The following is a 55,343-nucleotide window of genomic DNA, read 5'->3' as shown; positions in this document are numbered from 1 at the left end:
GGCGTTCCGGTCGATCTCGGCTCGCCCAAACAACGGCTCGTGCTGGCGGTCCTGCTGCTGGAAGCGGGCAAGCCGGTGCCGCGCGACCGGATCATCGACCTGCTCTGGCCCGAAGAACCGCCCGCCAGTGCGCGGAACACCGTGCAAGCGCTGGTGTCGAGGCTGCGTGCGGTGTTCCGCGGCGCGGGCGGGCCGGAGATCGTCTCCGAGGGGACCCGGTACCTGCTCAAGGTCGACGCGCGCCAGGTCGACCTGCACCGCTTCACCGAGCTGACGGCGCAAGCCCGCGACGCCGACGACGAGACGGCCGTGGAACTCCTGGACGAGGCCCTCGGCCTGTGGCGCGGCGACGCGTTGTCCGACGTGGTGAGCGGCGAGGTCGCCCAACGGCTCCGCGGCGGCGTGCACGAGGCACGCTGGACGGCGCTGGAGGATCGGGCCGAAGCGCAGCTGCGGCTCGGGCGCGGCAGGCAGGTCCTCGCCGAGCTGACCGAACTGGTGGCCGCGCATCCCCTGCGGCAGCGGTTCGTCGGGCAGCTCATGCTCGCGCTGCACCGCGAAGGCCGCACCGACGACGCCCTCGAAGCCTTCCGCGCCTTGCGGGACCGGCTCGGCTCCGAGCTGGGGCTCGACCCGTCCCCGGAGCTGCGGCGACTGGAAACCGCCATCCTCGGCGCCGATCCCGCGCTGGAACCGGCGACCAGGCCCGAGCCGGTCCGCCCCGCCCAGCTGCCGCACGACGTCCGCGGGTTCGCCGGGCGCGCGACCGAACTGGAGCGGCTCGACGAGGCGACCCGGCACGCGGGCGAGGGCACCGACATCTGGGTCATCAGCGGGACCGCCGGGGTCGGCAAGACCGCGCTCGCGATCCGGTGGGCCCACCACGTCCGCGACGCTTTCCCCGACGGCCAGCTCTATCTCGACCTGCGCGGTTTCGATCCCGACCACGAACCGCTCACTCCGGCCGTCGCGCTCACCCAGCTCCTGCAGGCGCTCGGCACCGCGCCCAAGGCGATCCCGCCGGACATCGACACGCGGGCCGCGTTGCTCCGTTCCCTCCTCGCCGACCGGCGGGTGCTCCTGGTGCTGGACAACGTGCGCGACAGCGGACAGGTGCTACCGCTGCTGCCGCCGTCGGGCACCGTCCTGGTCACCAGCCGCCAACGGCTCGGCGACCTCATCGCCCGCACCGGCGCCCGCGCGCTCCCGCTGTCCGTGCTGCCCGCCGAGGACGCGCGGCATCTGCTGGAAGCCGTGCTCGGCAGCGAAACCGTCGCCGCCGAGGAAGGCGCGGCCGCGGAACTGGCCCGGCTGTGCGGCCATCTCCCGCTCGCCCTCCGGATCGCGGCTGCCAACCTCGGCGCGAGCGGCGAACCCGAGATCGCCGAACTCGCCCGCGAGCTGGCCGGTGGCGACCCGCTGGCGGAACTGACCGTCGACGGCGCCGAGGAAAGTGCCGTGACCACGGCGTTCGGCGTCTCCTACCGGGCGCTTCCCGAGGAGCACCGCGAGCTGTTCCGCCGTCTCGCGCTCGTCCCCGGACAGACGTTCACCGCCCCCGCCGCCCAGGCGCTGACCGGCGTTCCGCATTCGAAGGCGAACCAGCAGCTCAAGGCGCTGGCGGCCGCGCACCTGGTCGAGCGCTACACGCCGGGTCGCTACCGGTTCCACGATCTTCTCCGCAGTTTCGCGGCGGGCCGCACGCTGTCGGAGGACACGAAGGCCGAACGGGAGGCCGCGGAGAGGCGGCTCTTCGAGAGCTACCTGACCACGGCCGACGCCGCGGGCCGCGCCCTCATCCCGCATTTCCTGCGCCTGCCGCGTGAAGAACCGGCGGACGCACCCTTCGCCGACACCGACGAGGCGCTGGCGTGGCTCGACGCCGAGTGGCCGAACCTCGCCGCCGCCGTCGAGCACAGTGCCGAACACGGCCCGGCCGAGTTCTCGTGGCATCTCGCCGACGCGCTCCGCGCCTTCTTCCACCAGCGCGGTCATCACGCGGAATGGATCGACACGGCCTCGACGGCGCTCAAGGCCGCCCGCCGCAGCGAAGCCGGGCAGGCACAAGCCGCGATGCACCTGAGCATCGCGCTCGCCTGCGTCAACAGCGGCCGCTACGACGAAGCGCGCGAGCACCTCACCAGCGCTCTGCGCGGCGACCTCCTCGACGGCTGGGACGCCGGCCGCGCGGCCGTGCTCAACAACCTGAGCGCGGTGCACCAGCGGCTCGGCGACCCGCAGGAGGCCATCCGCTGCGGACTGGAATCCCTGCGGCTGTGCGAAGAACTGAACATGCCCGCCGTCTCGATGGCGCTGGCGAACCTCGGTTTCCCGTACTGGCAGACGGGTCAGCTCGACGAGGCGCTCGCCAACTTCACGCGCGCGCTGGCGGTCTCCGAACGGGACGGCGCACGGTTCAGCGTCGCGGTGCTGCTGGTCGACCTCGGCAACGTGCACCGTGACCTCGGCCTTCCCGACGACGCCTACGACTTCTACACTCGCGCGCTCGCGGCCAACCGCGAACTGGGCTACACCTACGGCGAGGCGACCGCGCTGTCCGGCAGGGCCGTCCTCGAAAGCAGGCGCGACCCGAGCGAGCAGAACCGCGCGGACGCGCTCGAAGCCGTCGAACTCACCCGCAAGATCGGCGACCGGGGCACTGAAGCCTGGACACTCGTCGGGCTCGGCGAGGTCTGCCTGCGGCTGGGCCTGCCCGAGGAGGCGGCCGAGCACTACCGGCTCGCTTTGTCCATCGCGCGGACGACCAGTTTCTTCTGGTGTGAGGCCGCCGCGCGGACCGGGCTCGCGGAAACCCTGCTGAAACTGGGGAAGCTCGCGGAAGCCCGGACACACGGTGAGCTGGCCCTCGAACTCGCCGCGCGCTCCGGCTACCGGCTCGTCGAAGAACGCGCGAAGCTGATCCTGGACGAGCTTTAGCTCTTCGTCCCGGACGACTTCAGGCTGCCGGCGATCGCCGCCGCGACCGCCGCGAGGACACTGAAGACGATCATCAGCGCCATCGCGGTGCTGTCGCTGTCGTCGAAGCTGAAGAGCCACTTGACCTGGCTGCTCAAGGGCGTGCCCCAGACGAGCGGCATCCCCACGAACACGGCCACCACGTAGAACACGCAAAACCCGAACAGCGTCCACACGCCGGGAATCCGACGAGCGAACGTGAATCCCGCCGCGACCACCAGCACGACAGCGGACAGGGCGCCGCTGACCATGTTCTGCACCGTGATACCCGACAAGCCGCCGTTCGCCTCCGTGGCGACGAAGACGTTGTAGAGCGCGAACCAGACGAGCATGGTGGCGGCGAGCAACGCCAGGACACCGGCGATCACCGCCGCCGGGGCGTTGGCCCGCGGCTTGGGCCGCGCCGCCGGAATCGGTCCGGCGGCCATCGGCGGCTGACCGTACTGAGGAAAGCCGGGCCCCGGTGGATTCGGCTGCATCCGCTCTCGCTCTCCTCGCGCGTTCGGTCCCTGTCGTTCGCGATCACCCTAGCGATCGGGATGGTTCGGTGGTGGCCGATGGCAGGAAGCTGTCGCGGGTTCGGAACGGATCTTCATACATTCCCAAGTACATGAAGGGGGCCTTCACTGCGCCGGGCTCCAGGGTCCCGGGAAAGTCGCATAAGTGCTGGCCAGTACCACTCTCGGCGAACGGCGGAGGACAGGAGGTTCACCCTTTTCCGTCCACAAAGGACGCCAACAGGCGGTTGAATGTCCGTTTGATTCTTATTTGCACGGTTTCCGAGTGGGGTCGTGAGTGGCGATTGTCGTTAGAACGACCAAAAACACTCACGACCACCCCGGAAAACGCCCAAACCGGGCATGACCGCCTTGGCAGTGTCCCCTGTGGACGGTCGAGCGATGTGGGGATCTGCGTGACGAGCCCCCTGGCCGCCGCTTGGCCGGAGCTTATGCGACCTCGCCGGGACCCTGGCGCTAGGCGCAACGAAGGGGGCCTTCCGGGCCGTTGGAGGGACTGCGCAATCGGCGGTTTCGCGTGACTGGATGGACGACACACGTGACAGGAGGGACGACACGCGTGTCTGGGCGGACGACTCGCAGCGGCGACCGTGCCTCAGACGCGGACCTCGTCAACCCGCACCGGTCGGCGTTCGCGGCGCGAGACCTCGCACGCTTCGGCGATGTAGAACGCCTCCAACGCATCAGCCGCACCGCACGGGCTCGGCGCGCGACCGGCGGCGACATCGAGGAACGTCTTCAACTCGCTGACGTACGCGGGGCGGAAGCGTTCCATGAACCCGGGATACGCCGGGCCGGGCAACGGCTGGACACCCGGTTCCACCGAGGTCAGCGGCGCTCGGTCGTCCAGGCCCACGACGACGTTGCCCGCCGAGCCGAGTACTTCCAGCCGGACGTCGTAGCCCGCGCCGTTGTAGCGCGTCAGCGAAACGACCGCGAGCGTTCCGTCGTCCAGCGTCAGGGTCGCGGCCGCGGTGTCGACGTCACCTGCGTCGACGAAGAAGCGCTCGCCCTTGTTCGTCCCCACGGCGTAGACCTCGACGACCTCGCGGCCGCTCACGAACCGGACGACGTCGAAGTCGTGCACGCCGCAGTCGCGGAACAGGCCGCCGGAGTGCGCGACGTACTCGGCGGGAGGTGGTGCCGGGTCGAGCGTGGTCGCGCGCAAGGTGTGCAGCCAGCCGAGGTCGCCCGTAGCCACTGCCGCGCGTGCGGCCGCGTAGCCCGCATCGAACCGGCGCTGGAAACCGATCTGCACCGGGACGTCCGCGCCGGAGATCTTGTCGATCACCGCGAGTGTTCCCGGGATGTCGGCGGCGACCGGTTTCTCGCAGAACACGGGGATCCCCGCGTCAACGGCCTTGAGGATCAGCTCCGGATGCGCGTCCGTCGCCGCGGCGATCACCAGACCGTCCAAAGAGGACGCGAACAGCGAAGGGATGTCCGCCGCCGCTTCGACGCCGAGTTTCGCCGCGGCGGCCTGGGCGCGGGCGGCGTCGACGTCGGCCACGACCACGGACGAAACCTCGTCGAAGCTCTTCAAGGTCTCGGCGTGCGAAGTGCCGATCCGGCCGGTGCCGGCGAGTCCCAACCTCATGTGGTTACCTTTCTGGAGCGGCGGTGGTCGATCGGACCACCAGCGACGGGTGCAGCAGATGGCGGACCGGTTCGGCGCGTTCACCCCGGATCCGTTCGAGCAGTGCTTCGACGGCCAGCCTGCCCATCTCCGTACGCGGCTGGTCCACGGTGGTCAGTGAAAGATGGCGCAACGCGGCGAGCGAGGTGTTGTCGTAGCCGACCACGGAAACGTCTTCCGGCACACGCAGGCCCACTTCTTCCAACGCGGAGATCGCGCCGACGGCGTTGAAGTCGTTGCCCGCCACCAGCGCGGTCGGCATTCCGCCTTCCGGAGGATCGCTGAGCAGCTCGTGCACGGCCTTCTCCCCCGCGGTGTCGGTGTGCTCGCTGTGCACGATGACCGGATGCAGCCGATGCCGGCGCATGGCCTGCAGGTATCCCCGGCGCCGGGCCGCCGCACCGGCGGCGAGCCCACCGTCCAGATGGGCGATCCTCTTATGCCCCAAGGAAACCAGGTGATCGACGGCGAGGGCGGAGCCGGCCTCTCCGTCGTCGTTCACCGTGTCCACGCCCGCCGCGCGCGATGTCCGCGACACCAGGACGACCGGACTTTGCGCGGCCGCCTCCTCGATCGCCGACGCGGGGACCACCGGCGACAGCAGGATCACCCCGGCGGGCCGGAATGACAGCAGGCTCTTCAGCGCGGCACGCTCCCGCGCGGGACTCCGGCCACCGGTGTTGAGGATCAAATGGAACCCGGCCGCTTCGGCCGCCGCGTCGAGCCCTTCGACGACGTCGGCGAAGAACGCGTTGCGGAGATCGGAGACCATCACGCCGAGGACGGTCGACGTCCGGCTCGCCAGCGACCTGGCCATCGCGTGCGGCTCGTAACCCAGTTCGTGCGCCGCACAGAGCACGCGCGTGCGCCGCTCGTCCGAGACGTTCGGCGCGTTCCGCATCACCAGCGACACGAGCGCACGGGAAACCCCCGCTTTCGCGGCGACGTCCTCCATCGTCGGTCGCGCCATTTCCCTCGTCCCCCTGCCCTTGACTTTACTGTGACGGACGCTACATGATTAGAGCGCTCTAATCAATAGAGCGCTCTAACCCCGATCCCCCGGAGGCCGCCGATGACCGTCACGACACCCCGGATCCGCGTCGCCGCCGCCCCGATCTCTTGGGGCGTCTGCGAAGTCCCCGGATGGGGCCGTGTGCTCGACGCGGGGACCGTACTGGGCGAAATGGCGGAGCTGGGAGTGCGCGCCACCGAACTCGGCCCGCCCGGATACCTGCCGCGAGACCCGGCCGAGCTGCGCGAACGGCTGAACGGCCACCGGCTCGAACTGGTCGGCGGCTTCCTCGCCGTCGTCCTGCACGAGAATCCCGAAGCCGCGCTGGCGGAGGCCGAAGAATCCGCCGTGTTGTTCGCCGCCTGCGGTGGCGACATGCTCGTGCTCGCCGCCGCGACCGGGCTCGACGGTTACGACGATCGGCCGGAGCTGAGCGACGCCGAATGGGCGACCCTCGTGAAAACCTCCGGCGAGATCAAGGAAATCGCCGCACGGCACGGCCTCCGCACCGTGCTGCACCCGCATGTGGGGACGCATGTGGAGACCGAGCGGGAGGTCGAGCGTTTCCTCGCCGACTCCGATCTCCCGCTGTGCCTGGACACCGGGCACCTCCTGATCGGCGGGACCGATCCGGTCGCACTGGCGAAACGCCATCCCGGCAGGGTCGGGCACCTGCACCTCAAGGACGTGCGCGGCGAACTCGCCGAAGACGTCCGCGCCGGAAGGCTTCCCTACGCCGAAGCGGTGGGCAAAGGTCTGTATGTCCCCTTGGGCGACGGGGACGTCGACATCGAAACGATGGTCAGGTCCGTCCACGAGGCGGGCTACGACGGGTGGTACGTGCTCGAACAGGACACCGCGCTGAGCGAGGGGAGCCCGGAGGATCTGCCGAAGCGGGACGTCGCCAGGAGCCTGGCGCATCTCGACGGAATCGTCAGCCGGCTCCCGGCTGCCAGGTAACGGAAGAAGCGAGGAGAGACGACGATGTCCCATCGCTTGAAAGGGATTCTGGTGGTCGTGGCGGGGCTGCTGCTCCTGTCCGCGTGCACCGGACCGAAGGCCGAGGAGAAACCCGCCGCCGGCGCGGGCCCGGCGGCGACCCAGCCCAGCGGGCCGCTGCGGGTGGCGGTCATCTCGCACGGCACGGCCGGTGACGCGTTCTGGAACGTGGTCAAGAACGGCGCCGAAGAGGCTGGCAGGCAGCTCGACGTCCAGGTCGAGTACAACTCGGACGGAGACCCCGGCAACCAGGCCAAGCTGATCGACAACGCGGTCGCCCAGCGGGTCGGCGGGCTGGTGGTGTCGATGGCGAACCCGGAGGCGCTCAAGACCTCGATCGAGAACGCGGTCCGCGCCGGGATCCCGGTCATCACCATCAACTCCGGCGAGGACAAGAGCGCGGCGTACGGCGCGCTCACCCATGTCGGGCAGAACGAGACCATCGCGGGCGAGGAGGCCGGGAAGAAGTTCCGGGCGCTCGGCAAGAAGAAGCTGCTCTGCGTGGTCCACGAAGCGGGCAACGTCGGGCAGGCGCAACGCTGTGACGGCGCCAAGACCGGTTTCGCGGGCGACGTGCAGACCCTGCAGGTCGACATCAGCAACCCCACCGACGCCGAATCCCGGATCAGGGGCGCGGTGCAGACCGACTCCTCCCTCGACGCCGTCCTGACGCTGAACTCGCAGGTCGCCGCCCGCGCGGTGAGCGCGATCAAGGCGGTCGGTTCGAAGGCCCAGGTCGGCACGTTCGACCTCAACACCGACGTGGTCGGCGCGATCAAGGCGGGCGACGTGGTCTTCGCGGTCGATCAGCAGCAGTACGAACAGGGCTATCTGCCGGTGCAGTTCCTCAAGCTCTACCGGGACAACGCGAACGTCGTCGGCGGCGGGAAGCCGGTGCTCACCGGGCCCGACCTGGTCGACAAATCCACTGTGGACACCGTCGGCCAGTACGTGCAAAGGGGCACGCGATGACAACCACCACCCTCGACGAACGGATCGCGAAACCGCGGCTGATGGACAGGCTGGTCGTCCGGCCCGAGATCGGCGCGCTGCTCGGCGCCGTCGTCGTCTTCCTGTTCTTCACCGTCGTCACCGACCAGTTCTTCAGCGGCAGCGGCGTGGCGACCTGGCTGGACGACGCCTCGACGCTCGGCATCATGGCGGTCGCGGTGTCCCTGCTGATGATCGGCGGCGAGTTCGACCTCTCCGCCGGGGTCATGACGGCGTCCACCGCGCTCGTCACCGCGACGTTGGCGACGCAGGCGGGCTGGAACGTCTGGCTCGCGCTGTTCGCTTCGCTGGTCTTCGCCCTCGCGGTCGGCGCGTTCAACGGCTGGCTGGTGATGCGCACCGGGTTGCCCAGTTTCATCGTCACCCTGGGCACCTTTCTTGCCTTGCAAGGCCTCAACCTCGGCGTCACCAGGCTGGTCACCGGCACCGTCCAGGTGTCCGGGATGCGTTCGACCGACGGCTACGAGTCCGCCGGCTTCGTCTTCGCGTCCACTGTGGACATCGGAGGCACGGCGTTCCAGATCTCGATCCTCTGGTGGATCGGCTTCGCCGTACTGGCCGCCTGGCTGCTGGTGAGGACCCGCTTCGGCAACTGGATCTTCGCCGTCGGCGGCTCCGCGCAGAGTTCGCGCGCGGTCGGCGTACCGGTGGTGCGCACCAAGATCATGCTGTTCATGACCACCGCGCTCGCCGCGTGGCTGGTCGGCTCGATCAACATCCTGCGGTTCGCGAGTGTCCAGGCGAACCAGGGCATCGGGCTGGAGTTCCAGTACATCATCGCGGCCGTGATCGGCGGCTGCCTGCTGACCGGCGGGTTCGGTTCGGCGATCGGCGCCGCGATCGGCGCGCTGATCTTCGGTATGGCGCGGCAGGGAATCGTGTTCGCCCGCTGGGACAGCGACTGGTTCATGCTGTTCCTCGGGGTGATGCTGCTGTCCGCGGTCCTGGTCAACAACGCCTTCCGGCGGCGAGCGGAAAGGGTCCGGCGATGAGTCGTCTCCTCGAGGTGAAGGACGTCGGCAAGACCTACGGCAGCGTGATCGCGCTGCGCGACGTCTCCACCGTGGTCAACGCGGGCGAGGTCACCTGCGTGCTCGGCGACAACGGCGCCGGGAAGTCCACGCTGATCAAGATCCTGGCCGGAGTCCATCAACACGACCGGGGCGAGTTCCTGGTCGAGGGCGAGCCGGTCAAGTTCGCCTCGCCGCGTGAAGCGCTCGATCGCGGGATCGCGACGGTGTACCAGGATCTTGCGGTCGTCCCGCTGATGAGCGTGTGGCGGAACTTCTTCCTCGGCTCCGAGCCGACGGTGGGTTTCGGCCCGTTCCGCGCGCTGGACCGGAAGAAGGGCCGCGAGACGACCAAGAAGGCGTTGTCCGACATGGGCATCGACCTGCGCGACGTCGAGCAGCCGGTCGGCACGCTCTCCGGCGGCGAGCGGCAGTGCGTCGCCATCGCGCGGGCCGTGTACTTCGGCGCGAAGGTGCTGATCCTCGACGAGCCGACGGCCGCGCTGGGCGTCAAGCAGGCGGGGGTCGTGCTCAAGTACGTCGCGCAGGCCCGTGACCGCGGGCTCGGCGTCGTGCTGATCACGCACAACCCGCATCACGCCTATCCGGTGGCCGATCGCTTCCTGCTGCTCAAACGGGGCGTTTCGCTCGGCGCCTACGAGAAGTCCGAGATCGACCTGGCGGAGCTGACCAGGCAGATGGCGGGCGGCGCGGAACTGGAAGCCCTGGAACACGAATTGCGAGCCGCGGAGTCCCCTTCATGACCGTTCTCGAAGCACTGACCGTCGGCCGGGTCGGGGTGGACCTCTACCCCGAGCAGAGCGGCGTGCCGCTGGCCGGGGTCAGCACCTTCGCCAAATCGCTCGGCGGCACCGCGACCAACGTCGCGGTCGCCGCCGCGCGGCTCGGCCGCTCGACGTCGGTGCTGACGAAGGTCGGCCCGGACGGCTTCGGCGAGTACGTGCGGCAGGCGCTGCGGGAGTTCGGTGTCTCCCCCGCGCACGTCGGGACGTCGGAAGGGTTGCAGACGCCGGTGGTGTTCTGCTCGCTGGACCCGCCCGCGGATCCGCCGCTGCTGTTCTACCGGTCGCCGATCGCCCCGGATCTGACCATCGGCGAACACGATGTGCCCTGGGACGTCGTGGAATCCGTTCCCCTGCTGTGGGTCACCGGGACCGGTGTCTCGGTCGAACCGGCGCGCTCCACCCAGCGCCGGATGCTCGAACGGCGCGGCCGCCGGTCGCATACCGTGCTGGACCTCGACTTCCGGCCGATGTTCTGGCCGGACACCGCGACGGCACGCGCGGAGATCGGTTGGATGCTCGACCACGTCACGGTCGCGGTCGGCAACCGCGCCGAGGCGGAGGTCGCCGTCGGCACGGCGGATCCCGACGAGGCCGCGTCCCGGATGCTGGCCAGGGGTGTCGAACTGGCGGTGATCAAGAAGGGCGCGGAGGGCGTGCTGGTGGCGACCGTCGAGGGCCGTTGGACGGTGCCGCCCCAGCGGGTCGAAGTCGTCTGCGGGCTCGGCGCCGGGGACGGTTTCGGCGGCGCGCTGATCCACGGCCTGCTCTCCGGCTGGGATCCGGTGCGCATCGCCACCTACGCCAACGCGGCGGGCGCGCTCGTCGCCTCCCGGCTCGCCTGCGCCGACGCCATGCCCACCGCCGACGAGATCGAGGAGTTGCTGTGAGCAAGCTGCACCGTCCACTCGGGACGCTTTCGGACGAGCGGGATCCGGTCCGGCTCACCCCGGACTCGGCGGGCTGGACCTACAGCGGTCTGCGGGTTCTCTCGCTGGCCGCCGGGGAAACCCGGCTGGTGCGCACCGGCGAATACGAAGCGTTCGTCCTGCCGCTGGCGGGATCGTGCACGGTCCGGGTCGACGGGCAGGTCTTCGAGCTGGCGGGGCGGGATTCGGTGTTCACCCGCGTCACGGATTTCGCCTATGTTCCGCGCGACGCCGAAGTCGAGTTGTCGACAGCGGCGGGGATCGAGGTCGCGCTGCCGATGGCCCGCTGCGGCCGCCGTCTCGAAGCGCGCTACGGACCGGCCGAAAACGTGCCGGTGGAGGTGCGCGGGGCGGGCCAGGCGACCAGGCAGGTCACCAACTTCGGTGTGCCTGGCGTCTGGGACCACGCGGACAAGCTGAACGCGTGCGAGCTGATCACCCCGGGCGGCAACTGGTCGTCGTACCCGCCGCACAAACACGACGAGGTGTCCGAATGCGAAGTGGTCAACGAGGAGATCTACTACTTCCGCATCGCCGGCCGCGACGGGGTGACCCCTTCCCGCGAAGGGTTCGGCCTGCACCGGACGTACACCTCCGACAGTGAGCTGGACGAGGACGTCGCGGTCCGGGACGGGGACGTCTTCCTGATCCCGCGCGGCTTTCACGGTCCTTGCGTCGCAGCGCCGGGCTATCCGATGTACTACCTGAACGTCCTGGCCGGGCCCGCCGACGAGCGGTCGATGGCGTTCTGCGACGACCCCGCGCACGGCTGGGTCCGCGACACCTGGGACGACCAGGAGCTCGACCCGCGCTGCCCGGTCACGAGCCATGAAGGGCGGGTCTCATGAAGCTGACCACGGCACAGGCCCTGGTGCGCTGGCTGCTCGCGCAGCGGTCGGAAACCCTGGACGGGCGGGAAGTCCCGTTGTTCCCCGGCGTGTTCGCGATCTTCGGGCACGGCAACGTCCTCGGCCTCGGCACCGCGCTGGAGGAGTATCGCGACGAGCTCCCCGTATGGCGCGGGCAGACCGAGCAGGGCATGGCGCTCGCGGCGGTCGGCTACGCCAAGGCGACGCATCGGCGCCAGGTGGGCGTGGTGACGTCGTCGATCGGGCCCGGCGCGCTGAACATGGTCACCGCGGCCGGGGTCGCGCACGCGAACCGGCTGCCGGTCCTGCTGCTCCCCGGCGACACCTTCACCAGCCGCGCCCCCGATCCCGTGCTCCAGCAGGTGGAGCATTTCGGTGATCCGACGGCCACGGTCAACGACGCCTTCCGCGCGGTGAGCCGGTACTTCGACCGGATCACCCGGCCGGAGCAGCTGCTCTCGACGTTGCCGCAGGTCGTCAGGGTGCTGACCGATCCGGCGGACGCGGGGCCGGTGACGCTGGCGCTCCCCCAGGACGTCCAGGCGGAGACCTACGACTTCCCGGAAGCGTTGTTCGCGCCGGTGACCCATCGCCCGCAGCGGCCGCGGCCCGATCGCCGGGCGCTCACCGAAGCGGCGGGCGTGCTGCGGGCCGCGCGGAAACCGTTGCTGGTACTCGGCGGTGGCGTCCGGTATTCCGGCGCGGGTGAGCGTGCGCTGGCCTTCGCCGGGCGGCACGGTATCCCGGTCACCGAAACCACGGCGGGACGCACGCTCGTCCCGCACGGCCATCCCCTGCACGCCGGTCCGCTCGGCGTCACGGGCTCGGCCTCGGCGAACGTGCTCGCCGCCGAGGCCGACGTCGTGCTGGCCGTCGGCACGCGGTTGCAGGACTTCACCACGGCGTCCTGGACGGTGTTCTCCCCCGATGTCCGGCTGATCACCTTGAACGCCGCCCGGTTCGACGCCGTCAAGCACGGCGCGCTGGCCGTCGTGAGCGATGCTGACGCGGGTCTCGTGGATCTGTCGGCCCAGCTCGAAAACTGGCGAGTCGATCCACTGTGGACAGAGCGAGCCGCGGCGGAGAGAAGCCGTTGGGACACGCATATCGACACCCTGCGCGCAGTTTCCGGCGAAGTGCCGACGTATGCCCAGGTCGTCGGCGCGGTCAACGATCTCTCCGAGCCGCACGACTACGTGATGACCGCTTCCGGCGGGATGCCGGGCGAACTCATCGGCGGCTGGCGCGGATCGGGCTCGATCAGCATGGACGTCGAGTACGGGTTCTCCTGCATGGGTTACGAGCTCGCTGGCGCGTGGGGTGCGGCGATGGCGCATACCGAGGGCCTGGTCACCACGATGCTCGGCGACGGTTCGTACCTGATGCTGAACTCGGAACTGTTCTCGGCCGCCTTCGCCGGGCATCCTTTCGTGGCGGTGGTCTGCGACAACGACGGTTACGCGGTCATCGCGCGGCTGCAGGAGGGGCAGGGCGGCAAACCGTTCAACAACCTCCTCGGAGACTGCCGGAGCGCGCACGCCACTCCCCCTCGGGTCGACTTCGCGCGGCACGCGGAGTCGCTGGGGTGCGCGGTGTTCCCGGCGTCCACTGTGGACGACGTGCGCGCGTCCTACGCGAAGGCACGGGAAGCCGCGGTGGCCGAAAAGCGACCGGCGGTGGTCGTGGTGCGGACCCGGCCGGACTCGTGGACCGAGGCCGGTGCCTGGTGGGAAGTCGGCGTTCCGGAACACCTCTCGGGAAGGGAGGGAATCGAGCGCGGCAAGGCAGCGCAGGTGCGGTACCTGTCCGACCGCATTTAGAGGACTAAATGCGGTCGGTGAAGCTGGCGAAGTAGCCGGCCGCCATGTCTTCGTCGCCGTGTCCGGCCTCGGACGCGCGGGCGAAACGGGCTCGCCCGGCTTCGACGGCGTCCATCCGGACGCCGGCGCGGGCCGCGGCGGCCAGCACCAGCCGGGCGTCCTTCTCGGCGTTGTCGACCGAGAAGGCGGTGGTGTAGTCGTCGTTGAGGATCGCGGCGGATTTGGCCTGGAAGTAGCCGTTGTCCATCGGGCCGCCGGTGACGACGTCGACGAAGTGCCGCGGGTCGACACCGAGCCCTTCGGCCAGCGCGAGCGCCTCGCCGACGCCGTGGGTCAGCGCGATCACCCAGGTGTTCAGCACCAGCTTGAGCCTGCTCGCCGCGCCGGTGCGGCCGTCTTCGCCGACCCACAGCGTGCGCTTGCCGATCGCGTCGAACAGCGGCTGGACGGTCTCGCGAACGTCGGCCGCGCCCGCCGCCAGCACGATCAACTGGCCCTGTTCGGCGGGCTGGCGGGTGCCCTGCACCGGCGCGTCGACGAAGACGAGACCCTGCTCGTCGGCGTACTCGACCAGCTCCTCGACGGCGTCGCCGACGGTGCTGAGCTGCACCCAGATCGTGCCCGCGGCGGGGGCGGCGGCGCGGATCGACTCCAGCACCGTCTGGCCGTCCGTGAGGACCGTGATCACGACACGCGCGCCTTCGACGGCTTCCGCGGCGTTCCCGGCGACCTCGACACCATGCTCGGAGAGGGCTTCGGCCTTGGCCGCGGTGCGGTTCCAGGCCCGGACCGCGAACCCGGCCTTGCTCAGGTTGCGCGCGACCGGGGCGCCGATGATTCCGGTGCCGAGCACCGCGACGGTCTCCGTCATGAGTTGCCTGCTCCTTGCCGATAGTGGAATGCTCGTTAAAGAACTCGAGTAAAAGAAATCCGTGTGAGCGCGGGGGTTCTGTCACGAAACCTGGAACATCACAACGCCTGGATGGTGGTTTCGACTACTTGGATGAGCGCCTGCCTGTCGGCGGTCTTGCCCAGCACCCGCAGGCCGTACATCGCGGTGAGGGTGAACCGTGCCAACGCCCGCGGATCGCCGCCGATCTCACCCTGCTCCCGCGCGGCGGCGAACTCGGCGTGGAACGCGTTCTCCACCCGCTCGAAGTTGTGGCGGACCCGGGCGGTGACCTCGTCGTCGATGCCGCCGAGTTCGAGGGCGGCGTTGACCGCCAGGCAGCCACGATGCGCGTCGGACGGGTCCAGCTCGTCGTCGACGACGTCCATCAGGACACGTCTGATCCGTGCCCGGATGGTCCCCGGCGCGGCCAGCATCTCCTCGACCCTGGTCGCGGACGTCTCCTCGTAGCGCCGAAGCGCCTGGCTGAACAGCTGCTGCTTGCCCGAAAAAGTGTTGTACAGGCTGCCCCGCCCGAGCCCGGTGCCGTCGACCAGGTCCTGGGCCGACGTGGCGGCGTATCCCTTGCGCCAGAACGCGCCGACCGCGGCGTCGAGCACCTCGGTGGGATCGAAACCCTTGGGGCGGGGCATACCGTCCAGCATCCCACGTTCTGTAACGATCAGTCAAATACCGGTCAGTGCTCCGCAAGCAGGGAGCCGAAGCCGCGCACGCGATCGGCGACACCGTTCTGCCGCAGGGCGTGCCAGTACAGGACGACGTTGTTCGAGAGGACCGGTTTGCCGAGCCAGAACTCGGCGGCCGCCGCGAGCCGCGCCATGGCGACGTTGGTACCGACCTGGACGATGGCCTCGACGTCGGCGTCGTCGACCTCCTTGACCGCGTCGCGGAGCGCGGTCTCGGAGATGTGCGCGATCTTGGCCGGGCTGGGCATGCCGAGACCGTGGACGCGCAGCAGGTCGTAGCCGTTGTCGCCGAAGAAGCGGCGCACCGGATCGTCGCCGACCGGCAGGTACGGCGTGATGACCGCGATCCGGCGGACGCCGTGCGCCGCGAGCGCGGCGTCGATCGCGTCCGGGCTCATCGTCACCGGCCGCCCGCCCGCGGCCTCCCGCATCGCGTCGAGCACGCGGCCGTGCGCCTTCGTTCCCTCCCAATGACTTTCCGGGGAGACCCCGATGATCACGCAGTCGGGGTCGCAGCCGACGACACCGCGGATCGCCGGCCGCGTCGACCGCCGGATCCCGTGCATGACGTGCTCGAACCCGGGTTCGTCGACCATCGGGTCGTCGTCGATCACCATCCGGCCGGTGTGGTTGGTGACGCCGTCGGGGCGCAGCGCGTCCAGTTCCGGTTGCGCCGAGGTGTTGGTGGACGGGACGACGACGCCGACCTTGAGGCGGGGACCGAGGGAGTCGGGCACTGGCGCTTCTCCTTAGCTCAGCCGGGCACGGATCGCCGAAACCAGTTCGGCGACCCCGTTCTCCTTGAGGACGCTGTAGTGATCGCCTTCGAGCGTCACCACCTCCGGTGGCGTGGCCGAGTACCCGGAGCTGTTCTCGACGAACGAGTAGTCGTCGCCGTCGGCCTTGAACAGCGTCACCCGGGCCGCGATCCGCCGCCGCGCGAGTTCACGGAAGGTGTAGTCGAACTCGTAAGTCTCCTCGACGATCCGGACGATCCGCCGGATCAGCTGCTCGTCAAGCGCGGGAAGCAGCTTCGCCACGAAGGCCACGAAGCCGTCTTCGTCGCGGACGGTTCCCCGGCAGGCCACCGTTTCCGGCCCGGAGATCGAGCCGACGAAGACCGACAGCAGGATCGTCAGGTACGCCGGGTTCACGTAGCTCGCCACCCGCTCGCCGCCGACCTCGGGATTGCCCGGGCAGATCAGCAGCAGATCGGTCACCCGTTGCCCCTGCTGTTCCAGCTGCCACGCCGTTTCGAAGGCGACCCGCGCGCCGAACGAGTAGCCCCACAGCGTGTACGGCCCCTCCGGCTGGACGCGCCGGATCTCGGCGACGTCGGCCTTCGCCATCTCCTCGACCGTGGCGTACGGTGTCTCGCCCGCGTTGATCCCGTGGGCCTGCACGCCGTAGAACGGCCGCCCCAGACCGCTTTCCGCAGCCAGCGACCGCAGGTTCATGGGATAGCCGCCGAGACCGGGCCAGCAGAACACCGGGCGACCACCGCCGGTCGCCAAGGGGACCAACCGTGAGGACGGCCCAGCGGAGTCCTCGCCGATGCGGGCGGCCAGGTCGGCCAGCTTCGGGCATTCGAAGACCACCTGCAACGGCAACCGGGTGCCGAACTCGCGATTGATCCGGTTCACCAGGGAGACCGCGGTCAGCGAGTTGCCTCCGGCGGCGAAGAAATCGTCGCGCGCGGAGACGTCGTCGTAGTTCAGCGCCTTGCCCCACACTCCGGCCAGCCACCGTTCGTGGCTCGTCGAGGGAGCGACATAGGGCGCGCCCGTGCTCGCGGAACGGACGGCGTCGGTCTCCGCCAGCGCGTGCGCGTCGACCTTTCCGTTGGCGGTCAACGGCAACGCGTCCAGCACCAGCACTCGGTTCGGGATCATGTAGTCGGGCAGGGTGGCCGCGAGTTCGTCGCGGATGATCTCAGCCGGGCCCTTCATGTGCACGGCGTCTTCGCGCATGCCCTCGCTGAGTACCTGCTCCGGGCTCACCTTGCCGCCGACGAAGAAGTACGACGGCCCCGGAGCGATCCCCTGTCCGGCGAGGATGTCGTCGATCCGCCGGGCGGCCGGCAACGGGTTGCCGCTCTTCGAGCTGTAACCCGACGACATGAACCCGAACCCCGAACCGTTGCGCTGCAAGTGATGCAGCTTCGCGCCGAGATCGATGTACGCCAGCCGCTCGTCGGCGGTGCGGCTCACCGCGGTGATACCGAAGGCCGCGCGTCCGTACACCTGCTGGTTGATCGCGATCACGTGCTTGGCCTCGATGAGCTTGCCGGAGATCCGTTCGAAGTCCCCGCCGCGCCAGCGGTAGGTGCCGGCGGGCAGGCCCTCGACGCGGTCCGGATGCGCTTGGACGAACAGCTCGACATCGTCCCGCCGGCGCTCGCCATCGTTGGCGTGCAAGGAGAACGTGCCGAGGTAGTGGTCTTCGGCGGCGGCACGGGCCCGCGCGGAGACCGTGGGATCGGGCGCCGCCGGGCTGATCGTGAGGCCGTATCCGGGCAGGATCTCCTCGAACACCCCGACCATGTGTCCCGTCTCGAACTCGAGGACCTCGCGGATGTTGTTCTTGTAGACCGGCTCGATGGCGCCGGTGCGGCCGATGAAGTGCACCGAGTGCCCGGTGCCCGTGCTCTCGCCGATCCGGACCAGCGTGTGGTCGAGGGGGTGGTGGTAGTACAGCCCGGCGCCGAGACCGTCGAGACCGCTGGTCTCCAGGTAGAGCTGCGTCGCGTACAGCGCGCCCGGTGAGGCGTACGCGTACTTCGGCAGCAGCCGCTCGTCGCTGTGGAACCGGCCGAACCATCGGAGCAGCTCACCCAGTTCGGCGAACGCGAGCTGGCCGGGTTCGCGCGAATATGTGCGAACCGGTTCCGGTGCCAAGAGCCCGGCGAGGTCGTCGCGGGTGACCGCGCCGCCCTCGTAATAGCGATACGTCTTGCGGGCGAAGACTTCCCGCCGCTGAAGCCCGGTCTCCCGTTTACCCGGCAACGCGACGGCGGGGCGATCCGCGAGGTCGCGGACACCGGGATTCGACAGCTGTGCCTTGACCTGCAGCTTGCTGGCCTTCGACTGGTGGTGCCCGCCGTGGTTGCCCTGATCCATCACCGCGGCTTCGCGCGGATTCAGCTCCACACAGGCGACGAGCGCCTTCGAGCCGGTTCGCGCGTCGTCGGTCACCACCGCCGCGGCCCGGCGCACCCAGGTGTGCTCCTCGATCGCCACCGCGATCTCGTCCAGCTCGACGCGGTAGCCGCGCAGCTTGACCTGGTTGTCGGCACGGCCGACGAACTGGAGGGTGCCGTCGGGGTTCCACTGGACGAGGTCACCCGTGCGGTAAAGCCGTCCGGTCGGCACGAACGGATTCGGCACGAACTTCTCGGCCGTCTGCTCCGGCCGGTTCAGGTAGCCCCGCGCGAGCTGCACGCCGCCGATGTACAGCTCGCCCGTCTCCCCGATGTCGACCGGGGAAAGGGTGTCGTCGAGCACGAAGCACTCGGTGTCGTCGACCGGCACGCCGATCGGGACCGTTCCGGCGCTCTCGTCGATCGTGTCCGGGTCGACGACGTGGGCGGTCGCGTTGATCGTGCATTCGGTCGGCCCGTAGAGGTTGATCAGCCGTGCCGACGGCAGCTCACCGGCGAGATCCTTGGCGAGCCGCCGCGAAAGCGCCTCGCCTCCGGAGAACAGTTTTCGCAGCGTGGTGCAGGTCGCGAGACGTTCGGTGTCGAGCAACGCCTGTAGCAGCGTCGGAACACACTGCAAGGTCGTGACGCCGTGCTTCACCACCGTGTCGATCAGGGCTTCGGGATCCCGGAAACTCCCCGGCGCGCTCATCACCACGCGGGCGCCGGCGGCGGGCGCGAGGATCTCCCATTGCGCGGCGTCGAAGCTCATCGGCGTCTTCTGCAGCACCGTGACGTCCACGTCCAGGTGACCGCACTCCCGCAGCCAGCGCAGCTGCGACACGACACTGTGGTGCTCGATCATCACGCCCTTCGGTTTCCCGGTGCTGCCGGAGGTGTAGATGACGTACGCGAGCGACTCCGGCCGGGGACCGCGCGGTACGGCGGTCATTCCAGAGTCCGTCACCGAGACGATCCGTGTCCCGGCTGGCACCAGCCCGGCCAGGCGCCCGGCGAGATGCGGCTGCGTGACGACGACGCCGGTCCCGCTGTCTTCGAGCATGTACCGCAGCCGGTCTTCCGGATATTCCGGGGACAACGGCAGATAAGCCGCGCCGGAGGCGAGAATTCCCCACGCGCCGATCATCAGGTCCACGGAGGGCTCGACGTGCAGGCCGACGGTGTCGTCCACCCCGATTCCCAGCTCGGCGAGATATGCGGCGAGTCCCGCGCTCGCTTCTTCGAGTCCGTGGAAGGTCAGTTCCCGGTCGCCGTCGACGACGGCCACCGCCTCCGGCCGCGTCCGGGACCACTGCCCGAGCAGATCCGTGAGGCAGGTTCCGGAACGGACGCGATGCGGCGGTGCGAGGTGGTCGATCGGTGGCATGGTCATCCCCCAGTGCGAATTCCGTGGTTTTCGTTTCCACTGCCAAAGGAGTGATGCGCTCTTCGCGAGATACCGGCCGATGAACGAGAACGCCCGGCCGTCCCTTCTTTGCCACCCTTTGGGGCGACCGCCGGTTTCGAGCGTTCGATTCCGCCACAATCGAACGCATGATTCCCACTTTCGTCTTCGTGCACGGTTCGGGAAGTTCGGCACACGCCTGGACGGCCACTCAGCGGGAAATGGCGCTGCGCGGACATCGGACGCTCGCGATCGATCTCCCCGGCAGGGGCGCGGGATTCACCAGGGCCTATCACGAACAGGACCTCGAAACCTTCGCGGCCGAGCCGTCGGTGATGAGCGACGTGACCGCGGCCGACTTCGTCCGGCCGGTCGTCGAGGCGGTCCAGCGGGTGCGCCACCACGGCCCCGTCGTCCTCGTCGCGCACAGTTTCGGCGGGCTCCCGGTGACCGCCGCCGCCAACGCGATCCCCGAGCTGATAGACCGGGTCGTCTACGTCGCCGCGCAGTGCCCGGTGGACCGCCACCCCGGCGAGTACGCGATGTCGCCCGAATGGGCTTCCGGCGACTTCTTCTCCGCGATGGCGCCCCTTTTCGTCGGTGATCCGGCGCACCAGGGATTCGTCCGGATCAACTGGCGTGGCGCCGACCGCGCACAACGCGAGGCGCTGCGGAAGGCGATCGCCGCCGAACTCACCGAGGAGCAGTTCCTCCAGGTCGTCGTCACGAGCCAGCCCGACGAGGTGTCCTGGCTGACCGGTCAGGAGTGGGACCACCGCGCCGACAAGGATTCCTGGGGCCGGATCCCGCATTCGTTCGTGAGGCTGCACGGCGACCGGTCGATGCCGCTCGCCGTGCAGGACCGCTACATCGCCGAGGCCGACGCGCTCACTCCGGACAACCCGTTCGACGTCCACGATCTCGCGAGCAGCCACGCCGGTTTCTTCCGGCGGCCCGCCGATCTGGCCGCGATCCTCGACCGGCTCAGCGTCCGAGCAGGCGCCGGATCTCGGTGACGGCCGCGCGGCCCGCCCGGTTCGCGCCGACGGTGCTGGCGGACGGGCCGTAGCCGACCAAGTGCAGCCGCGGTTCGGCGACGACGCGGGTGCCGTCCATCCGGATCCCGCCCCCGGTGGCGCGCAGGTGCAGCGGCGCCAGATGGTCGATCGCGGCACGGAATCCGGTGGCCCACAGGATGACGTCGGCGGGCTCGAAGGTGCCGTCCGCCCACTCCACACCGTCCGGCGTGATCCGGTGGAACATCGGGCGCCGGTCGAGGACGCCCGCGTCCAGCCCCACGCGCACTTCGGGGGTCACGGCCAGATCGGTCACGCTGACGACGCTTTCCGGCGGCAGGCCCTCGCGGACGCGCCTGTCGACCTTCGCGACGGCCTCACGGCCCCAGTCCTCGCTGAACGGCTCTTCACGCCACACCGGCGGGCGCCGGGTCACCCAGCGCGTCGACCGCGCGAACGGCGCGATCTCCAGCAGCAGCTGGACGGCCGACGAACCACCGCCGACCACGACGACCCGCTTCCCGCGGAAAGCCTCGACGCCGGTGTAGTCGGCGGTGTGCAGCTGGCGGCCCCGGAAGGTCTCCTGCCCGGGATAGTGCGGCCAGAACGGCCGGTCCCAGGTGCCGGTCGCGCTGATCACCGCCCGCGCGGCCCACGTTTCCGTCGCGCTCGCCACCATCAGCCGATCTTCCCCCGCGCTCACCGACAGGACATCGACCGGACGATGGACAGGGAGGTCGTACGTGCGCTCGAAGCGGCCGAAATACTCGGAGACGACGTCGGCGGCGGGCAGTTTCGGGTCCGGGGTGCCGAAGGCCATCCCGGGGAGGTCGTAGATGCCGTGGACCTTCTCGACGATCAGCGAAGGCCACCGGTACTGCCACGCGCCACCGGGCCGTTTGCCGTGGTCGAGCACGACGAAACCCGCCTCGTTGGCGAATCCCGCGCGGCGCAGGTGATACGCCGCCGACAGACCGGCCTGGCCCGCCCCGATCACCGCCACGTCGACTTCGTGATCCGCCTTCATACCCGGTTCAACGGTGGCGGCCCCCGACTATTTCGTCCGCTGCGTCACAGCCCTGACGATGGCGACGATCAGCAGCACTCCGGCGACGGCCACCAGCACCGGAGCAACCCGTTTGACCACGGATTCGCCCGCGTACTCCATCAGATCGATGGCTTCGCCCTCCGACACCGGCTTCACCGCTTTCAACGGCGGGCGTTCCTCGGTCTTCTCGGGCTCGGGCGTGGTGGCGAGTTTGCCGGACAGGCACTCCGCGAACGAGTCGAGGATCTTGCCGCCGACCTCGGAGATCATCCCTCGCCCGAACTGCGCCGGCTTGCCGGTGACGGCCAGTTCCGTGGCGACGGCGCCGTGCGTGACGCCGTCCTTCTCGGTCAGGGTGAGCGTCACGGTCGCCGACGCCGTGCCCGCCCCTCGGGCGTCTTTGCCCGCGGCCTTGATCACCACTTTCTTCGCGTCGGCGTCCTTCTCGACGAAATGGCCGGTTCCCTTGTAGAGCAGGGAGATCGGCCCGAGCTTGACCTTCACCGTGCCTTTGAAGGCGTCCCCGTCGACCTCGGTGACGGTGGCGCCCGGCATGCACGGCGCCACCCGTTCCGGATCGACGACGGCCTTCCAGACCTCGCCGACCGGGGCGGGAACGGTGAATTCGTGGTCGAGCCGCACGGGCCGACCTCCCTTCTGTGTCTTAGCCACCCGCGGCCGCGAGGACCGCCCTGCCGGTCAGCACCCGCGCGAGGTGCTGCCGGTACTCGACGTCGGAGTTGCCGTCGGCCGTGGGGTTCGTGCCCTCGGCCGCGCGTTCGGCCGCGCCGCGGATCGCCTCGGCGGTGGCCGCGCAGCCGACCAGCGCCTCCTCGACCCCGGCCGCCCGTACCGGGGTCGAGCCCATGTTGGTGAGCGCGACCCGCGCCTCCTCGATGGTGCCCGCCTCGGTGCGGACGCAGGCCGCGACCGCGACCATCGACCACGCCTGCGCGACCCGGTTGAACTTCTCGTAGTGGGCGTGCCAGCCGGTGTGCTTCGGCACCCGGACCTCGACCAGCAGTTCGTCCGCGGCGAGCGCGGTGGTGAACATGTCCTGGAAGAAGTCCGCCGCGGCCACCGTCCGCCGTCCGCCCGGCCCGGCGACGACGAGTTCGCAGCCGAGCGCGAGCACCGGCGCCAGCAGGTCACCGGCGGGATCGGCGTGCGCGATGGCGCCGCCGAACGTGCCGCGATGGCGGATCTGCGGATCGGCCACCGTGTCGGTGGCGGCCTTGAGCAGCGCGGCGTGCTCGGCGACCAACGCGTCCCGCTGGACGTCGTAATGCGTGGTCATCGAGCCGATCACCAGTGCGTCGCCGTCCTCGCGGACGCCGCGCAGCTCGGCGACCTTCCCGAGGTCGACCAGCGTGGTCGGCGTGGCGAGCCGCATCCGCAGCACCGGCAGCAGGCTTTGCCCGCCCGCCAGCACCTTGGCGTCCTCACCGGCTTCGGCGAGCGCGGTGATCGCCTCGTCCACTGTGGACGGAGCGACGTAGTCGAACGGGGCCGGGATCACTGGGCACCTCCGGTGGCGTCGATCGAACCGAGACCGCCACCGGCTTCCGAGCCCAGCCCGCCCGCGGCGGCCGACCCGTGCTGGATGGCGTGCCAGACCCGCATCGGGGTCAACGGCATTTCGATGTCGTTCACCCCGAAGTGCCGGACGGCGTCGACCACCGCGTTGACCACCGCCGGGGTCGAGGCGATCGTGCCCGCCTCCCCGACTCCCTTGGCGCCCAACGGGTTCGTCGTCGACGGGGTCTCGGTGCGGTCGGTGGTGAAGCTGGGCAGATCCGCCGCCGACGGGAGCAGGTAGTCGGCGAACGTCCCCGTCGTCAGGGTGCCGCCTTCGTCGTGGACGGCCTCCTCGAACAACGCCTGCGCGATGCCCTGCGCGAGCCCGCCGTGCACCTGGCCTTCGACGATCAGCGGATTGACCGCGACACCGACGTCGTCGACGCAGACGTAGGAGCGCAACCGCACGCGCCCGGTCTCCGTGTCGACCTCGGCCGCGCAGAGATGCGTGCCGTGCGGGAAGGAGAAGTTCTCCGGATCGAACGTGTCCGACGAGTCGAGCGAGGGCTCGACCCCGTCCGGCAGGTTGTGCGCCGAGAACACGGCCCACGCGATGTCCTGGATGGACGTCGAGGAATCCGTGCCCTTGACCGAGAACTTGCCCGCCGAGAATTCGAGGTCGTCCTCGGCGCATTCCATCAGATGCGCCGCGATCGGCTTGGCCTTGGCGAGCACCTTGTCCGCCGCCTTGACCACCGCGATCCCGCCGACCACCAGCGACCGGGAGCCGTAGGTGTCCATGCCCTTGTGCGAGGACTGGGTGTCGCCGTGGATGACCTCGATGTCCTCGAAGGGGACGCCGAGTTTGTCGGCGACGATCTGGCTCCACGCCGTCTCGTGGCCCTGTCCGTGCGCGGAGGCGCCGGTGATGACCTCGATCTTGCCGGTGGGCAGCACCCGGATCTCCGCGTGCTCCCAGCCGCCCGCCGCGTAGTCCAGCGAGCCGAGCACCCGCGACGGCGCGAGACCGCACATCTCGGTGAACGTCGAGATGCCGATGCCGAGCTGGACCGGGTCGCCCGATTCCCGCCGTTCCTTCTGTTCGCGGCGGAGGCCGTCGTAGTCGAAGAGCTGCTTGGCCTTCTCGGTGGCGGCCTCGTAGTTGCCCGAGTCGTAGGTCAGCCCGGCGATCGTGGTGAACGGGAACTCCTCGTGCTTGATCCAGTTCTTCTCGCGGATCTCCATCGGGTCCATGCCCAGCTCGACGGCGAGTTCGTCCATCATCCGCTCGATCCCGAACGTGGCCTCCGGCCGCCCGGCGCCGCGATAGGCGTCGGTGAGCGTGGTGTTGGTGAACACGTTGGTGCAGGCGAAGTGGTACGCCGGGAACTTGTAGATCGCGTTGAACATGAACGCGCCGAGGATCGGCACGCCGGGGCCGACGAGCCCGAGGTACGCGCCCATGTCGGCGAGCAGTTCGACCTTCAGGCCGGTCACCGTGCCGTCGCGGTTCGCGGTGATGGTGAGGTCCTGGATCTGGTCGCGGCCGTGGTGCGCGGCGACCATCGTCTCCGAACGGGACTCGTTCCATTTCACCGGTTTGCCGAGCCGCTGCGCGATGAGCGTCGCCATCATCTCTTCGGGCAGCACGGCGATCTTGCCGCCGAACCCGCCGCCGACGTCCGGCGCGATCACCCGCACCTTGTGCTCGGGCAGGCCGAGCGTGGCCGCGGTCATCGTCTTGAGGATGTGCGGGACCTGCGTGGCCGACCACATGACCAGCTGATTGCCCGTCGGGTCCACGACGCACGCCCGCGGTTCCATGAACGCCGGCACCAGGCGCTGCTGACGGAACCGCCGTTTGAGCACGACCTCGGAGTTCGAGATCGCGTCTTCGACGCTGGAACCCGTTCCCGCGTCGGCGGAATCGAAGACCCACACCGCGTTCTGGTTGGTGCCGAGCTCCTCGTGCACCAGTGGCGCGCCCTCGGCGAGCGCGTTCTCCAGGCCGAGGACGACCGGCAGCTCGTCGTAGTCGACGTCGATCGCTTCGAGCGCGTCGTGCGCTTCGGCCGACGTACGGGCGACGACCACCGCGACCCCCTCACCGGCGAAGTTCACCGTGTCCGAGGCGAGGATGGGCCGCCTCGGCGATTTCATGTCCGGGGTGATCGGCCACGCGCACGGCATGCCGATGGCGCCCTCGGGGTCGAGGTCCTTCCCGGTGAAGACCGCGACCACGCCCGGCGCGGATTTCGCCTCGGTCACGTCGATCGAGACGATCTTGGCATGCGCGAACGGGCTGCGGAGCACGGCGAGGTGCAGCATGCCGGGGAGCGTCAGGTTGTCGGTCCAGCGGGTCCGGCCGGTGATGAGGCGCTCGTCCTCCTTGCGGCGGCGGGACTTGCCGACCTCCGGTTCGATCGTGGAGGTCATCACTCACCACCCGCGCCGACACGGGAGGCGGTGTCCGAGGCGAGCCGCTCGGCTTCGGGACCGGCGCCGGGCCGCATCTCGTGGGCGGCGTCGCGGACCGCGCGGACGATGTTCTGGTAGCCCGTGCACCGGCACAGGTTGCCTTCGAGTCCTTCGCGGACGGCCTTCTCGTCGGGGTCTGGATTGTCGGCGAGCAGGTCGATCGACTGCATGATCATGCCGGGCGTGCAGAAACCGCACTGGAGCGCGTGGTTCTCGTGGAAGGCCTTCTGCACCGGGTGGAGTTCACCGTCGCGGGCGAGTCCCTCGATCGTGGTGACCTCGCAGCCGTCGGCCTGGACCGCGAGCACCGAACAGGATTTCACGCTGTGCCCGTCGAGGTGGACGGTGCAGGCGCCGCAGTTGCTGGTGTCGCAACCGACCACGGTGCCTACCTTCCCGAGCCGTTCGCGCAGATGATGCACGAGGAGGGTCCGGGGCTCGACGTCGTCTGTGTAGCTGGTGCCGTCGACGGTGACGGTGATGCGCATCAGGCCTCCAAAAGCAAGAGAAACCCCGCGCTGATCCGGGGTCGTTCGGGAGCGGCCGGTCATTCGGTTGTCACGGACCGACCCCGGAACGACCGTGATCGGACTCACAGTCGAGCGTGCTACGTCACTCCTGCCAGGGCAACCCCCACCAGGGGGTGACTCGCGAACGGATCCGCAGATGCGTTGCCTGGAAAGAGGAAAGGGCGCAGATGCGGAGAAAGCGCGAGTGTCCATTCGGTACAGCGGGTTTGAACGGACGACACGTGTGATCCGACGGGCGACACGCGTGACCAGATGGACGACACGACCGCGGCGAAGCCTCCACCGCGAGTCGGCCGTCCAGACACACGTGTCGTCCGTCTGATCACGTGTGTCGTCCATCCAGTCACGCGAGTCGCGCCCAGGATCACGCGAGTCACGCCTTCAATCACGCCGCGCCTGTGCCCAACCCGAAACGCCACTCACGACCACGCCGTCGGCAAGGGGGCGTTCGCACCGGTGATCACGGTGGCGACCCGGTCCCCCGGGATGTCGTGCACGGTCAGCGCGGCCAGGCCCGCGGCGCCGGCGGGTTCCGGGAGGACGCCGAGAGTTTCCGCGCCCAGCCGCATGGCCGCCCGCAGATCGTCGTTCCCGACCAGCACGAAATCGTCCACGAGCGACCGCAGCCGCCGGATGGATTCGGGTTCCGGCGTGCGGATCGAGATACCGCCGGCGAACGAGTCGGCCCGGTCGACGGTGATCGGCTCACCCGCCAGCCAGCTCTTCGCCATCGCGGGTGCCGACGTGGTCCCGACGCCGACGATCCGGACGTCCGGCGTATGCGCCTTGAGCCACAGCGCGACCCCGGCGATCAGCGCGCCGTCGCCGACCGGGAGCACGACGGTGTCGATCCCGTCTTCCCGCGCGAGTTCCAGCCCGATCGTGCCCGCGCCTTCGGAGATCGCGGGCTCCCGGCCGTCGACCACGAAGACACGGTCGGGGGCTTCGGCGGCGAAGGCGGCCGCGGCGGTCTTCGCCTCGCCCTCGACCCGGCGCACCCGCGCGCCCAGCGTCTTCATCCGCCGCAGTTTGACCGGGGAGATGTCGGCGGGGACGAACACCTCGGCCCGCAGATCGTGCTTCCTGGCGGCGAACGCGACGGCCTGCCCGAAGTTGCCGCTGGTCCCGCACACCATCGTGGTGCCCGGCTCCAGCCCGGCGGCGAAGTAGTCCGCGCCGCGGCCTTTGAAGCTGCGCAACGGGTTCAGCGTTTCGATCTTCACCAGCACGTGCCGGCCGAGCCGTCCGTTCAGCTGTTCGTCGCTGTACTGCGGGGAGTCGAGGAAAACGGGGTCGATCACCTTCGCCGCCTCGGCGACGTTGTCCAGCTTCAGGTCCATGACACTCAAGCTAGGCCGGAAGCCGATCACGTCGATTGTAAATTTTCCCGCCCGCATGCAAGATTCTTGCGTGCCTCTCGACGAACTCGACCACTTGCTGCTCGACCTCGTCCAGGCCGACGCGGCCCGTCCCCTGCACGACTTGGGCGACGCCGTCGGCCTCTCCCCCAGCGCGGTCCAGCGAAGACTGACCCGGCTGCGCGCCGAGGGCGTGATCCGCGCCGAGGTCGCCGTGCTCGATCCGGAAGCGCTCGGCGCGGGGATGACGTCGGTCATCCTGGTCGCACTGACCGACGACGACGAGAAAAGCCACGCGGCCTTCCGCGAGCGCATGCTGACCGAGCCTCGCGTGCAGCACTGCTACAGCATCGTCGGGCAGTGGGACTACGTCGTCGTGCTGCTCACCCCGGATCTCAAGGCGAGCCGGTACCTGTCCAGGAAACTGTTCGACGAGCACGTCAAACGGTTCGAAACCCTGCCCGCCTTCGAGGTGGTCAAGTCGAGCCAGGCGGTCCCGGTGCCCGGCGTCAGCCGTGGATCCGGCCGCTGAGTTCGGCGAGCCGCGATCCCGAACCGCTCCAGCGCAGCGCGATGATCTCCGCCGCGATCGACACCGCGGTCTCCTCCGGGGTCCGCGCGCCGAGGTCGAGCCCGATCGGCGAAGACAGCCGTTCGAGTTCCGCCTCGGTGACCCCGGCTTCGCGAAGCCGCGCGAACCGGTCGTCGTGGGTCTTGCGTGAACCCATCGCGCCGACATAGCCGACGTCGAGACGCAACGCGACCTCCAGCAGCGGCACGTCGAACTTCGGGTCGTGGGTGAGCACGGCGATCGCGGTGCGGCCGTCGACCCGGCCCGCTTCGGCTTCCGCCTTGAGATAGCGATGCGGCCAGTCGACGACGACCTCGTGCGCGTCCGGGAAGCGGCTCTTCGTCGCGAAGACGGGCCGCGCGTCGCAGACCGTGACCTGGTAGCCGAGGTACGCGCCCATCTTCGCCATCGCGGCCGCGAAGTCGATCGCGCCGAAGACCAGCAAGCGCGCGGGCGGCTCGAAGGAGTTGACGAAGACCGTCATCCCCTCGCCGCGCCGCTGCCCGTCCGGCCCGTAGTGCAGCGTGCCGGTGCGGCCGCCGGCGAGCATGCCGCGCGCGTCGTCGACGACCGCGTCGTCCATCCGCGACGAACCGAGCGAACCGGCGACGCGATCCGGCCAGACGATCAGGTGCTCCCCGACCATGCCCTCGCGTTCGTGCTCGATCACCGTGACCACGGCGACCGGCTGTCCACTGTGGACCGATTCGACGACGTCGCCGAGCTCGGGCATCGAGTCGCGGTCGATGTGCTGGACGTAGATGTCGATGATCCCGCCGCAGGTCAGCCCGACGGCGAACGCGTCGTCGTCGGAAACGCCGTAGCGCTGCAACACGGGCGAGCGTTCGGCGACCACCTGCTGCGCGAGTTCGTAGACGGCACCTTCGACGCAGCCGCCGGAGACACTGCCGGTGACCGTGCCGTCCGGGGCGACGAGCATCGCCGCGCCGGGGCTTCGCGGCGCCGACGAGAACGTCGCCACCACCGTGCCGACCCCCACCGTCTCGCCTGCCGCCCAGCGGCGGTGCAGTTCGTCCAGTACGTCACGCATCGGCGATCTCCACGAGAAGTCGTTCCAAGGTGGCCAAGCTGTGCCCGGCGAGCAGCCGATCGAGGTACGGGAGCGCGGCCACGATGCCGGACTGCACGGGAGCGTAACCCGCCCGCCCCGCGTGCGGATTCACCCAGAATACGACGTGCGCGAACCGCCGCAGCCTGGCGAGCTGCTCGCCGAGCAGGGCGGTGTCGCCCCGTTCCCAGCCGTCGGAGAACACGGTGACCACGGATCGCCTGGCCACGCCGCGTTGTCCCCACCGGCCGAGGAACGCCCGCAGGGTCTCGCCGAGCCGGGTCCCGCCCGCGAAATCGGGGACCGCGGCGGCCGCGGCGAGCATCGCGTGCTCGGGATCGCGCAGCCGGAGCTGGCGGGAGACCCTGGTGAGCCGGGTGCCCAGCGTGAACACCTCGACCCGGCCGGGGGCGCGCCGGGCGACGACGTGCGCGAACCGCAACAGCGCGTCGGCATACGGCCCCATCGAACCGGAAACGTCGATCAGGAGGACGAGGCGGCGCGGTTTGGTGCTCCGTCGCCGATACGCCAGGCGGACGGGCTCGCCGCCGCCGGCCAGCATCGCCCGGAGCGTGCGCGACGGGTCGAGTGCGCCCCGCCGGGCGGCGCGACGGCGCGGTGACGAGCGCGGCGGGAGCGCCGGACGTAATTTCGCGAGCAGCTCCCGCAGGTGAGCGCGTTCGGCGACGCTCAGCTCGGCGAGGTCTCGGTGGCGCAGGAGCTCCTCGTCGCTCGCCGCCACGCGGAGTTCGTCGGGTTCCGCGCCGGATTCGCCCTGGCCCGCGTGCGCGAGCGTCGCGATCCTGGCTCGCTTCGGCGCCACTTCCCGGCTTCGCCGCCGCGGTGCGGCTTCCTTTTCGGTGAACCAGCCGTCGAACGCGGCGTCGTAGCGCGGGATGTCGTCGGGATCCGCGCACAGCGTCAGCCGTCCGGCCCAGTACAGCTGTTCCGGATCCACAAGGTCGATGGCGCCGACTGCCTCGAGATACGCCTGGGTTCGGTGTGCGTCACACGGCAAACCGGCTTCGCGCAATGTCTCCGCGAAGCCGACGAAGCCGGCCAGTGGATCGCTCACGCCTCCATTATGAGCCTCGGCGGGCGAAGGCCGGGGTCTTCTCGCGGAGGGGGCCGATGCCGCCCATGAACGCCGCGAGTGCGGTGAGCTGCGGGAACCGGTCCGAAATGCGGAGCGGAAGCGGCACCGTCCGCTCGTTCAAAGTCCCGTCCAGAGCGGGTTCGATGAGCATCTTGTGCTCCTCCAATTGCTGCTTCTGGGCGAGCGTGACGGCCACGGCCCGCCGGCGCTGCACGCGGGCGAGGTCCCGGGCGGTCAGCGTCCCGCGCAGCAGCGGGGCGGCGAGGATCCGCGCGGCCGCCACGGCGTCCTGCACCGCGATGTTGACGCCCATCCCGCCGACCGGTGACATCGCGTGCGCGGCGTCACCGATGCAGAGCACGCGGTCCGAGTACCAGTGCGGAAGCTTGGACATCCGCACGTTCAGCAGTTTGACGTCGTCCCAGCCGCGGATCTCGCTCAGCTGCTCGTCGTTCCAGCCGAACAGGCCGCCGATCCGCTCCCGGAACTTCTCGATCCCTTCGGCCCGTTGCGCGGCGTCCTGTCCCTTCCGGATCAGGTACGAGGTCTGGAAGTAGTCGCCGCGGTCCATGGTCACGCCCGCGAGGCCGCCTTCGAAGCGGCCGAACACCTGGGCCTCTTTGCCGGTGTCCTCGAGTTTCGGCACCCGGACCCACCAGACGTCCATCGGCACCTCGTACTCCTTCGGCACGAGCCCCGCCTCCGCGCGGATCAGCGAGTCCCGGCCGTCGCAGCCGACCACGAGCGACGCCGCCAGTTCCCGCTCCTCACCGTCGGCATCGCGATAGCGCACGCCGCCACCTTCGCGCAGGCCGAGCACCTCAGCACCCATCTCCAGGGTGAACGTGGGCTCCTCGGCCGCGGCTTCGGCGAGCAGATTCAGGAAATCCCATTGCGGGACCATCGAGATGTACTTGTGCGGCCCGGGAATCCGGCTGAAATCGGCGGCGACGATGGTCGCGTCGCCGATCAGCATCCGCATCTTCTCCAGCCGCCGCGAAGGCAATTCCGCGAAGCGTTCGCCGAGCCCGAGTTCGTCGAGCAACATCAACGTCGGCGGATGCACCGTGTCACCGCGGAAATCACGGAAGAAGTCCTTGTGCTTTTCGAGAACGGTGACCTCGACCCCGGCCCGCGCCAACAGGAGTCCGAGCACCATCCCCGCCGGACCGCCCCCCACCACACAACACCGTGTACGTCCCATAACCGAGTTGTAGCGCGCGGAATGGGCCGTCGCCATGGATTCGGGTGAGAAGGGGACCTAGGTCCTGAGGCCCGCGATGAGGACCTCGACCATCTTGCGCGCGTTGTAGCGCGGGTCGTTTTCGGCGCCGATACAGAGGTTCCCGACGCCGCGCATGACTTCGAGCGCCTGCAGATCGGAACGGATCTCGCCCGCCTCCGCCGCCGCGTCGAGCAAGCGGGCGCACACCGGCAGGAGGGTGTCGAGGAAGTAGGCGTGCAGCGTCTCGAACCCGGCGTTGTCCGACTGCAGTACCGCCGCCAGACCGTGTTTGGTGACCAGGAAGTCGACGAAGAGGTCGATCCAGCGCCGCAACGCCTCGTACGGGGAATCGCTCGACGCCAGCAGTTCCGGTCCGGCTTCGGCGCACGCGTCGACCTGATGCCGGTAGACGGCGATGATGAGATCGGCCCTGGTCGGGAAATGGCGATAGATCGTGCCCATCCCGACGCCCGCCTTGGCCGCGATGTCGCGGACCGGCGCCTCGACGCCTGACGTGACGAAGACGGCCGCGGCGGCGTCGAGCAGGGTCTTCTCGTTGCGCCGGGCGTCGGCGCGTTTGGCCTTGGTGCCCTCGTCACTCATCACGCACTCCTCCACGAGCTTGCCAAACGGAACAGTGCTCCGTATCGTTAGCGGAGCAACGTTCCGCTTGCTCATCTTGCCATGGAGGACCTCGTCATGCAGTACCGCACCTTGGGCAGGACCGGTGTGCAGGTCAGCACTCTCGCGCTGGGCGCGATGAACTTCGGCGCGATCGGGCGCACCACCCAGGACGAGGCCACGGCCATCGTCGACGCCGCGCTGGCGGGCGGCGTCAATCTCATCGACACCGCCGACATGTACAGCGCCGGCGAGTCGGAGACGATGGTCGGGAAGGCCATCGCCGGCCGTCGCGAAGACATCGTGCTGGCCACGAAGGCGAGCATGCCGATGGGCGAAGAGCGCAACCACCAGGGCGCTTCTCGCCGCTGGCTGATCACCGAACTGGACAACAGCCTGCGCCGCCTCGGGGTCGACCACGTCGATCTCTACCAGGTCCATCGCTGGGACCCGAAGACCAGCGACGAGGAAACCCTTTCCGCGCTCACGGATCTTCAGCGCGCGGGGAAGATCCGTTACTTCGGTTCGTCGACGTTCCCCGCGTATCGCATCGTGCAGGCCCAGTGGGCCGCTCGCGAGCACCGGCTGAGCCGGTACGTCACCGAGCAGCCCGGCTACTCGATCCTGCAGCGCGGCATCGAAACGCATGTGCTGCCGGTGACCGAGGAGTACGGGATGGGCGTGCTGGCGTGGAGCCCGCTGGCGTCCGGCTGGCTTTCCGGCGCGGTCCGGGAAGGCCGCGAGATCAACACGAACCGTTCGGCCGTCCTGCCGCAGCGTTTCGACCTGACCCGGCAGGTCAACCGGACCCGGCTGGAGGCCGTAGAACGGCTGGCCAAGGTCGCCGACCAGGCGGGACTGAGCCTGATCCAGCTCGCGCTCGGCTTCGTCGTCGCGCATCCGGGTGTGACGAGCGCGATCATCGGGCCCCGCACGCTGGAACACCTCGAGTCGCAACTCGCCGCCGCGGACACGGTGCTGCCGTCCGACGTCCTCGACGCGATCGACGAGATCGTCGCCCCGGGCACCGACCTCGCCCCCGAGGAGAAACACGACACCCCGCCCGCGCTGCTCGACGCGTCGCTGCGGCGCCGCTGAACCTCAGGCGAGCAGCTTGTCCAGTTTGGCCCGGACCCTGTCCAGGTCTTCGCTGTACTTGAGCACCGAGCCGAGCGTCCTGGCGGCGGCCGCGGCGTCCAATTCGGACATCCCGAGCGCGAGGAGCGCCTGAGCCCAGTCCAGGGATTCCGCCACCCCGGGCGGTTTCAGCAACTCCATCGCGCGGAGCCGGTGCACCGCCGTCGCGACCTGGGCCGCGAGCGTCTCGCCGAGACGCGGGATCTTGCGGCGCAGGATCTCGACCTCGCGGCCGAGGTCCGGATGTTCCAGCCAGTGATAGAGACAGCGGCGTTTCAGCGCGTCGTGCACCTCCCGCGTCCGGTTCGAGGTGAGCACCACGAGCGGCGGATGCTCGGCGCGCACCTCGCCGAACTCGGGGATCGTCACCGCGTTCTCGTCGAGGAGTTGCAGCAGGAAGGCTTCGAACTCGTCGTCTGCCCGGTCGATCTCGTCGACCAGCAGGACACACGGCGCGGTCTGCAACGCCTTCAGCAGCGGCCGGGAGAGCAGGAACCGTTCGGTGTAGAGGGACTGTTCGGCGGCCTCGACGTCGAGGCCGCCGTCGCCCGCCGCTTCCAGCGCCCGCAGGTGGAGCAGCTGACGGGGAAAATCCCATTCGTACAGTGCCTGCGCCGCGTCGATCCCCTCGTGACATTGGAGACGGATGAGCGGCATGCCGAGCGCTTCGGCCAGTCCCAGCGCGAGCGAGGTCTTGCCGGTACCCGGTTCGCCCTCGCAGAACAACGGGCGGCCGAGCGCCACGGCGAGGAACCCGGCCGTGGCGATGCCGTCGTCGGCGAGATAGCCGACCGCTTCGAGGGCTTCGGCCAGTTTCTCGGGCGATTCGACGGTCACGGTCTCGATCGTAAGCCCCGGTGAGCCGGAGATCAGCCTGGAAGATCCTCGCGGCGGTCCACGTCGTGCCCGGTGCCGAGGTCACCGCATTCGACGAGCCTCAGGTCTCGGCGCGCGCGGAGCCAGTCGCGGGCGCCCTTGTCCCCGGACGCGCCCGCGACGATCTCCGGCCACCAGCGACGGCCGAGAACCACGGGATGGCCGGGAACGCCGTCGTAAGCGGCACGCGCGACGGTGTTCTCATCGGCCCCGTCGGCGACCCGGCGGACCACCTCGGCACCGACCCCGGGCAGATCCACGAGATGGACGACGGCGGCTTCGGCATCGGTTTCGGTGAGCGCGCGCAGACCGGCGCGCAGTGACGCGCCCATGCCGGACTCCCAGTCCTCGGCCACGACGGCGGCCTCGGGATCGGGCAGGAGCGCGCGGGCTTGCGCGGCCGAGGCGCCCAGCACCACCCGGACCGGGACGCAACCCGCTTCGGCGAGCACCCGCAGCGACCGGACGACGAACGGCTCGCCGTCGAGGACCGCCAGTGCTTTCGGACCACCGAACCGGCGCCCGGCCCCGGCCGCGAGGAGCAGCCCCGCGACCTCAGCCATGCCTCGCCCTGGTCGGCGGCGCCGAGGCCAAATCGGCTTCGATGGCCCGCGCAGCCGCGAGCAGTGACGGCAGCAGTTCCTGCTCGACCGACTCCGGCGTCGTGCGGCTGGCGTGGGTGGAAAGGTTGACCGCGGCCACGACCTTCCCTCGCCGGTCTCGGATCGGCGCGGCGATCGAGCGGAGGCCCTCTTCCAGTTCCTGGTCGACCATCGCGTAGCCCTGCCGGTACACCTTCTCCAGCTCGGCGAGCAGATCCTTTTGCCTGGTCAGCGTATGTGCGGTCAGCTTTTCGAGTTTGGCCGCGTCGAAGTAGCCGTGCAGGTCTTCGTCCTCCAGGCCCGCCAGCAGGACATGCCCCATCGACGTCGCGTGAGCCGGGAAGCGGGTCCCGACGTTGATGCTGACGGTCATGATCCGCGAGACGGCCACGCGCGCGACGTAGACGATGTCCGGGCCTTCGAGCACGGAGATCGAACTCGACTCGTGCACCTCGGCGGAGAGCCGTTCGAGATGAGGCTGGGCGACCTCCGGCAGTGACAGGCTCGACAGGTACGAGTAGCCGAGTTCGAGAACCCGCGCGGTGAGCGAGAAGTACTTGCCGTCTGTGCGCACGTAACCCAGGTCGACGAGGGTGAGCAGGAACCGGCGGGCGGCCGCCCTGGTCAGCCCGGTCGCCCGGGCGACGTCGCTCAGCGTGAGTTCGGCCGCGTCCTCGTTGAACGCCTTGATCACGGCCAGCCCGCGCTCCAGCGACTGGACATGATGCGCTCCGCGCTCGGTCACCTCGCCTTCGTCCATGGGAGAACCCTAACTGTCACCTTCCTTCCGGGCCGCAGGCTCACCGAGTTCGGCCAGTACTCGCTGGGCCACCGCGAACGCCGCGTTGGCGGCCGGGGCACCCGCGTAGACGGCGGTGTGCAGCAGCACCTCGGAGATCTCCTGCGCGGTGAGTCCATTGTGGACGGCGGCGCGGACGTGCATCGCGAGTTCGTCGTGGGCGTGCAGTGCGGTGAGCGCGGCCAGGGTGACGCAGCTGCGGGTCTTGCGGTCGAGCCCGTCCCGTGACCAGACCGATCCCCAGGCGCCCCGGGTGATGTAGTCCTGGAACGGGCGGCTGAACTCCGTGGTGCGCGCCACGGCTCGATCGACGTGCTCGTCCCCGAGGACCTCGCGGCGCACCCTCATGCCGGTCTCGTAGGGGTCTTCGCTCATCGGGCGGCCTCCAGATGTTCGAGGATCAAGGCGCTGAACCGCTCCGGCTGCTCGAAACTCCCCAGATGCGCGGCGTCTTCGACGACTTCGAGCCGCGCGTCCGGGATGCCGCCGGCGATCACCTCGGCGTGCTCGACCGGGGTGGCCGGATCCTGGGCCCCGGCGATGACCAGGGTCCGCGCCGCGATCTTGGGCAGATCGTCGACGAGGTCCATCCGTTCGATGGCCTGGCAGGACGCCGCGTAGCCCTCGGCGGGGACGCCCGCGATCATCTCGCGCAGGTACTCGGCCTGTTCCGGATACGCGGCGGCGTACCCGGTGGTCAGCCAGCGGCCGACCCCGGCCTCGGCGACCACCGCGGTGCCGTGCTCCCGGACCGTCTTCGCCCGGTCCGCCCACATACTCGGCGGGCCGAGCTTCGCGGACGTGCAGCACAACACGAGACTCGCGATCCGGTCCGGCGCGTTGGCACCGAGCCACATCCCGGTCATCCCGCCGAGCGACAGCCCGACGACATGGGCTCGCTCGGCACCGTGCTCGTCGAGCAGCGCGAGCAGGTCACCGCCGAGATCCGCGAGTGTGTACGGCCCGGCAGGCACCGGGGACGCGCCGTGCCCGCGGGTGTCGTACCGGATCACCCGGAAACCCTGCGCCACCAAGGGTTTCACCTGCGGTTCCCACATGCGGTGATCGCTGCCGAGCGATCCGCTGAACACCACGACCGGGCCGTCGGCGGGCCCCTCCGCGACGCTGTGCACCTTCACCGGCTCGGACCTCGAAGACCTAGACATCGAAGAACACCGTCTCCCCTTCGCCCTGCAACCGGATGTCGAACCGGTAGCCCTCACCGGTCTTGGTGGCGATCAAGGTGCCTTGGCGCTCCTCCGGGACCGACGCCAGCACCGGATCCCCGGAGTTGTCGTTGTCCTCGAAGTAGATCCGCGTGACCACCCGGTGCAGGAGCCCGCGTGCGAATACCGAGACGTCGATATGCGGCGCCTGCTCGCCGCCCGCCGGTCCGGGCAGCGAGCCGGGCATGATCGTCCGGATCTCGTAGTCGCCGTTCGGGTCGGTGGGGCAGCGGCCGAAGCCCCGGAACCCGCTCGCGACCGCTCCGCGCGGGTCGTCGGGGTGGTCGAACCGGCCGTCGGCGTCGGCCTGCCAGGTCTCGATCATCGCGTCCGGCACCGGTTCGCCCGCGCCGTCGAGGACACGGCCGTGGATACGGATCGCGGCCGGTTCGTCCGCGGGGACGACGTCCGGCCCGTCCGCCCAGGGCAGGCCGATCGACAGGTACGGGCCGACGGTCTGGGAAGGCGTCGTCTCCGGCATCAGTGCTCGTCCTCCTCGTCTTCGAAGACCGAAGCCTCCCGGCCGCGTACGACGATGTCGAACTGGAAGGCCAGCGCCCACTCGGCTTCCGTGCGGTCGAGGTCGAAGCGCGCGATCATCCGCTGCCGCGCCTTCTCGTCCGGGATGGAGTTGAAGATCGGGTCCTGCGAGAACAGCGGGTCTTCCGGGAAGTACATCTGGGTGACCAGCCGCTGGGTGAACGCGCTGCCGAAGACGGAGAAGTGGATATGCGCCGGCCGCCAGGCGTTGTCGTGGTTCTTCCACGGATACGCGCCCGGTTTGACGGTGGTGAAGGTGTAGCGCCCTTCGGAGTCGGTGAGCGTCCGGCCCGCGCCGTCGAAGTTCGGGTCCAGCGGCGACGGCCAGCGGTCGCCGGTGTGCCGGTACCGGCCGCCCGCATTCGCCTGCCAGATCTCGACGAGCGAATCGCGGATCGGCCGGCCGTCGCCGTCGAGCAGCCGCCCGGTGACGATGATCCGCTGGCCCTGCGGCTCCCCCGCGTGCCCCTTGGTGAGGTCGTTGTCGAACTCGCCGATCCGGCCAGGCCCCAGCGCGGGCCCGGTGACCTCGGTCAGCAGATGCGGGAGCACGATCAACGGCTCCTTGGGGTGCCGCAGCGCCGTCGACCGGTAGCCGGCGGAATCGAGCGGCGGATGCGTGCCCTCCGGATCGCGCCGGTAGCGCGGGAGCCTCAGTTCTGCGGGTGCCGACATGCTGTTCCCTCCAGCGCGGGTCAGTGGGTCACTGGGCTTCGACGACGATGGCCAGCCCCTGGCCGACGCCGATGCAGATGGCGGCCAGACCCCATCGGCCGCCGGTGCGGCGCAGGTGGTGGGCCAGGGTGCCGACGATCCGGCCGCCGGAAGCGCCCAGCGGATGCCCGATCGCGATCGCGCCGCCGTTCACGTTGACGATCTCCGGGTCGAGCTTCGACCAGTCCCGCAGACAGGCCAGCGACTGTGCGGCGAAGGCCTCGTTCAGCTCCACCGCGGCCAGGTCCTCCCAGCCGATCCCGGCCCGCTCCAAGGCGATCTCGGCCGCGCGCACCGGGCCGATGCCGAAGACGTCCGGGGCGACACCCGCCGCGCCCCGGCCGGCGATCCGGGCCAGCGGCGCCTTGCCCAGCCGCTTGCTCGCGGCCTCGTCGCCGAGCAGCAGCGCGGAGGCGCCGTCGTTCAGCGGCGAGGCGTTCGCGGCCGTGACCGTCCCTTGTGGACGGAAGACGGGCTTCAGCTTCGCGAGCTTCTCCGGGCTGGAGTCCGGCCGGATACCTTCGTCGCGGGTGAGTTCGACGCCCTCGACCGGGACGACGTGGTCGTCGTAGAAGCCCTCGTCCCAGGCGCGGGCGGCGTTGACGTGGCTGCGGACGGCGAACGCGTCCTGCTCGTCGCGGCCGATGCCGTAGCGCTCCGCGAGCTGCTCGGTGGACTCGCCGAGCGAGACCGTCCACTGCTCGGGCATCTTCGGGTTGACCATGCGCCAGCCCAGCGCGGTGGAGTACAGCGTCTGGTTGCCCGCCGGGAAGGCCTTCTCCGGTTTCTGCATGACCAGCGGCGAGCGGCTCATCGACTCGACCCCGCCGGCGACCGCGAGCGAGGCATCTCCGACCTGGATCGTCCGGCTGGCCTGCATGACGGCGTCGAGGCCCGAGCCGCACAGCCGGTTCACCGTGGCGCCGGGCACGGTGGTCGGCCAGCCCGCCAGCAGCGCCGCCATCCGCGCGACGTTGCGGTTGTCCTCGCCCGCGCCGTTGGCGTCGCCGAGCACGACCTCGTCGACGGTGGCCGGGTCGAGGTCGTTGCGCTCGGCCAGCGCCCGCAGCACGGTGGCGGCGAGGTCGTCCGGGCGCACCCCGGACAGGGCGCCGCCGTACTTGCCGAACGGGGTACGGATGGCGTCGAACAGGAAGACGTCGGTCATGCGCTCGCCCTTTTGAGGTCTCGGAGGATGCGGAGTTCTGCCTCGGTCGGCGCCGGGGTGGTGCCCAGGTCGCCGGACACCTTCAGTTTCCACCCGGTCGCTTCGACGACCTGATCGACCTCTACCCCGGGGTGCAGTTCGGTGAGCGTGAGCTCGGCGGTCTCCGGGTCGGGCCGCATCAGGCCGAGGTCGGTGACCACCAGCGTCGGCCCGGCGCCGGGGAGGCCGAGGCGTTCGCGATCGCCCTTGCCGGTGCCGTGGCCGAACGACGTCACGAAGTCGACCTTCTCGACGAACGTGCGGGGGCTCTGCCTGAGCACCACGAACACCTCGCGACAGGAAGCGGCGATCTCCGGCGCCCCGCCCGCGCCCGGGAGACGCACCTTGGGGTTGGCGTAGTCCGGGCCGATGACGGTGGTGTTGATGTTGCCGAACTTGTCCAGCTGGGCGGCGCCGAGGAAGCCGACGTCGATCCGCCCCGGCTGGAGCCAGTAGTTGAAGACCTCGGGGACGCTGACCACGGCGTCCGCGGTGTCGGCGAGTTCGCCGTCGCCGATGGACAGCGGGAGCCTGGTCGGTTTGGCGCCGAGGCAGCCGGATTCGTAGATCAGTGTCAGGTTCGGCGCGTGCCCGCGGCGAGCCAGGTTGGCGGCCGTGCTGGGCAGGCCGATGCCGACGAAACAGGACATCCCGTCGCCGAGCGCGCGGGCCGCGGCGACGCTCATCATCTCGTCGGAGGTGTACTCGGTCATGCCTTCACTCCCGTCAGCTCGTCGAGCCAGCGGGTGAAACTCTCCCTGTCCCGGCCGATCGCGTCCCATGCCTGGTAGGCGTCGTTGTCCCGTTCGTAGTAGCCCGCCGCGTACGACGGCCTCGCTCCGCCGGGCACCTTGGCCACGGCGGTGACGGCCCACGACGGAAGGACGATCGCGCCCGGCCGGGGCTCCAGCTCGTCGACGACATCTTCGACGGTGACCAGCGACCGTTTCGCCGCGAGCACCGCCTCCTTCTGGACGCCGGTGATGCCCCAGATCTGGACGTTTCCGGCCCTGTCCGCGCGCTGGGCGTGGACGATCGTGACGTCCGGGTTGAGCGCGGGGACCGCCGCCAGCCGCTCACCGGTGAACGGGCAGGTGATGGGTTTGATCGTGTCGGTCTGCATCGGGAGATCGGTTCCGGTGTAGCCGCGCAGGACGGCGAATGGCAGGCCCGAAGCACCGGCGACGTACCGATTCGCCATGCCCGCGTGGCTGTGTTCCTCTATCTCCAGTGGCACCGGCCAGGAGTGCTGGACCGCGTCACGGAACCGGTGCAGCGAGCCGACCCCGGGATTGCCGCCCCACGAGAAGATCAGCTTGCTCGCGCAGCCCGCGCCGATGAGCTGGTCGTAGACGATGTCCGGCGTCATGCGGACCAACGTCAGGCCGGTGCGGCCCTGGCGGATGATCTCGTGGCCGGCGGCCACGGGGATGAGGTGCGTGAAGCCCTCGAGCGCGACGGTGTCACCGTCGTGCACCAGCCGTGCCACGGCTTCCTTCAACGACAGCAGCTCCGCCATCCCCACCCTCCCAGGCCGTCCATGATGCTGTTCGGATCGCGCACACATGTTCTGCATATGAACATAGCTCAGCCGACGCGAGCGTGCAACCAAGCGCGATAGCGGCGCAGCGCCAAGGCCTGCAGAACCGTTTCCACCACGAGCGCCACCTTCGGATCCACGCCGGGCTTGGTACGCCGTCCCGCGCCGAGCCGACGAAGCTGCCGCCGGACGCGCGCCATGCTCGCGGCGGACGCGACGGCCTTGTCGCCGATCCGGACCGGCGCGAGTTCCACGGCGGCGTCCGCGTCGTGCCGCCACTTCGCGGGCAGTCCCGGGTCGACGGCCAAGGCGGTGCCCATGCCGACGAGTTCCACGCCGCTCGCCAGGACTTCTTCCGCGACACGCCTGCGGACCACGCCACCGGTCAGCATCAGCGGCAGCGCACTGGTCCGGACGAGTTGTTCGGCGAGCGACAGGAAATAGGCCTCCCTCGCCCGGGTGCGGTCGTCGCCGGACTGCCCGGTCATCGCCGGGCTCTCGTAGCTGCCACCCGACAGTTCGACCAGGTCGACACCGAGCGGCGCGAGCATCGAGATGACCGACGCGGCGTCGTCGGCATCGAAACCACCCCGCTGGAAATCCGCGGAGTTGAGCTTGACGGCCACGGCGAACCCGGGCGCCACGACGGCGCGGACCGCGCGGACGACGTCGAGCAGGAACGCCGCCCGGTTCTCCAGGCTTCCACCCCACCGGTCTTCACGGCGATTGGCCAGCGGGGAAAGAAACTGCGAGAGGAGATAGCCGTGCGCCGCGTGGATCTCGACGCCGTCGAAACCCGCCTCTTCGGCGCGACGGGCGGTCTCGGCGAACCGCGCCACGGTCTCCTCGATCTGCCGCGCGGACATCTCGACCGGCTCGGCGAACCGCTTGCTGTTCTTGCCGACGTCGACCCGGACGGCCGACGGGCCCCAGGCGACCCCGGGCATGTCCGCCCGCACCTGACGTCCCGGATGGTTGATCTGCATCCACACCCGCGCGCCGCCGCTCTTGGCCGCCGACGCCCACCGCCGGAACGGTTCCAGCGGCGAGTCCGCGTCGAGGACGACACCGGCCGGCCCGGTGAGCGCCTCCGCGTGGACCATGACGTTGCCGGTGATGAGCAGGCCCGCCCCACCCTCGCTCCACCGGCGATACAGCTCGAACAAGGACTTGCCGGGCAGCTGCCCACGGCTCGCCATGTTCTCCTCCATCGCGGCCTTCACCAGGCGGTTCGGCAACATCGAGCCACCGGGAAGGGTGAGCGGCTCGAAGACCGGCGAGGAGGTTTTCTCGACTGCGGATGACATCCCTGCTCCCGAACGAGGTATGTTTACATTGCTCACATGAGCATAGGAAGGGGATGTAAGCAGTGTCAACATCGACGAAGAGTGGCTACCATCACGGCGACTTGAGAGCGTCACTGCTGACCACGGCGATGCGCATGCTCGAAGCCGGCGAACAGTTCTCCTTGCGCGCCGTCGCACGCGAAGCGGGCGTTTCGGCGACAGCGCCGTACCGGCACTTCGCCGACAGGGATGCCCTGGAGTCGGCATTGGCCGCGCAAGGCCTGCGCGACCTGAAAGAAGACCTCGCACAGGGGCGCGAACTCCCGGCCTCAGTAGAGGATCTCGCCGAACTCGCGGTCGCCTACGTCGACTTCGCCTTGCGTCGCCCGGCGTTGTTCCGCCTCATGTTCGGGAACGCCTGTGACACGGGGAGCAACGAACGCGTCCAGGCCGCGGCGGACATCCACGAACTCCTGCGACTGGCGATGACGCACGTGTTCTCCGAGCCTTCGGACGCCCTCGCCTCGGCGGGCTGGGCACTCGCCCACGGGCTCGCGTACCTGTTCCTGGACGGCAAACTCCAGGTGGAGTCGGACGACGAGATCGCCGAGCAGGTGCGCGCCGCGTTCACCGCGATCCTGGCGGCACGAGCACGCTAACCGGTGTTGACAGTGCTCACATCGACATTTAGGGTCTCGAATGTAAGCATTGTAAACATCCCGGGAGATCCGATGACACAGGAAACGGTCACCGTCGATCTGGGTGGACGCGCGGTCGACGTCCCGAAAGGCGGCCTGTACGACCGCTACCACATGGACACCGATCTCGACACCGTCGCCGCCGACCCGCGCGTGAGCGGCGTCGACTTCTTCCGGCGCCTCCCCAAGGCGCGGGTCGACTCCCCGATCGGCCCGACGCTGACGCCCAACTTCTACTACCGGATCGCGACGGCCCGGCTGACGTTGACGGCGCCTTCCCGGGCGATCCGGCGCCGTCTCCCCGAAGAGCTCGCGCCGCTGGAGGTCGCGCCGGGCCTCGGCCTGGTGTCGGTGATGGTGTTCCGGTACGACGTCTGCGACATCGACTTCTACACCGAGGCAGCGGTGGGCATCGCGGTCCGGCCCGCCCGGCACGGACGGCTCGGCTTCTTCGATCTCGTGACCGGTCTCAAGAACGAACACCTTCACTCGTACGTGCTGTCCCTTCCGGTCAGCTCCGACATCGCCCAGGTCCGCGGCCACGACGGCTACGGATTCCCGAAATGGGTGACGCGCCTCGACGTCGACATCGACGCCGAACGCACCGAAGCGCGCGTCGCGAACGACCGCGGCGAAACCGATCTCGCCCTTTCGGTGGCGACGCCACGCCAAACCACGCACAAGTCCGGCGAGCAGGTTTCGAGCCTCACGTCGTACACCACCATCGGGGACGCGTGGCATGCGACGCTGAGCCAGACCAACGTCCTCTCGGCCGGAAGCGCGACGTTCCCGCGCGGCGTCGGCCTCCGGCTGGGTGAGGGACGCCTCTCCGATGACCTTCGCTCGCTCAACCCCCGCAAGCCGATCCGCCTCGACGTGATGACCGAAGGGCAGCTCGCGCTCCACATGCCGGTCCCCACCTCCGTCCGGGAACAGGAGGCCCGCAAATGACCAAACGCGTTCTGACCGTCGTCACCAACGTCGGCCACTACGACGATCCGTCCCACCCGACCGGGTTGTGGCTGTCCGAGCTCACCCATGCCTTCCACGTCTTCGCCGAGCGCGGTTTCGAGCAGACGATCGTCAGCCCGCGAGGCGGACGATCGCCGCTCGAACCCCGATCGCTGAAGTTCCCCAACTACGACAAGACCGCCAAGGCCTGGCACGCCGACCCGGACCGGATGGCGTTGCTGGAGAACACCGCCGCCCCGGACGAAATCGACTCGGCGGACTTCGACGCGATCTACTTCACCGGCGGCCACGCGGTCATGTACGACTTCCCCGACAGCGAAGGCCTGCAACGGATCACCCGCGAGATCTTCGAACGCGGCGGCATCGTTTCCTCCGTCTGCCACGGTTACTGCGGCCTGCTGAACACGAGGCTGTCCGACGGTTCATATCTCGTCGCGGGCCGCAAGGTCACCGGCTTCGCCTGGCGTGAGGAAGTCCTCGCGAAGGTGGACAAGCTCGTGCCCTACAACGCCGAAGAAGAGATGAAGAAACGCGGCGCGCACTACGAAAAGGCCAAGCTGCCCTTCGTCTCCTACGCGGTGGTCGACGGCAATCTGGTCACCGGCCAGAACCCTGGATCCGCGAAGGAGACGGCGAAGAAGGTGGCGGAGCTTCTGTGATCAGCCGAGCCCACTGCCGGGCGGGAACCATTCGACGGCCTTGAAATCCCCGCTTTCGACCCGTTCGAAGGTCGCGCTGCTCAGGCACGGCGGGACGATCTGCTGGTGCTCGGGATCCGGACCCCAGCTGTAGCCGAGCCGGTCGCGCTTGCCGTTGTCGTACACCGTCATCCCGACCCGGCGGTCCTTGAGACCGGGGACGTCCGTGTCCTCGACGATGCCGGTGACGACGGCGACCGGGCCGCCGACGACCAGGCAGTCGACCCTGCCGCGAAAGTAGGCGGAGAACCCGTCGCCCACGTGGCTCACCCGGAACGTCCCCCGGCTCTCCGGGAAGAGACCGTGCGCGTCGAAGGCGAACCGGACGTCCTGACCGTCCTTGCGCAGCATCTTGGCGCTGCCGACGAGACTCGGCTCGGCCGGTTTGCCCTTGCCCGCTTCCTCGCCCGACGCCGGACCGGCCGCGACAAGTGTCGTGGCGAGGACCATCGCGGCACCGACGGCCGCGAGTTCTCGTGATCGTTTCATGTTCCACCCCTTGAATCCCCTGGTCGCGGAGCATTTCCGCGCCTCTCACGATCCCGGGGTGCCGGACGGTGACGACTCCCCCGCGCAGGGGAAGCGCCTCCCTCATAACGGGGATTTCCATATTTGGGATACCAACCGCCGCCCACTAGGCTGGGCGCGTGACCTCGACGATCGCGGTGACCCGGTGGATTCCCGACGAAGCGCTGAAAGTGCTCGCCGAGGCCGGGGAGGTGAAACTGTCGCGCGCCGACCGGCCGCTGACGCCGGACGAACTGCGTGAGTTCGTCCGCGGCTCGTCCGCGATCGTCGGCATGCTGCACGACCGGATCGACGGGGAGGTCGCCGACGCGGCGGGCCCGGACCTGAAGGTCGTGGCGAACGTGGCCGTCGGCTACGACAACATCGACGTCCCGGCACTGGCCGGCCGCGGCATCACCGTCACCAACACCCCCGGCGTGCTCACCGACGCCACCGCGGATCTGGCGTTCGGGCTGATCCTCGCGGTCACGCGACGGCTCGGCGAGGGCGAACGGCTGATCCGCTCCCGCACGCCCTGGTCGTTCCACTTGGGTTTCCTGCTCGGCTCCTCACTGCAGGACAAGACACTCGGGATCGTCGGGCTCGGACAGATCGGGCAGGCGGTCGCGCGGCGGGCGCTCGGTTTCGGCATGCGGATCGTCTACTCAGGACGATCGAGGGCCGCCGAAGACGTCGAGAAGACCTTGGGCGCGAAGTACGTGCCCTTCGACGAACTGCTGCGAAGCTCCGACGTCGTGTCTCTGCACTGTCCGCTGACGCCGGAGACCCGGCATCTCGTCGACGCGGACGCGCTGAAGGCGATGAAACCGGGCGCGTATCTGATCAACACCACGCGCGGTCCCGTCGTCCACGAGGCCGCGCTGGCCGACGCGCTCGAAGCCGGGGAAATCGCCGGTGCCGGCCTCGACGTGTTCGAAGCCGAACCCGAGGTCGAACCACGCCTGCTGGATCGCGAAAACGTCGTCTTGACGCCGCATCTCGGATCGGCGACGGTCGAGACCCGTACTGCCATGGCCGTGCTCGCGGCCGAGAACGTCGCGTCGGTGCTCACCGGCGGAAACCCGCTGACGGAGGTTCGTCCATGACTCGTGTGGTCATCGCGCCCGACAAGTTCAAGGGAAGCTTGACCGCGGTCGAGGCCGCGGAGGCGATCGCCCACGGCGTCCGCGACGCGCTGCCCGAAGCCGAGGTCTCGTCCTGCCCGGTCGCCGACGGGGGCGAAGGAACGCTCGACGTCCTCGTCGCGGCGGGTGGCCGTCTCGTGGAACTCCCCGTCCGCGGGCCGCTCGACGACACCGTCGACGCCCGCTACGTGACCCTCGACGGCACGGCCTACATCGAATCGGCCCGCGCCTGCGGGATCGAGTTCGTCGAGCCGAGCCCGGAGGTGGCGCTCGCCGCGCACACCTGGGGCGTCGGGGAACTGCTCGCGCACGCGCTCGACAACGGCGCACGGCGGCTGGTGCTGACCGTCGGCGGGACGGCGAGCACCGACGGCGGCGCCGGGATGCTGGCTGCACTGGGTGCCGGGGTCTTCGACGCGTTCGGCGCGCCGGTCGGGCTCGGCGGCGGCACGCTGGGCCGGGTCGCGCTGGCCGAACTCGGCCCGGTGCGTGAACGGCTCCGCTCCGTCGAGGTCGCCGTCGCCACCGACGTCACGAACCCGCTGCTCGGCCCTCGTGGCGCGGCCGCGATCTTCGGCCCGCAGAAGGGCGCGGGCCCGCGCGAAGTCGAGCAACTGGACGAGTCCCTGTCCCGCTGGGCGCAGGCGTTGCGGAACGCCGGTGCGCCCGATGTCTCCGACGTTCCCGGAGCGGGCGCGGGCGGCGGGGTCGCGGCGGGCGCGATCGCGGGACTCGGCGCGAGCGTCGAATCCGGTTTCCAGCTCATCGCCGGGCTCACCGGAGTCGCCGGCGCCATCGAACACGCCGACCTCGTCATCACCGGCGAAGGCTCGCTGGACGCGCAGAGCCTCGACGGCAAGGCACCGGCGGGCATCGCGGCCCGCGCACGGGAACACGCGGTACCGCTGATGGTGCTGGCCGGACGGATCCAGCTGGACGAGGGCCAGCTCACCGGCCTCGGGGTCGTGGGCAGCGCCGCCCTGATCGACCACGCGCCTTCACTCGACCACGCGCGTGCGCACGCGGCGGAACTCCTGCGCGAGCGAGCCGGCGAGCTGGTCCGCGCCTGGGCCCGTACTTGAGCCTGGGCAGCGACGCCTGCCCGCGGGCTCAGCTACCGGGCTGGGGCTGAGCCTGCGGGAGTACGGCGAAGGCGACTTCGCCGGTTTCGTCCTGCTGGACGTCGAGGACCTTGTCGTCGAGCAACGCGGCCGCTTCCGGCTCCAAGAACACCTTCGGGCCGCCGTCGGCGCCGAGGACCTTGTCGCCGCTTTCCGGCTCCGGAGCGACGGAAACCGCGAGCTGGGGACTGTCCCCCTGCTGGGAATGCATGGCGAACCGCAGCCCGCCTCCGTCCTGGCCGTTCTCCTGCCCGGTCAGTGCGGTGATCGCCTCGGCGGCGGCTTCGGTGACTGTCAGCATCTCTGCCCTTCCTTCGTCGCGGTCTTGCACTTGACCGACCACGCTAGGGGGTGTCGGCATGGCCCGCCGTCTGAGTGAAGATCATTTTTCGCCGACGTCCGGCTCCTCTTCGGCCAGCCGCATGGCATGCGACTCCCCTTCGCGGATCTCCGCCGGCGTGGTCCCGAACCGGTCGGCCCCGCTCCAGTGCTCGGGCGGTTCGACGCCTTCTTCGAGCGGGTCGACACGGAGTTCGTCCTCGTCGAGCGCTTCGCTGGGATCCAACGTTTCCGGCTCCGCGGTCTCACGGTCGCTCATCGGCCGCTCCCTCCTGGTCGGACGTTGACGGGGGCGTGCTGTACTCGACCCCGTCCCTGTGGCTTACCCGGCGTCTCCGCAGGCCAAACGGCGGCGCTGTCGCGGGGATCACAGTTTCTCAGGTGGTTCATTAGCTTCACAAGTTTGTGAAACAAGGAGTAGCGTCGTCGGTATGACCACCACCAGGTGGGCGCCAGGGCACCGGATCATCCGGCGCGCGCCGGAGCGGCACCACGAACTCGGCAACCACGCCGCTTGGTACGTCGTCGCCGGCGTCGCCGCCACCGGCCTGCAGGCGGTGCTGTTCCTTCTCCTGCAGCCGATCCTCGGACCGCAATTGGCCAATCTGGTCGCGCTCGCGGTCACCACCGTCGGGAACACCGAGTTCCACCGCCGGGTCACCTTCGCCACCCGCAAGAGTCACGCGGGCAAGCGGCATTTCCAGGATCTGGTGACCTTCGCCTTCTACGCCGTGTACGGCTCGATCGTGCTCGCGTCCCTCGACGCGGTGATCACCGAGCCGACCGCACTGGAACAGACCGGCGCGCTGCTCGCGGCCAGTGTCGTGGGCGGCATCGCACGCTTCGCGGTTCTTCGCTGGTGGGTCTTCGCGCGGCGGAACGCCTAGGCGGTGTCCGGCCGGCCGGACACCGCCTAGTCTTCATCGCGTGGCAGAGATCAACGGCCCGCACGACGGCGGTTCGGAACCCGACTACCGCTTCACGCTCGCCAACGAACGGACCTTCCTCGCCTGGCTCCGGACGGCGCTGGGCCTGCTGGCCGGCGGTGTCGCCGTCCACCAACTGGTCCCCGACCCGAACGCGCTGAGCACCGTCCTGGCGGGGCTGTGCGTCGTACTGGCCGCCGTCCTCGCGGCGAGCGCCTATCCGCGCTGGCGTCGGGTGCAGACCGCGATGCGCGCGGGGCAGCCACTGCCGAAGAGCGGGATGCTGCTCCTGCTGACCGCCGGAATCCTCGTGATCACCCTGACCGCCGCGGCGCTGGTCGTCTTCTCGTGAGCCCGGCCGATCACGGAGCGCAAGCGGAACGGACGGGGCTCGCCTGGCGCCGGACCGCGCTCGCGGCTACTGCCTGCACACTCCTGCTTTTGCACACCGCGGCCCGGCGAGGATGGGGCACGGCGGTCATCCCGGTCGCCTTCGCGGGGGCCATGGTGATCACCTTGGCCGCCGTCGGCGCGATCCGTGAACGAGCACTGCGCCGTCCGGAAACCCCGAAACCTCTTAACCCGATCCTTGCTGTCACAACGTCGGCACTCGTCGTAGCGACGGCGGCCGCACTGATCGCGGTGCGCTAAGTCCCGCACACATCCAGCGACGCCGAAGCCTCTTTTCGCGACGCAGAGTCTCGGTTGTATTAAGCCGACTCCGGCGAATGGGCTATCTCTAGTTGAAATCTTTACTGCCGTCCGATCGGCGCTTACGATTACGCTGCGTCGCAACGGCGGCAGATGAATCTGATCTTACGGAGCATCTGCCGCCCTCAATCGTTACGGAGTGTTGACCCCTCGACAGCGACGGTCGCAGGGTCGGCCGGGGAGGACGACCATGCAAGCAACTTCAAGCGCGTCCAGAACCGTCACCCCCGATGCGGTCCCCGGATACACGACTCCGGAGCACCTGCCTCGACCGGGCGGACGGCTGACGAAGGAGGACCTCGATCCCCTCGTCAAGGACGCGGGCGACGGGAATCCCGCCGCGATCCAGTCCCTGCTGCGGATGATCGGGCCCGTCGTGGTCCGGTACTGCCGCGCCAGAATGGGCGGCCGCGACCTGTCCTACCTGTCGGCGGACGACGTCGCGCAGGAAGTGTGCATGGCGGTGCTGAAAGCATTGCCCGGCTACCAGGATCGCGGCGGTTCGTTCCTCTACCTCGTGCACGCCATCGCCGCCAACAAGGTCGCCGACGCCTACCGCGCCGTCTCCCGCGACCGGTCGGAACCGGTACCGGAACTGCCGGAGCGGCCCATCGGCGACAACGAGCCCGAAACCCACGCCCTGCACCTGGACCTCGGTGCCCGCCTCAACCGCCTGCTCTCCACCCTCCCGCGGGTGCAGCAGGAGATCCTCGCCCTCCGGATCGCCGTCGGCCTGTCCGCCGCCGAGACCGCCGAGGCACTCGGGATCTCCGCCGGCAACGTGCGCGTGACACAGCACCGCGCACTGGCCCGCCTGCGGACGATGGTCAAGCAGGACGAGTTCTGATCTTTCCTCCCCCTGCCGCAGGTCGTCGATCGGCGGTTCTCAGGCGCCCGGACCCCGCGCCGCCCACTTTCTTCCTTCCCCCGGTTTCCCGCCGGGGTTTCGTCGTGTCTTGTGAAGGCGCCTGATGGACTGAGGGGAGCTTTCGCTGCGTCTAATGCGGGGCGGGCGTTGCGAAAGTGATTTCTTGACACCGCCCTGGCGGAGCCGAGGCCGGTGAGCGGGGAAGATTTCGGACGTTCAGCGTCCCGAATCCTCCCCACTCGGCCAGACGTCCTTGCCTCTCACGTAAGGCGATAAGCCCGCCGCGCCGTCCCGTCGAAGAAGTCCAGCCGCTCGGCGTCGCTCAGCGAACCCGTCAGCGAAAACGCCGTGTCCACGACGACCTCGTACGCGGCCGCCAGTTCGCAGACCGGCCAGTCGGAGCCGAACATCAGCCGCGAAGCCCCGAACGACTCCAGCACGTGCTCGGACCAGCGCGCCAGCTGGCCGACCTTCCACCGTGCCCAGTCCGCCTCGGTCACCAGCCCCGAAAGCTTGCAGTACACGTTGTCCAGCTCCCCCAAGGCCGCGACACCGTCCGCCCACGGCTGCCATTCGCCCGAGGCGATCGGCGGCTTCGCGGCGTGGTCGAGGACGAAAACCTGATCCGGCAACGCTTTCGCGGCGGCGAGGGCCGCGGGAAGCTGCGGCGGTTTCACCAGGAGGTCGTACGTCAGCCCGGCCTCGCCGAGGGCCGCGAGACCGCGCAGGACCTCGGGCCGCGTCAGCCACGACGGGTCCGGCTCGTCCTCGACCTGGTGCCGGATTCCCACCAGCGGCCCGGAAAACGCGGCCACGCGCTCGGCGACGTCGGGAGCGGTGAGGTCGGTCCAGCCGACGACGCCGGTGATCAGCGGTTCATCCTGCGCCGCGGAAAGGAATTCGCGCGTCTCCTCCTCCGACGAGACCGTCTGCACCAGCACGGTCCCCTTCACCCCCGCCGCCTTCGTCACCGCGCGGAGATCGTCCACTGTGTACGGACGCCGGATCGGTTCCAGCGCCGTGCCGGTCATCCACGGGTAATCCCGCCGCGACGGGTCCCAAAGGTGGTGGTGCGCGTCGATCACGACTGTCCTTCCTCCCGCAGCACGGTGTCCTCACGCAACAGTCCCGCACGGATCAGGTCCGTCCACAACTCGCGCGGCACCGGGCGGCGGAAGCGTTCGGCGTTGAGCCGGACCTGGCCCGGATCGTGCGCGCCGACGACGACGGACACCACCGACGGATGCGCGGCGGGCAGCGCCAGCGCGGCTTGCGGGAGTTCGACACCGTGCCGCGCGCAGACCTCGGCGATCCGCTGGGCGCGTTCGACCAGTTCGGTGGGGGCCTCGGCGTAGTCGTACATCGTGCCCGGCGTCGCGGTGGCGAGGATCCCGGCGTTGAACGCGCCGCCCGCCACCACGTCCACTCCGCGTTCCGCGCACAGCGGGAGGAGATCGTCGAGGGCGGGCTGGTCGAGCAGGGTGTACCGGCCCGCCAGCAGGATCACGTCGAGATCGAACCGGCGGACGAACTCCGCGAGCATCGGCGCCTGGTTCATCCCGGCGCCGATGGCGTCGACGACACCCTGCTCGCGCAGTTCGAGCAGCGCGGGGAAGGCTCCGTCGACGGTGTCCTCGAAGTGCTCGTCGGGGTCGTGCACGTAGACGACGTCGACGCGGTCGAGCCCGAGTCGCTCCAGACTGTCCTCAAGCGACCGGAGGATCCCGTCGCGGCTGAAGTCCCACCGTCGTTTGTACGCGGCGGGAACGACGAAACCTTGCGAGTCGGTCCGCGAAGCGCCGTCGGGATCGGGCTCCAGTACCCGGCCGACCTTGGTCGACACCACGAAGTCCGCGCGGGGATACGCCGAAAGTGCCGCGCCCAGCCGTCGTTCCGACAGCCCGAGCCCGTAGTGCGGGGCGGTGTCGAAGTACCGGATGCCTTCGTCCCACGCCTGGCGGACGGTCGCTTCGGCCGTTTCGTCGGTGATGGCGTGGTAGAGGTTGCCCAGCTGCGCGCAGCCGAGCCCCAGCGGGGACAGGGGAATCTTCACGGAAGCTCCCAGACGAGGCCGATACCCGAATCGTTGCCCGAGTAGTCGTCTTCGACGTCGAGCAGTTCGGACATCCGCGCCTGCCAGGGAATGTTGGCCGGATGATCGCGCAGGACCGCACGCATCTTCGCGTAGTCCTCGACCTCGACCACGTGGAACAGGTCGAGACCGTCCCGCCAGATCCGCCACGAACGCACACCCGCACCGCGCAGGGCTTCGTCCAGGTCGGGCGGGATGACGGCGTGGACCGACTCGTATTCGGCCTCCTTGCCCGGCTTCAGCCGGGTGTGGAGTGCCACTCTTTGTAGTGCGACACCGTGGGTCACCGCGCCTCCTTCATTCGAAACATGGCACTCTGTCAACTAACACTCAAACATCCGAGGTCTTCGGGGAGGGCGGTGGAACATGCCGGTCACCGATGTCGCGATCGACAAGATCAAGGACATGATCATCTCCGGCGAGCTTGCTCCGGGCGACAGGCTGCCGAAGGAGGCCGAACTGGCCCAGCGGCTCGGCCTGTCCCGCAGTTCGCTGCGCGAAGCGGTGAAGGCGCTGTGCCTGATCCGCGTGCTCGACGTCCGCCAGGGCGACGGGACGTACGTCACCAGCCTCGAACCGAATCTCCTGCTCGACGCGATGACGTTCGTGGTGGACTTCCACCGCGACGACACCGTGCTGGACTTCCTCGCCGTCCGCCGGATCCTCGAACCGGCGGCGACGGCGCTGGCCGCACTGCACATGAGCGACGAGGACATCGCGGAACTAGGCCGCCTGCTCGACGAGCTGGCCGATTCGCCGACGGTGGAGGCGCTGGTCGCGAACGACCTGCAGTTCCACCGCAAGATCGCCGACGGCTCCGGCAATCCGGTGCTGTGCTCGCTGCTGGACAGCCTGTCCGGCCCCACCGCGCGCGCCCGCATCTGGCGCGGGCTCACCCAGGAGGGCGCGGTCGCGAAGACCCGCGAGCAGCACACGGCGATCTACGAGGCCATCGCGGCCCGTGAGCCCGAGCTCGCGCGTTCGTGGGCCACCGTGCACGTGGCCGGGGTGGAGCAGTGGCTCCGCAACGCGCTCGGCACCGCCGACGACCCCACCACGGCCGCCGAAGCTTCCTGACACCGCTCTCTCCTCTCTCACGTCCTCTAACCGGCCCTTCGCGCGCTAGGAACGGTCCTTTCCTCGCAAAATTTGCAAGGAAAGGACCGTTCATCGCATCGGCGAGGGGGCTAGGTCTGGGCCTTCCCACCGGCATAGCGGGAAATGATCAACGCGACCAGGATGATCACGCCGTAGATCGCCTTGAGCCATTCCGGCGGCACCTGCGCCACCTGCAGCAGGTTGGTGACGGTCTGCAGCAGCAGCACACCGGTGAGCGCCCCGACCAGGGTGCCCTTCCCGCCGTCCAGTGAGACACCGCCGATCACCGCAGCGGCGAACACCTGAAGGATCAATCCGTCGCCCTGGTCCGCGCCGAGCGCACCGACGTAGCCGGTGTACGCGAGCCCACCCAGCGCGGCCAGCACACCGGCCACGACGAAGACGCCCCACGAGATCCGGTCGACGCGGATACCGGCGGCCCGCGCGGCTTCGGAGTTGCCGCCGATGGCGTAAAGCGACCGTCCGATCCGGTGATACCGCAGGCCCAGCCCGAACGCGGTGAACAGCGCCGCGGCCAGCCACACCGACATCGGCAGCCCGATGAACGTCGTCGTGGCCAGCGCGGTGAACACGTCCAGCTGGTCGAAGAGCGTCTTCCCCTGGGTGGAGCCGATCTGCGTGCCGCGCAGCACCGTCAGCATCGCGAGCGTGACGATGAAGGCGTTCAGCTTCAGTTTGACGATCAGGAAACCGTTCACGAAGCCGACCGCGGCACCGGCCACCAGCACGGCGAGGATGCCCGCGAAACCGGGGATCTCGGTGCCGAAACCCGAAGAAGCCACCGGGATGACCAGCATCGCGCCCAGTGCGGGCGCCATGCCCATGGTGGATTCCAGTGACAGGTCGAACTTCCCGGTCAGCAGTACGAGCGATTCGCCCAGCACCACCATCGACAGCGCGGCCGAGGCGGACAGGATCCCGACGATGCTGCCGAAGGTCAGGAACGTGTCGCTGATCAGTCCTCCGATGATCAGCACCACGATGAGCGCCGGCACGAGCGCGAGTTCGCGCAGCCAGCGGAACTTCCGGCGCTTCGGCGGGGCCGCGAGCGTCGAAGTCTTCGGATCGGTCATCAGTTCGGTCACCGCTCGACTCCTTCGATGTCGGCCACCAGGTCGCCGTCGGACCAGCCCGCCCGGTGTTCGGCGACCACGGCGCCGGCACGCAGCACCAGCACCCGGTCGCTCAGGCGGAGATCGTCCAGCTCGTCGCTGACGATCAGCACCGCCTTGCCCTCGGCCCGCACCCGGTCGACGACCGCGAGCAGCGCCTCCTTCGATTTGACGTCCACTCCCGCGGTCGGGTTGATCAGCACCACCAGGCGCGGATCACCGGCCAGCGCGCGGGCCAGGACGACCTTCTGCTGGTTGCCGCCGGAAAGGTCGGACACCGGCTGGTCCGCGTCGGCCGCGACGATGTCGTAATCCCGCAACGCTCGCACGGCCCGGCCGTACCGCGCGCCCGGTGCCGCGAGACCACCCTTGCCCATGCGATCCAAAATGGACAGTGTGGCGTTGTCGGCGATGGAATGCTCCAGCACCAGTCCTTCGTGATGGCGATCCCTCGGCACACAGCCGATCCCGGCGCGGATCGCGGCCGGGATGTCGCCCGGTTTCAACGGTTTCCCGTCCACCCGGACCGTGCCGGAGGACGGCGGACGCAGTCCGTACACGGTTTCGGCGACCTGATGCTTGCCGCTGGCGTTGCTGCCCGCGAGCCCGATCACCTCGCCGCGGTGGATCCGGAACGTCACATCCGCGAAGCCGTCACCGGAAAGCCCGTCGACGGCCAGGACCTCGGCGGCGTCCTCGGCCAACGCCTCGCGCGTGGAGGCGTCGCGGACGGAAAGCCCGCCCTGTTCGCCGGTCATCGCGTCGATCAGCTCGGCCCGGCCGACCTCGGAGACCGGCGCGGTCAGGATGTGCTTGGCGTCGCGCAGCACGGTGACCGCCTGGCACACCTCGTAG

At 69.5% G+C, this 55,343-nt stretch carries 56 protein-coding genes and 1 pseudogene (2 of these 57 only partly in view); 21 read left to right on the top strand and 36 right to left on the bottom strand.

The window, feature by feature from the left end; genetic code table 11:
• Positions 1–2,937, top strand: partial view of an AfsR/SARP family transcriptional regulator gene (locus AJAP_RS09395; RefSeq protein WP_038509751.1) — the 3' portion only. The gene continues 42 nt to the left of window position 1, outside the view; 2,937 of the gene's 2,979 nt are visible here — the last part of the coding sequence; its start codon lies beyond the left edge, outside the window; it ends in the stop codon at positions 2,935–2,937.
• On the opposite strand, the gene AJAP_RS09390 is transcribed toward AJAP_RS09395, so the two are convergent.
• The 3 genes from AJAP_RS09390 to AJAP_RS09380 form a co-directional block, all read right to left on the bottom strand.
• Positions 2,934–3,404 (bottom strand): hypothetical protein, encoded by a 471-nt coding sequence (locus tag AJAP_RS09390; RefSeq protein WP_051972391.1) that lies wholly within the window; start codon positions 3,402–3,404, stop codon positions 2,934–2,936. The two genes, AJAP_RS09395 and AJAP_RS09390, sit on opposite strands and share 4 nt — an antisense overlap.
• A 685-nt stretch (positions 3,405–4,089) precedes the next feature.
• Positions 4,090–5,091: a Gfo/Idh/MocA family protein gene (locus tag AJAP_RS09385; RefSeq protein ID WP_038509746.1), complete on the bottom strand. Its 1,002-nt coding sequence runs from the start codon at positions 5,089–5,091 to the stop codon at positions 4,090–4,092.
• 4 nt (positions 5,092–5,095) lie between these two features.
• Complete coding sequence (locus AJAP_RS09380; RefSeq protein ID WP_038509744.1) at positions 5,096–6,100, bottom strand: LacI family DNA-binding transcriptional regulator; 1,005 nt, start codon at positions 6,098–6,100, stop codon at positions 5,096–5,098.
• A gap of 102 nt (positions 6,101–6,202) precedes the next feature.
• On the opposite strand from AJAP_RS09380, the gene AJAP_RS09375 reads away from it, so the two are divergent.
• From AJAP_RS09375 to iolD, 7 genes are read left to right on the top strand one after another with little or no spacing between them, the layout of a single operon-like run.
• Complete coding sequence (locus tag AJAP_RS09375; protein WP_038509743.1) at positions 6,203–7,102, top strand: sugar phosphate isomerase/epimerase family protein; 900 nt, start codon at positions 6,203–6,205, stop codon at positions 7,100–7,102.
• A 24-nt stretch (positions 7,103–7,126) separates the two neighbouring features.
• Complete coding sequence (locus AJAP_RS09370) at positions 7,127–8,113, top strand: sugar ABC transporter substrate-binding protein (RefSeq protein ID WP_038509742.1); 987 nt, start codon at positions 7,127–7,129, stop codon at positions 8,111–8,113.
• A complete protein-coding gene (locus tag AJAP_RS09365) occupies positions 8,110–9,144 on the top strand; it encodes an ABC transporter permease (protein ID WP_038509740.1) in 1,035 nt (344 codons plus the stop codon). The genes AJAP_RS09370 and AJAP_RS09365 overlap by 4 nt, the downstream gene beginning before the upstream one ends.
• Positions 9,141–9,926, top strand: coding sequence for an ATP-binding cassette domain-containing protein (locus AJAP_RS09360; RefSeq protein WP_038509737.1), 786 nt, complete (start codon positions 9,141–9,143; stop codon positions 9,924–9,926). Before AJAP_RS09365 ends, AJAP_RS09360 begins: the two co-directional genes overlap by 4 nt.
• Complete coding sequence (gene iolC / locus AJAP_RS09355; RefSeq protein ID WP_038509734.1) at positions 9,923–10,855, top strand: 5-dehydro-2-deoxygluconokinase; 933 nt, start codon at positions 9,923–9,925, stop codon at positions 10,853–10,855. The genes AJAP_RS09360 and iolC overlap by 4 nt, the downstream gene beginning before the upstream one ends.
• Complete coding sequence (gene iolB, locus AJAP_RS09350; RefSeq protein ID WP_038509732.1) at positions 10,852–11,742, top strand: 5-deoxy-glucuronate isomerase; 891 nt, start codon at positions 10,852–10,854, stop codon at positions 11,740–11,742. Before iolC ends, iolB begins: the two co-directional genes overlap by 4 nt.
• Positions 11,739–13,583: a 3D-(3,5/4)-trihydroxycyclohexane-1,2-dione acylhydrolase (decyclizing) gene (iolD, locus tag AJAP_RS09345; protein ID WP_038509730.1), complete on the top strand. Its 1,845-nt coding sequence runs from the start codon at positions 11,739–11,741 to the stop codon at positions 13,581–13,583. Before iolB ends, iolD begins: the two co-directional genes overlap by 4 nt.
• Positions 13,584–13,587: 4 nt before the next feature.
• Here the strand turns inward: iolD and AJAP_RS09340 are convergent, their stop codons facing one another.
• The 4 genes from AJAP_RS09340 to AJAP_RS09325 all read right to left on the bottom strand — a co-directional run bounded on the left by AJAP_RS09340 (position 13,588) and on the right by AJAP_RS09325 (position 19,711).
• Positions 13,588–14,484, bottom strand: a complete 897-nt coding sequence (locus AJAP_RS09340) for an NAD(P)-dependent oxidoreductase (RefSeq protein WP_267284157.1) — start codon at positions 14,482–14,484, stop codon at positions 13,588–13,590.
• Between the two features lie 68 nt (positions 14,485–14,552).
• A complete protein-coding gene (locus tag AJAP_RS09335) occupies positions 14,553–15,125 on the bottom strand; it encodes a TetR/AcrR family transcriptional regulator (protein ID WP_038522709.1) in 573 nt (190 codons plus the stop codon).
• A 44-nt stretch (positions 15,126–15,169) separates the two neighbouring features.
• Positions 15,170–15,916, bottom strand: coding sequence for a maleate cis-trans isomerase family protein (locus tag AJAP_RS09330; RefSeq protein WP_038509725.1), 747 nt, complete (start codon positions 15,914–15,916; stop codon positions 15,170–15,172).
• Positions 15,917–15,928: 12 nt separating this feature from the next.
• A complete protein-coding gene (locus AJAP_RS09325; protein ID WP_038509722.1) occupies positions 15,929–19,711 on the bottom strand; it encodes a non-ribosomal peptide synthetase family protein in 3,783 nt (1,260 codons plus the stop codon).
• 161 nt (positions 19,712–19,872) lie between these two features.
• Here AJAP_RS09325 and AJAP_RS09320 point away from each other — a divergent pair, with 161 nt between their 5' ends.
• Positions 19,873–20,739: an alpha/beta hydrolase gene (locus tag AJAP_RS09320; protein ID WP_038509719.1), complete on the top strand. Its 867-nt coding sequence runs from the start codon at positions 19,873–19,875 to the stop codon at positions 20,737–20,739.
• Here AJAP_RS09320 and AJAP_RS09315 read toward each other — a convergent pair.
• The 6 genes from AJAP_RS09315 to AJAP_RS09290 form a co-directional block, all read right to left on the bottom strand.
• A complete protein-coding gene (locus AJAP_RS09315) occupies positions 20,708–21,766 on the bottom strand; it encodes an NAD(P)-binding domain-containing protein (RefSeq protein WP_038509716.1) in 1,059 nt (352 codons plus the stop codon). The two genes, AJAP_RS09320 and AJAP_RS09315, sit on opposite strands and share 32 nt — an antisense overlap.
• Before the next feature lie 27 nt (positions 21,767–21,793).
• Positions 21,794–22,429, bottom strand: a complete 636-nt coding sequence (locus tag AJAP_RS09310; RefSeq protein ID WP_038509714.1) for an SRPBCC domain-containing protein — start codon at positions 22,427–22,429, stop codon at positions 21,794–21,796.
• A 22-nt stretch (positions 22,430–22,451) separates the two neighbouring features.
• Positions 22,452–23,306 carry an FAD binding domain-containing protein gene (locus AJAP_RS09305; RefSeq protein ID WP_038509713.1) on the bottom strand — a complete coding sequence of 285 codons (855 nt, stop codon included), beginning with the start codon at positions 23,304–23,306 and terminating at the stop codon, positions 22,452–22,454.
• A complete protein-coding gene (locus AJAP_RS09300; RefSeq protein WP_038509710.1) occupies positions 23,303–25,741 on the bottom strand; it encodes a xanthine dehydrogenase family protein molybdopterin-binding subunit in 2,439 nt (812 codons plus the stop codon). Before AJAP_RS09300 ends, AJAP_RS09305 begins: the two co-directional genes overlap by 4 nt.
• Positions 25,741–26,271: a (2Fe-2S)-binding protein gene (locus AJAP_RS09295; protein ID WP_016336316.1), complete on the bottom strand. Its 531-nt coding sequence runs from the start codon at positions 26,269–26,271 to the stop codon at positions 25,741–25,743. Before AJAP_RS09295 ends, AJAP_RS09300 begins: the two co-directional genes overlap by 1 nt.
• Positions 26,272–26,732: 461 nt before the next feature.
• Positions 26,733–27,653, bottom strand: coding sequence for a threonine ammonia-lyase (locus tag AJAP_RS09290; protein ID WP_038509707.1), 921 nt, complete (start codon positions 27,651–27,653; stop codon positions 26,733–26,735).
• 70 nt (positions 27,654–27,723) lie between these two features.
• Between AJAP_RS09290 and AJAP_RS09285 the strand changes: the two genes are divergently transcribed.
• On the top strand, positions 27,724–28,203 hold the full coding sequence (locus AJAP_RS09285; RefSeq protein WP_038509705.1) for an Lrp/AsnC family transcriptional regulator: 480 nt from the start codon (positions 27,724–27,726) through the stop codon (positions 28,201–28,203).
• Here the strand turns inward: AJAP_RS09285 and AJAP_RS09280 are convergent.
• Genes AJAP_RS09280 through AJAP_RS09265 form a run of 4 tightly spaced genes read right to left on the bottom strand, consistent with a single transcriptional unit; the run spans position 28,181 to position 32,235 of the window.
• Complete coding sequence (locus AJAP_RS09280) at positions 28,181–29,293, bottom strand: XdhC family protein (protein WP_038509702.1); 1,113 nt, start codon at positions 29,291–29,293, stop codon at positions 28,181–28,183. The genes AJAP_RS09285 and AJAP_RS09280 overlap by 23 nt on opposite strands.
• Positions 29,286–30,386, bottom strand: a complete 1,101-nt coding sequence (locus AJAP_RS09275; RefSeq protein ID WP_038509699.1) for a vWA domain-containing protein — start codon at positions 30,384–30,386, stop codon at positions 29,286–29,288. Before AJAP_RS09275 ends, AJAP_RS09280 begins: the two co-directional genes overlap by 8 nt.
• A gap of 7 nt (positions 30,387–30,393) precedes the next feature.
• Positions 30,394–31,611, bottom strand: coding sequence for an FAD-dependent oxidoreductase (locus tag AJAP_RS09270; RefSeq protein WP_084098594.1), 1,218 nt, complete (start codon positions 31,609–31,611; stop codon positions 30,394–30,396).
• A gap of 57 nt (positions 31,612–31,668) precedes the next feature.
• Positions 31,669–32,235 (bottom strand): TetR/AcrR family transcriptional regulator, encoded by a 567-nt coding sequence (locus tag AJAP_RS09265; RefSeq protein WP_038509694.1) that lies wholly within the window; start codon positions 32,233–32,235, stop codon positions 31,669–31,671.
• 96 nt (positions 32,236–32,331) lie between these two features.
• Between AJAP_RS09265 and AJAP_RS09260 the strand changes: the two genes are divergently transcribed.
• The gene (locus AJAP_RS09260) at positions 32,332–33,351 is read left to right on the top strand and encodes an aldo/keto reductase (protein ID WP_038522706.1); all 1,020 of its coding nucleotides are present in this window, start codon (positions 32,332–32,334) and stop codon (positions 33,349–33,351) included.
• 3 nt (positions 33,352–33,354) lie between these two features.
• On the opposite strand, the gene AJAP_RS09255 is transcribed toward AJAP_RS09260, so the two are convergent.
• The 11 genes from AJAP_RS09255 to AJAP_RS09205 all read right to left on the bottom strand — a co-directional run bounded on the left by AJAP_RS09255 (position 33,355) and on the right by AJAP_RS09205 (position 42,201).
• On the bottom strand, positions 33,355–34,227 hold the full coding sequence (locus AJAP_RS09255) for an AAA family ATPase (RefSeq protein ID WP_038509692.1): 873 nt from the start codon (positions 34,225–34,227) through the stop codon (positions 33,355–33,357).
• 32 nt (positions 34,228–34,259) lie between these two features.
• Positions 34,260–34,829, bottom strand: a complete 570-nt coding sequence (locus tag AJAP_RS09250) for a nucleotidyltransferase family protein (RefSeq protein ID WP_038509690.1) — start codon at positions 34,827–34,829, stop codon at positions 34,260–34,262.
• Positions 34,822–35,628 (bottom strand): IclR family transcriptional regulator domain-containing protein, encoded by an 807-nt coding sequence (locus AJAP_RS09245; protein ID WP_038509688.1) that lies wholly within the window; start codon positions 35,626–35,628, stop codon positions 34,822–34,824. The genes AJAP_RS09250 and AJAP_RS09245 overlap by 8 nt, the downstream gene beginning before the upstream one ends.
• 9 nt (positions 35,629–35,637) lie before the next feature.
• Complete coding sequence (gene pcaC / locus AJAP_RS09240; protein WP_038509685.1) at positions 35,638–36,042, bottom strand: 4-carboxymuconolactone decarboxylase; 405 nt, start codon at positions 36,040–36,042, stop codon at positions 35,638–35,640.
• A complete protein-coding gene (gene pcaD / locus AJAP_RS09235) occupies positions 36,039–36,833 on the bottom strand; it encodes a 3-oxoadipate enol-lactonase (RefSeq protein WP_038509683.1) in 795 nt (264 codons plus the stop codon). The genes pcaC and pcaD overlap by 4 nt, the downstream gene beginning before the upstream one ends.
• Entirely contained in the window at positions 36,826–37,374 is a 549-nt protein-coding gene (gene pcaG / locus AJAP_RS09230) for a protocatechuate 3,4-dioxygenase subunit alpha (RefSeq protein ID WP_038509680.1), read from the bottom strand. Before pcaG ends, pcaD begins: the two co-directional genes overlap by 8 nt.
• Positions 37,374–38,108: a protocatechuate 3,4-dioxygenase subunit beta gene (gene pcaH / locus AJAP_RS09225; RefSeq protein WP_037342185.1), complete on the bottom strand. Its 735-nt coding sequence runs from the start codon at positions 38,106–38,108 to the stop codon at positions 37,374–37,376. The genes pcaG and pcaH overlap by 1 nt, the downstream gene beginning before the upstream one ends.
• 28 nt (positions 38,109–38,136) lie before the next feature.
• On the bottom strand, positions 38,137–39,315 hold the full coding sequence (locus AJAP_RS09220) for a thiolase family protein (protein ID WP_038509678.1): 1,179 nt from the start codon (positions 39,313–39,315) through the stop codon (positions 38,137–38,139).
• On the bottom strand, positions 39,312–40,067 hold the full coding sequence (locus tag AJAP_RS09215) for a CoA-transferase subunit beta (RefSeq protein WP_037342182.1): 756 nt from the start codon (positions 40,065–40,067) through the stop codon (positions 39,312–39,314). Before AJAP_RS09215 ends, AJAP_RS09220 begins: the two co-directional genes overlap by 4 nt.
• Entirely contained in the window at positions 40,064–40,873 is an 810-nt protein-coding gene (locus AJAP_RS09210) for a CoA transferase subunit A (RefSeq protein ID WP_038509676.1), read from the bottom strand. The genes AJAP_RS09215 and AJAP_RS09210 overlap by 4 nt, the downstream gene beginning before the upstream one ends.
• A 68-nt stretch (positions 40,874–40,941) precedes the next feature.
• Positions 40,942–42,201 carry an NADH:flavin oxidoreductase/NADH oxidase family protein gene (locus AJAP_RS09205; protein ID WP_038509674.1) on the bottom strand — a complete coding sequence of 420 codons (1,260 nt, stop codon included), beginning with the start codon at positions 42,199–42,201 and terminating at the stop codon, positions 40,942–40,944.
• Between the two features lie 101 nt (positions 42,202–42,302).
• Between AJAP_RS09205 and AJAP_RS09200 the strand changes: the two genes are divergently transcribed.
• The 3 genes from AJAP_RS09200 to AJAP_RS09190 all read left to right on the top strand — a co-directional run bounded on the left by AJAP_RS09200 (position 42,303) and on the right by AJAP_RS09190 (position 44,509).
• Positions 42,303–42,839 carry a TetR/AcrR family transcriptional regulator gene (locus AJAP_RS09200; protein ID WP_228694900.1) on the top strand — a complete coding sequence of 179 codons (537 nt, stop codon included), beginning with the start codon at positions 42,303–42,305 and terminating at the stop codon, positions 42,837–42,839.
• 72 nt (positions 42,840–42,911) lie between these two features.
• A complete protein-coding gene (locus tag AJAP_RS09195; RefSeq protein WP_038509670.1) occupies positions 42,912–43,829 on the top strand; it encodes an acetoacetate decarboxylase family protein in 918 nt (305 codons plus the stop codon).
• The gene (locus AJAP_RS09190) at positions 43,826–44,509 is read left to right on the top strand and encodes a type 1 glutamine amidotransferase domain-containing protein (RefSeq protein ID WP_038509669.1); all 684 of its coding nucleotides are present in this window, start codon (positions 43,826–43,828) and stop codon (positions 44,507–44,509) included. The genes AJAP_RS09195 and AJAP_RS09190 overlap by 4 nt, the downstream gene beginning before the upstream one ends.
• Here the strand turns inward: AJAP_RS09190 and AJAP_RS09185 are convergent, their stop codons facing one another.
• Entirely contained in the window at positions 44,510–45,037 is a 528-nt protein-coding gene (locus AJAP_RS09185) for a hypothetical protein (protein ID WP_038509667.1), read from the bottom strand.
• A gap of 158 nt (positions 45,038–45,195) precedes the next feature.
• Between AJAP_RS09185 and AJAP_RS09180 the strand changes: the two genes are divergently transcribed.
• Both AJAP_RS09180 and AJAP_RS09175 read left to right on the top strand, forming a co-directional pair.
• The gene (locus tag AJAP_RS09180) at positions 45,196–46,161 is read left to right on the top strand and encodes a 2-hydroxyacid dehydrogenase (protein WP_038509665.1); all 966 of its coding nucleotides are present in this window, start codon (positions 45,196–45,198) and stop codon (positions 46,159–46,161) included.
• Positions 46,158–47,282, top strand: coding sequence for a glycerate kinase (locus AJAP_RS09175; RefSeq protein WP_038509663.1), 1,125 nt, complete (start codon positions 46,158–46,160; stop codon positions 47,280–47,282). The genes AJAP_RS09180 and AJAP_RS09175 overlap by 4 nt, the downstream gene beginning before the upstream one ends.
• 28 nt (positions 47,283–47,310) lie before the next feature.
• On the opposite strand, the gene AJAP_RS09170 is transcribed toward AJAP_RS09175, so the two are convergent.
• Complete coding sequence (locus tag AJAP_RS09170) at positions 47,311–47,622, bottom strand: hypothetical protein (RefSeq protein WP_005153325.1); 312 nt, start codon at positions 47,620–47,622, stop codon at positions 47,311–47,313.
• Between the two features lie 96 nt (positions 47,623–47,718).
• Positions 47,719–47,919, bottom strand: a pseudogene (locus AJAP_RS09165) (hypothetical protein); the annotation flags it as partial.
• A gap of 172 nt (positions 47,920–48,091) precedes the next feature.
• Between AJAP_RS09165 and AJAP_RS09160 the strand changes: the two are divergent.
• The 4 genes from AJAP_RS09160 to shbA all read left to right on the top strand — a co-directional run bounded on the left by AJAP_RS09160 (position 48,092) and on the right by shbA (position 50,144).
• Positions 48,092–48,547, top strand: a complete 456-nt coding sequence (locus AJAP_RS09160) for a GtrA family protein (RefSeq protein ID WP_016336342.1) — start codon at positions 48,092–48,094, stop codon at positions 48,545–48,547.
• Between the two features lie 40 nt (positions 48,548–48,587).
• On the top strand, positions 48,588–48,938 hold the full coding sequence (locus tag AJAP_RS09155) for a YidH family protein (protein ID WP_038509659.1): 351 nt from the start codon (positions 48,588–48,590) through the stop codon (positions 48,936–48,938).
• Complete coding sequence (locus AJAP_RS42885) at positions 48,935–49,237, top strand: DUF202 domain-containing protein (protein ID WP_073849132.1); 303 nt, start codon at positions 48,935–48,937, stop codon at positions 49,235–49,237. Before AJAP_RS09155 ends, AJAP_RS42885 begins: the two co-directional genes overlap by 4 nt.
• Before the next feature lie 250 nt (positions 49,238–49,487).
• A complete protein-coding gene (gene shbA / locus AJAP_RS09150) occupies positions 49,488–50,144 on the top strand; it encodes an RNA polymerase sigma factor ShbA (RefSeq protein WP_016336345.1) in 657 nt (218 codons plus the stop codon).
• Between the two features lie 281 nt (positions 50,145–50,425).
• Here the strand turns inward: shbA and AJAP_RS09145 are convergent, their stop codons facing one another.
• Genes AJAP_RS09145 through AJAP_RS09135 form a run of 3 tightly spaced genes read right to left on the bottom strand, consistent with a single transcriptional unit; the run spans position 50,426 to position 52,517 of the window.
• Positions 50,426–51,250 carry an amidohydrolase family protein gene (locus AJAP_RS09145; protein ID WP_038509657.1) on the bottom strand — a complete coding sequence of 275 codons (825 nt, stop codon included), beginning with the start codon at positions 51,248–51,250 and terminating at the stop codon, positions 50,426–50,428.
• A complete protein-coding gene (locus AJAP_RS09140) occupies positions 51,247–52,218 on the bottom strand; it encodes an aldo/keto reductase (RefSeq protein ID WP_038509655.1) in 972 nt (323 codons plus the stop codon). Before AJAP_RS09140 ends, AJAP_RS09145 begins: the two co-directional genes overlap by 4 nt.
• A complete protein-coding gene (locus tag AJAP_RS09135) occupies positions 52,215–52,517 on the bottom strand; it encodes an L-rhamnose mutarotase (RefSeq protein WP_016336348.1) in 303 nt (100 codons plus the stop codon). Before AJAP_RS09135 ends, AJAP_RS09140 begins: the two co-directional genes overlap by 4 nt.
• 106 nt (positions 52,518–52,623) lie before the next feature.
• Between AJAP_RS09135 and AJAP_RS09130 the strand changes: the two genes are divergently transcribed.
• Positions 52,624–53,334, top strand: a complete 711-nt coding sequence (locus tag AJAP_RS09130; RefSeq protein ID WP_016336349.1) for a FadR/GntR family transcriptional regulator — start codon at positions 52,624–52,626, stop codon at positions 53,332–53,334.
• 110 nt (positions 53,335–53,444) lie between these two features.
• Here the strand turns inward: AJAP_RS09130 and AJAP_RS09125 are convergent, their stop codons facing one another.
• Both AJAP_RS09125 and AJAP_RS09120 read right to left on the bottom strand, forming a co-directional pair.
• On the bottom strand, positions 53,445–54,461 hold the full coding sequence (locus AJAP_RS09125; RefSeq protein WP_038509653.1) for an ABC transporter permease: 1,017 nt from the start codon (positions 54,459–54,461) through the stop codon (positions 53,445–53,447).
• On the bottom strand, positions 54,458–55,343 hold the 3' portion of the coding sequence (locus AJAP_RS09120; protein WP_038509650.1) for a sugar ABC transporter ATP-binding protein. Its footprint extends 635 nt past the window's final position; only the last 886 of its 1,521 coding nucleotides appear in the window; its start codon lies beyond the right edge, outside the window; it ends in the stop codon at positions 54,458–54,460. Before AJAP_RS09120 ends, AJAP_RS09125 begins: the two co-directional genes overlap by 4 nt.

It is taken from the genome of Amycolatopsis japonica, assembly GCF_000732925.1.
In the GTDB taxonomy this organism is placed as follows: Bacteria; Actinomycetota; Actinomycetes; order Mycobacteriales; family Pseudonocardiaceae; genus Amycolatopsis; species Amycolatopsis japonica.
This window is presented reverse-complemented; position numbering and strand designations above follow the sequence as displayed.

What these genes read in the sequence shown, in the direction of transcription:
- AJAP_RS09390 (WP_051972391.1), bottom strand. Translation starts at nt 3,404, where the DNA reads ATGGCCGCCGGACCGATTCCGGCGGCGCGGCCCAAGCCGCGGGCCAAC.
- AJAP_RS09385 (WP_038509746.1), bottom strand. Translation starts at nt 5,091, where the DNA reads ATGAGGTTGGGACTCGCCGGCACCGGCCGGATCGGCACTTCGCACGCC.
- AJAP_RS09380 (WP_038509744.1), bottom strand. Translation starts at nt 6,100, where the DNA reads ATGGCGCGACCGACGATGGAGGACGTCGCCGCGAAAGCGGGGGTTTCC.
- AJAP_RS09375 (WP_038509743.1), top strand. Translation starts at nt 6,203, where the DNA reads ATGACCGTCACGACACCCCGGATCCGCGTCGCCGCCGCCCCGATCTCT.
- AJAP_RS09370 (WP_038509742.1), top strand. Translation starts at nt 7,127, where the DNA reads ATGTCCCATCGCTTGAAAGGGATTCTGGTGGTCGTGGCGGGGCTGCTG.
- AJAP_RS09365 (WP_038509740.1), top strand. Translation starts at nt 8,110, where the DNA reads ATGACAACCACCACCCTCGACGAACGGATCGCGAAACCGCGGCTGATG.
- AJAP_RS09360 (WP_038509737.1), top strand. Translation starts at nt 9,141, where the DNA reads ATGAGTCGTCTCCTCGAGGTGAAGGACGTCGGCAAGACCTACGGCAGC.
- iolC (WP_038509734.1), top strand. Translation starts at nt 9,923, where the DNA reads ATGACCGTTCTCGAAGCACTGACCGTCGGCCGGGTCGGGGTGGACCTC.
- iolD (WP_038509730.1), top strand. Translation starts at nt 11,739, where the DNA reads ATGAAGCTGACCACGGCACAGGCCCTGGTGCGCTGGCTGCTCGCGCAG.
- AJAP_RS09335 (WP_038522709.1), bottom strand. Translation starts at nt 15,125, where the DNA reads ATGCCCCGCCCCAAGGGTTTCGATCCCACCGAGGTGCTCGACGCCGCG.
- AJAP_RS09325 (WP_038509722.1), bottom strand. Translation starts at nt 19,711, where the DNA reads ATGACCATGCCACCGATCGACCACCTCGCACCGCCGCATCGCGTCCGT.
- AJAP_RS09320 (WP_038509719.1), top strand. Translation starts at nt 19,873, where the DNA reads ATGATTCCCACTTTCGTCTTCGTGCACGGTTCGGGAAGTTCGGCACAC.
- AJAP_RS09315 (WP_038509716.1), bottom strand. Translation starts at nt 21,766, where the DNA reads ATGAAGGCGGATCACGAAGTCGACGTGGCGGTGATCGGGGCGGGCCAG.
- AJAP_RS09300 (WP_038509710.1), bottom strand. Translation starts at nt 25,741, where the DNA reads ATGACCTCCACGATCGAACCGGAGGTCGGCAAGTCCCGCCGCCGCAAG.
- AJAP_RS09295 (WP_016336316.1), bottom strand. Translation starts at nt 26,271, where the DNA reads ATGCGCATCACCGTCACCGTCGACGGCACCAGCTACACAGACGACGTC.
- AJAP_RS09290 (WP_038509707.1), bottom strand. Translation starts at nt 27,653, where the DNA reads ATGGACCTGAAGCTGGACAACGTCGCCGAGGCGGCGAAGGTGATCGAC.
- AJAP_RS09280 (WP_038509702.1), bottom strand. Translation starts at nt 29,293, where the DNA reads ATGCGTGACGTACTGGACGAACTGCACCGCCGCTGGGCGGCAGGCGAG.
- AJAP_RS09270 (WP_084098594.1), bottom strand. Translation starts at nt 31,611, where the DNA reads ATGGGACGTACACGGTGTTGTGTGGTGGGGGGCGGTCCGGCGGGGATG.
- AJAP_RS09265 (WP_038509694.1), bottom strand. Translation starts at nt 32,235, where the DNA reads ATGAGTGACGAGGGCACCAAGGCCAAACGCGCCGACGCCCGGCGCAAC.
- AJAP_RS09260 (WP_038522706.1), top strand. Translation starts at nt 32,332, where the DNA reads ATGCAGTACCGCACCTTGGGCAGGACCGGTGTGCAGGTCAGCACTCTC.
- AJAP_RS09250 (WP_038509690.1), bottom strand. Translation starts at nt 34,829, where the DNA reads ATGGCTGAGGTCGCGGGGCTGCTCCTCGCGGCCGGGGCCGGGCGCCGG.
- AJAP_RS09245 (WP_038509688.1), bottom strand. Translation starts at nt 35,628, where the DNA reads ATGGACGAAGGCGAGGTGACCGAGCGCGGAGCGCATCATGTCCAGTCG.
- pcaC (WP_038509685.1), bottom strand. Translation starts at nt 36,042, where the DNA reads ATGAGCGAAGACCCCTACGAGACCGGCATGAGGGTGCGCCGCGAGGTC.
- pcaD (WP_038509683.1), bottom strand. Translation starts at nt 36,833, where the DNA reads ATGTCTAGGTCTTCGAGGTCCGAGCCGGTGAAGGTGCACAGCGTCGCG.
- pcaG (WP_038509680.1), bottom strand. Translation starts at nt 37,374, where the DNA reads ATGCCGGAGACGACGCCTTCCCAGACCGTCGGCCCGTACCTGTCGATC.
- pcaH (WP_037342185.1), bottom strand. Translation starts at nt 38,108, where the DNA reads ATGTCGGCACCCGCAGAACTGAGGCTCCCGCGCTACCGGCGCGATCCG.
- AJAP_RS09220 (WP_038509678.1), bottom strand. Translation starts at nt 39,315, where the DNA reads ATGACCGACGTCTTCCTGTTCGACGCCATCCGTACCCCGTTCGGCAAG.
- AJAP_RS09215 (WP_037342182.1), bottom strand. Translation starts at nt 40,067, where the DNA reads ATGACCGAGTACACCTCCGACGAGATGATGAGCGTCGCCGCGGCCCGC.
- AJAP_RS09210 (WP_038509676.1), bottom strand. Translation starts at nt 40,873, where the DNA reads ATGGCGGAGCTGCTGTCGTTGAAGGAAGCCGTGGCACGGCTGGTGCAC.
- AJAP_RS09205 (WP_038509674.1), bottom strand. Translation starts at nt 42,201, where the DNA reads ATGTCATCCGCAGTCGAGAAAACCTCCTCGCCGGTCTTCGAGCCGCTC.
- AJAP_RS09195 (WP_038509670.1), top strand. Translation starts at nt 42,912, where the DNA reads ATGACACAGGAAACGGTCACCGTCGATCTGGGTGGACGCGCGGTCGAC.
- AJAP_RS09190 (WP_038509669.1), top strand. Translation starts at nt 43,826, where the DNA reads ATGACCAAACGCGTTCTGACCGTCGTCACCAACGTCGGCCACTACGAC.
- AJAP_RS09185 (WP_038509667.1), bottom strand. Translation starts at nt 45,037, where the DNA reads ATGAAACGATCACGAGAACTCGCGGCCGTCGGTGCCGCGATGGTCCTC.
- AJAP_RS09175 (WP_038509663.1), top strand. Translation starts at nt 46,158, where the DNA reads ATGACTCGTGTGGTCATCGCGCCCGACAAGTTCAAGGGAAGCTTGACC.
- AJAP_RS09170 (WP_005153325.1), bottom strand. Translation starts at nt 47,622, where the DNA reads ATGCTGACAGTCACCGAAGCCGCCGCCGAGGCGATCACCGCACTGACC.
- AJAP_RS09160 (WP_016336342.1), top strand. Translation starts at nt 48,092, where the DNA reads ATGACCACCACCAGGTGGGCGCCAGGGCACCGGATCATCCGGCGCGCG.
- shbA (WP_016336345.1), top strand. Translation starts at nt 49,488, where the DNA reads ATGCAAGCAACTTCAAGCGCGTCCAGAACCGTCACCCCCGATGCGGTC.
- AJAP_RS09130 (WP_016336349.1), top strand. Translation starts at nt 52,624, where the DNA reads ATGCCGGTCACCGATGTCGCGATCGACAAGATCAAGGACATGATCATC.